Genomic DNA, 41,089 nt, shown 5'->3' with positions numbered 1-41,089 from the left:
GCACGAACTCGCCGCCGATGTAGTTGCCGTAGCGAGGCTTGAAGGTGACGACGGCACCGGGGGTTCCGGGCGCTGCGTAGATCATGGCGAAGCTCTCCTGTGTGGTCGTTCCGCCGTGGCGCGGCGGACTCGTGCAAGGGCGCCGCGGTCGGCGGCGAAGGGTCGGGCGCGTCACTCGTCGACGTGCACGCTTTCCAGATAGCTGCGGATCGCCCAGAGGCCTTCCTGGCTGATGAAGTCGGCCATCTTCGGCATGTACACCGCGCCATCGCGCACCGCGCCGTTGATGACCCGCTCCTTGAACCATTCGTCGCCCTCGGCGCCGGTCTCCAGCAGGCGCAGGTCCGGGGCGATGCCGCCGGACTTGGCTTCCAGGCCGTGGCAGCGCGCGCAGTTCTGGTTGTAGGCGGAGGCGCCGATCTCGACGGCGAGGTCGTGCTTGGCGTAGGGCTCGCGGTAGGGGTTGGTGTCGCGCCATTCCTTGCCCAGCGGCTCGAGTCCCTTGGTGTCCACTGCCTGGGGGGTCACATCGCCGTGGGCCAGCGCCAGGCTCGAGAGGCTGAGACCGGCCAGCACCAGCAGGCCGCGCAAGGCGTTGTTCTTGTTCATCACTTCATTCCTCCGGGGAGACAGGACAAGGCACGGGCGCCAAACGGCGCTCATCGCCATCCTAGGAAGCTCCGCCGCGCGCCCGAATCCTGCTTTGGGCGTCCTCGCCTACTCCCTTCGGAGTAGAGCCTCGGAAGGCCTAACGTGGGGCTTTGGCAGCAAGTCCAAGTCATGCCCCGTCCGGGAAGTCTTCCCGGCCGAATCGGGCGATCTTCCGTTCCCGTCGGCGCGCCCCGCTTCCACCATGAAGCCGCCGCGGCCCGAGCAGCGGCCTGCCGTTTCTCGACCCTCACTCCAAACGGGAACCCGATCATGACAACAAGAACCTCACCCGCCCCTGCCGGCCTCCTGCGCCCGAGCCTGCACTGCCTCGCCTTCGCCGTCGCCCTGGGCAGCGCTGGCGCCGCGCTGGCCAAGGATGTGACCTGGGAGGACATCGCCAACGACGACAAGACCACCGGCGACGTGCTGCAGTACGGCATGGGCACCCACGCCCAGCGCTGGAGCCCGCTCAAGCAGGTCAACGCCGACAACGTGTTCAAGCTGACCCCGGCCTGGTCGTACTCCTTCGGCGACGAGAAACAGCGCGGCCAGGAGTCCCAGGCCATCGTCAGCGACGGCGTGATCTACGTGACCGCCTCCTACTCGCGGCTGTTCGCCCTCGACGCGAAGACCGGCAAGCGCCTGTGGACCTACAACCACCGCCTGCCCGACGACATCCGCCCGTGCTGCGACGTGGTCAACCGCGGCGCCGCGATCTATGGCGACAAGGTGTTCTTCGGCACCCTCGACGCCTCGGTGGTGGCGCTGAACAAGAACACCGGCAAGGTGGTGTGGAAGAAGAAGTTCGCCGATCACGGCGCCGGCTACACCATGACTGGCGCGCCGACCATCGTGAAGGACGGCAAGACCGGCAAGGTCCTGCTGATCCACGGCAGTTCGGGCGACGAGTTCGGCGTGGTCGGCCGCCTGTTCGCCCGCGATCCGGATACCGGCGAGGAAATCTGGATGCGTCCCTTCGTCGAAGGCCACATGGGCCGCCTGAACGGCAAGGACAGCACGGTGACCGGCGACGTCAAGGCGCCCTCCTGGCCGGACGATCGCAACTCGCCGACCGGCAAGGTCGAGTCTTGGAGCCACGGCGGCGGCGCTCCCTGGCAGAGCGCCAGCTTCGACGCCGAGACCAACACCATCATCGTCGGCGCCGGCAACCCCGGCCCGTGGAACACCTGGGCGCGCACCGCCAAGGGCGGCAACCCGCACGACTACGACAGCCTCTACACCTCCGGCCAGGTCGGAGTGGACCCGAGCAGCGGCGAGGTGAAGTGGTTCTACCAGCACACCCCCAACGACGCCTGGGACTTCTCCGGCAACAACGAACTGGTGCTGTTCGACTACAAGGCCAAGGACGGCAAGATCGTCAAGGCCACCGCCCACGCCGACCGCAACGGCTTCTTCTATGTGGTCGACCGCAGCAACGGCAAGTTGCAGAACGCTTTCCCCTTCGTCGACAACATCACCTGGGCCAGCCACATCGACCTGAAGACCGGCCGCCCGGTGGAGCGCGAGGGCCAGCGCCCGCCGCTGCCGGAACCGGGGCAGAAGCATGGCAAGGCGGTGGAAGTATCGCCGCCGTTCCTCGGCGGCAAGAACTGGAACCCGATGGCCTACAGCCAGGACACCGGCCTGTTCTACGTGCCGGCCAACCACTGGAAGGAAGACTACTGGACCGAGGAGGTCAGCTATACGAAGGGCAGCGCCTACCTGGGCATGGGCTTCCGGATCAAGCGCATGTACGACGACCACGTCGGCAGCCTGCGCGCCATGGACCCGCTCAGCGGCAAGCTGGTCTGGGAACACAAGGAACACCTGCCGCTCTGGGCCGGGGTGCTGGCCACCGCCGGCAACCTGGTGTTCACCGGCACCGGCGACGGCTACTTCAAGGCCTTCGACGCGAAGAGCGGCAAGGAGCTGTGGAAATTCCAGACCGGCAGCGGCATCGTCTCGCCACCGATCACCTGGGAACAGGACGGCGAGCAGTACCTCGGCGTGACCGTCGGCTACGGCGGCGCCGTGCCGCTGTGGGGCGGCGACATGGCCGACCTGACCCGGCCGGTGGCCCAGGGCGGTTCCTTCTGGGTATTCAAGCTGCCCAGCTGGGACAACCGCACCGCCAGCCGCTGATCCCCGCGCCGCGCCCTGCGAGGCGCGGCTTTCCCCGCCTGCGGAGTATCCCGATGAAGACCTTCCTCCTCTGCGCCACCCTGCTCGGCGCCGGCCTGGCCCAGGCCGCCGACGACATCGACGACGTCCGCGTCATCGCCGGCTGCCGCCTGGAGCCCGGCGCGCGCTGCGCCAAGGCCGACTTGCGCGGCGCCGACCTGCGCAACCTCGACCTCGGCCGCATCGACCTGGCCGGCGCCGATCTCTCCGGCGCCGACCTGCGTCACGCCAGGCTCGACCTGGCCAACCTGGAAAAAGCCAACCTGCGTGGTGCCGACCTCACCCGCGCCAGCCTGCAGCAAGCCAACCTGCGCGGCGCCGACCTCTCCGGCGCCAGGGCGGTGGCGATCCAGGCCTGGGGCCTGTTCGCCCAGGGCGCCCAGTGGCAAGGCGCCGACCTCACCGCCGCCTACCTGGAGTTCGCCCGTCTCAGCGGCGGCCGCCTGCACCAGGCCACGCTGCGCGCCGCCGACCTGGAGATGACCTGGCTGTCCCGCGCCGATCTCAAGGGCGCCGACCTGCGCGACGCCAACCTGCAGGAAGTCAAGCTGGCCGAGGCCAACCTGGAAGATGCCGACCTGCGCGGCAGCAAGGTGCGCTTCGGCAACTTCCAGGGCAGCAACATGCAGGGTTGCAAGGATTGCCCCGCGGGCTGGCAGTGAAGCGCCGGACAGCAGCGACGGCGCCCCTAGCCGAGGCTGCCGCGAGCCTCCTCGGCGAGCGGCAGCGGCAGGCCCAGCCGCAGCACGCCGCTGTCGATGGCCCGGTGCACCAGTTCCGCCTGGGTACTCACCTGCAACTTCTGCTTGAGCAGGCTGACATGGTTGGACACGGTCTTGGCGCTTACCCCCAGGTGCTCGGCCACCTCGCGCAGGGCCAGGCCACGCGCGAGCAGGCGGAAGATCTCGAACTCGCGACGGGTCAGCCCGCGCAACGCTGCCCCGCCCTGCTCTTCCCACGACTGGCAGGCCAGGCGCGTGGCCAGGGGCTGCTCCAGATAGAGCTGGCCGGCGAGCACTCGCCGTATCGCCTCCAGCAGCACCGTCGGCGCCGCGCGCTTGGTCACGTAGCCGCGGGCACCGGCATCCAGCGCCTGGCGCACCAGGGCCAGTTCGTCGTGGAGGCTGAAGAACAGCACACGCAACTGCGGCAGGCGCTGGCGCAGCCGGCGAGTCAGTTCCAGGCCGCTGATGCCCGGCAGGCCGAGATCGACGATGACCAGCGAAGGAATTTCCCGCTGCACCGCCTGCAAGGCTTCTTCGCCATCGCCGGCCTCGCTCACCTCCACGTCGGGGAGCAGCCCGCGCAACAGCGCGGCCAGCCCTTCGCGGACCACGAAATGATCGTCCACCAGCAGGATCTTCATCGTCCTCTCCTCTCAGTCGCCGCGTTCCAGCGGCATCCGCAGGCGCAACGCCAGGCCCTGTCCGGGACGGCTGCGCAGGCTCAGTTCAGCGCCCAGGCAGCGCGCGCGCTGGCGCATCGAGTCCAGGCCGAAGCCGGGTGCCGGGTCCGCCGCGCAGCCGCGACCGTCGTCGCGTACGCTCAGGTAGAGAAAGCCGCCACGGCGTTGCAGGCGGATCCGCACGCGGCTGGCGCCGGCATGCCGGGCGACGTTGTTCAGCGCCTCCTGCAACAGGCGGTAGAGATGGGTCCCGGCCGCCGCATCCAGGGGCGGCAGCGGACCGCCCAGGCGCAGCTCGCAGGCGATGCCCTGGCCTTCCTGCCAGTCCGCCACGCAGGCGCGTAGCGCCTCGTCCAGCGACTGGCGTTGCAGGGCCGGCGGCGGTAGACCGCGCAGCAACGCGCGGAAGCTGTCGTCCAGCCCCTGGCAGTAGCGCTCCAGGCGTGCCAGCGCCGGCTGCCCGGCGCCTGCCGTGCAGCGCAGCAACAACAGTTGGGTGCGGATGCCCGTCAGGTACTGGCCGATATCGTCATGCACCGCCTGGGCCAGCAAGCGCCGCTCGCGCTCCTGCACGGCGAGCAGCCAGCGGTACTCCGCCGGGCCGGCGGGTCGCAGGTCATCCATGGCGTGGCTCAGGGGGCGATCCGACAGGCCTGTCCGACGGCGCAGGCGGCAGGTCTTTCCTGGCCGAGGTGGCGGGAATAGAGGAAATCGAACCCGAGCAGGCTGAGGATCAGCAGGATGGGCAACACCAGGGTGACGGCGATGCGCATGGCGGCGACTCCTGTCCATTGTCGTTGTCGAGACATGCTAGGACGCGCGGAGCCACGGCGTGCTACTACCTTGGTACTGCCGGGCCGCTACTTTTGCGCGGCCACCCGCCTCCAGCCGCCCTTGCGGGCGCCGCCGATGCAGCAGGAGCGCTGCGCAAGCGCCTGGTCCTGCTACTTTGGTACTGGTTCACCCCTCCGGACGTCGAATTTCCAAAGCAGCGCGCCTGCCCTGTAATGACGCATACAAGAAGAAACGACGAGAAGCCGCCATGCCCCGCCTTGCCTTGCCCCGCGTAGCGCCCGACTACCCTGCGGCGGTCCCGCCGCAGTACCGAGTTCGCCTTCTCCGCCTACCCGGCTGCCGACCGTCCGCGACGCGTCCCCGGCAGCGCGCGGCGGAACGCCCGCCCGCTGGGCTATCGCGCCCACGGCTGCTACCGTGAGCGCATTCGCATCCGCCCGCGTGCCCCGAGCCGCCACCAGCCGCCCATAACGACAATAACGAGGTGCAGGCCATGTACAAGATCCTGATCGCCGACGACCACCCGCTGTTCCGCGAGGCCATCCACAATGTCATCGCCGACGGATTCCCCGGCAGCGAAGTGATGGAAACCGCCGACCTCGACAGCGCCCTGGGCCTGACCCAGGAACACGACGACCTCGACCTGATCCTGCTCGACCTGAACATGCCCGGCATGCACGGCCTCAACGGCCTGATGAACCTGCGCAACGAGGCCCCGACCATTCCCGTGGTTATCGTCTCCGCCGAGCAGGACAAGCAGGTGGTGCTACAGGCCATCACCTACGGCGCGGTGGGCTTCATCACCAAGTCCTCGCCACGCGCGCAGATGACCGAAGCCATCGAGCAGATCCTCAACGGCAACGTCTACCTGCCCTCGGACGTGATCCGCACCCAGAAGAGTTCGCCGCGACGCAGCGGCCACGAAGAACACGGCATCTCCCCGGAACTGCTCCAGGCCCTGACCCGCAAGCAGCTGCTGGTGCTGGAGCGGATGACCAAGGGCGAGTCGAACAAGCAGATCGCCTACAACCTGGACATCGCCGAGACCACGGTGAAGGCGCACGTCTCGGCGATCCTGCGCAAGCTCAAGGTACACAACCGGGTCCAGGCGATCCTCAGCGCCGGCGACATCGACTTCGCCGCCTACCTGCGCCGCTGAGACCCGCCGATGCCCGACCGCCGTACCCTGCTGCTCACTGTCCTGGCGATGCTGGCCTTCGCCGGCAATTCGCTGCTCTGCCGCGCGGCGCTGAAGGACACCGCCATCGACGCGGTCAGCTTCACCGCCCTGCGTCTCTTCTCCGGCGCCCTCATGCTCGCCGTCCTGCTGCATCTGCGCCGGCGCCCGGCCACGCCCGCGCGCGGCGGCTGGCGCGGGGCGGCGGCGCTGTTCGTCTACGCGGCCGCGTTCTCCTACGCCTACGTGCAGCTGGACGCCGGCACCGGCGCGCTGCTGCTGTTCGGCGCGGTGCAGGTCACCCTGCTGCTGGCCGGCCTGCTGCGCGGCGAACGGCTGGGCGGACAGGCGCTGCTCGGTTTCCTGCTGGCCCTGGGCGGCCTGCTGTTCCTGTTGCTCCCCGGAGCCAGCGCGCCGCCGCTGGGCGGTGCCCTGCTGATGCTCCTGTCCGGCCTCGCCTGGGGCCTCTATACCCTGCTCGGCCGCGGCGGCGGCGATCCGCTGGCGGTCAGCGCCGGCAACTTCCTCCGAGCCCTTGCCTTCGCCGCCCTGCTGCTCCTGGCATTCCATGGGCAGTTGCGGCTGGACGGCGCCGGGCTGGCCTACGCCCTGCTTTCCGGCGCCCTCGCCTCCGGCCTCGGCTACGCCGTCTGGTACAGCGCACTGCCGGGGCTGACGGCGATCCAGGGCGCCTCGGTGCAGCTCAGCGTGCCGGTGCTCGCCGCCCTCTGCGGCGCCCTGTTGCTCGGCGAGCCGCTCGCCCCGCGATTGCCGCCGGCGACCCTGGCGGTGCTCGGCGGGATCGCCCTGATCCTCGCCCCGCGCCTGGGCCGCGCGGCGCGCGAAGGCGCCTGAATCAGACCGAGGCTTCGCGCTCCAGCAAGTGGCAGAGCGCGGTCTTCAGCTTCATCGGCCGCACCGGCTTGTGCATCAGGGTATGGCCAAGCTCGCGGACCTGCTGCTTGAGCTCGTTGCTGTAGTTGGCGGTGATCATCAGCGCCGGCAGCGGCGAGCCGCGCCGGGCGTTGATCGCGGCAACCGCGTCGACGCCGTTGCGCTGGTCGTCGAGGTGATAGTCGACGATCAGCAGGTCGGCCTCGGCATGGTAGTTGTCGACCTGTCGCGCCAGGTCTTCCTCCGACAGCGCCGTCACTACCCGGCAGCCCCAGGCTTCGAGCAACGTGCGCATGCCGGCGCAGATCGCCGCATCGTTGTCCAGCACCCACACCCGCGAACCACGCAGGCGCTCGCGCAGGTCGTCCGCGCTGGCCAGCGGCTCGGCGCGACTGCGCGGGGCATGGCGGGCCAGCGGTACCTCGATGGCGAAGCATGAGCCCTTGCCCGGCAGCGAGCCGACCCGGACCCGGTGGCCGAGCATGCGGGCGATCTTGTCGACGATCGCCAATCCCAGGCCGAGCCCGCGGTCCTGGTGACAGCGCTGTGACTCGCCGCGCTTGAATTCCTGGAAAATCTCGCCGAGCTTGTCGGCGGCGATGCCCACCCCGGTGTCCCAGACCTCGATCGACAGGCGCTGCCGATGCCGGCGGCAACCCAGCAGCACGCGCCCTCGCGGGGTATAGCGGATGGCGTTGGAAAGCAGGTTGCGGAGGATTCGCGCGAGCAGTTGCTGGTCGCTGCGGACCAGCGCCCCGCAGGCCACGAAGTCCAGGCGCAGGCCTTCGCTGGCGGCTACCTGGCGGTACTCCGCGGCCAGGTTGCCCAGCAGTTCGCCAAGCTCGAACGGGGCGATGTCCGGGGTGATCACGCCGGCGTCCAGCTTGGAAATGTCCACCAGGGTGCCGAGCAGGTTCTCCACGTCCTCCAGCGAATGGCTGATGTTGTTCACCAGCGCCTCGTTGTCCCGCGTCGCGCTGCCGCGCTCCTGCAAGGCGCTGGTGAACAGCCGCGCGGCGTTCAGCGGTTGCAGCAGGTCGTGGCTGACCGCCGCGAGGAACTTGGTCTTCGACAGGTTGGCCTGTTCCGCCTCGCGCTTGGCCTCGCGCAGGCGCGCCTCGACCTGGCTGCGCTCGTGGATCTCGCGCTTGAACTGGTCGTTGAGGGTGGTCAGCTCGGCGGTCCGCTCGCGCACCCGCTGTTCGAGGTTCTGGTAGGCCTGGTGCAGCGCCTCGGCGGTCCGCCGGCGCTCGGTGATATCCCGAATCAGCACGAACAGCCCGGCGACCCGGCCGTCGGCCTGGCGGTTCGGCACGTAGGAGCGCTGCATGTAGCGCTCCTCGCCGGACAACGCGGTCTCGGCGATCTCGAAGGTCACGCTTTCGCCGGCCAGGGCCCGCTCGAAGTACGGCTCCAGGCGCCGGCAGTGCTCGGCGCCATGCACGTCGCGCAGGCAGCGGCCGAGCATCGAGCCGCTGGGCCAGCGGTACCACTCCTCGTAGACCTTGTTGGTGAATTCGTAGACCAGTTCGTCGCTGAGATAGGCGATCAGCGCCGGCACCTGGTCGGTGATCAGGCGGATCCAGCGCTCGCTGGCGCGCAACGCCTCGGCGTGGCGATAGCGTTCGGTGATGTCGGTGAAGGTGTTGACGAAGCCGCCGGTGGGCAGCGCATGGGTACGGATCTCCAGCACCCGGCCATCGAACAGGCGCTGCTCGCGGGCGCTCAGCGGACTCCCCTGGGAGTCCTGGCTGCGCGGCGTGAGCAACGGCAATTCGCTCTCCGCCATGACTTCGGCGAAGGCCCGGTGCCCGGCGATCGGCGCCAGCCCGCAGAGTTCCAGGAAGCGCCGGTTCCACAACTCCAGCACGCCGTCGGCGCCGACCATCGCCACGCCCTGGGAGAGGTTGTCCACCGCCCGCTGCAACAGGTGCGACTTCTGCGCCAGCGCCTGCTCGCGGCGCGCGGTCTCGCTGAGCTTGATCTCGGTGACGTCGCTGTAGAGCACCGCCAGCCCGCCGTCGCGGGTCGGCCGTTCGCTCATCCGCAGCCAGCGCTCGTCGCGCAGGCGATACAGGGTCTGCTGGTCGCCGCCGCGCTGTTCCTCGACGATCAGCCCGCCGCTGCGCGCCAGCCGGTGCAGTTCGGCGCGGCGCATGCCAGGACCGATCCGCGCCCGGCTGTCGACCCACAGCGCGCGGAAGCGCTCGTTGAACAGCACGATGCGCTGCTGCGGATCGAACAGGACGAAGGCGTCGGAGATGCTTTCGATGGCGTCGAGCAGATGCTGGTGGGCGGTCTCGGCACGCAGGCGAGCGTCGCTGAGCAACTGGTTGCTGGCCTTCAGTTCGAGCATCGTCTGGCTCAGCGCGTCGGTGCGCTCGCGGACCTGCTCGGCCAGCACCACGGAATACTGGAAGGCGCCGTAGGCCTCGTCGCTCTGCGCGGCGCTCGACTCGATGCGTCCGATCAGCGCCTGGTTGATCCGCTGCAACTTGTGCCGCTCTTCTTCGAGGGCGACGACCCGCGCCTGCAGCTCAGCGACGGACACCTCCACGGGGTCGGCCAATGGCGACCCCGGTGAAGGTCTGGTTGATATGCATGCCATTGAATTGCTCTCCGTAGGTGTTGAAGCCGATCACCTGCTGGCTGCGGAGAAACGCGGCGGTAGCTTGCGTGTCACCGCCGACCTCCAGCTCCAGGCGCCGCAGGAAGCAGTCGCAACCGATGGTCAGCAACGGCGGTCCGAGGCGCTCGTGGAGGCGGCGGAACTGCGCCTCCAGGTTGGGCAACAGCGGGCCGGTGCTCATCGCGGTGAGAACGATGCCGTTCTCCACCGCACAGTAGAACGTCAGGCTCAGGTCCTCGTTGGCCTGCTGGATCGAGCGCACGTAATAGCGTTCGTCGACCCGCACCGCCAGCGGATGCGCGGAGAACAGGGCGAAATCCAGCGCCTGCGGTGCCACCCCGACCAGCCGGGCGTATTCCAGCGCCGCCGGCTCGGCGTTGAGTTCGTGGACCCGCCGGCTGCCGCTGTCGGCGCGGGTCACCACCAACTTTTCGGCGCGCGGCACCACGTGATGGGTGGTGAAGACCTCGAAGTCCAGCCAGGTGTTGACCAGCACCACCACTGCCGCCCCGGTATGGAACTGGCCCTGGTGGTAGACATGGGTGTGGGTCAGGTGCCGGTCGTCGCCGGCCGAGCCACCGAAATGCGGGATCGCGCCGAGCGCCGCGCCAAGCGCGGCGAGCACCACCTCTTCGCGGCTGGACAGGCCGTCGAGCAGGGTCAGGGCGAAGCTGTGGTCCTTGATCGGCGCCAGGCCGCCGCGGCGACAGCCGGCCACCAGGGTCTCGACCATCTGCTGCGCGTCCAGCAGGCTGAAGCGCTCCATTTCGTCGATCAGCGCGCTGCTGATGGCGAAGCTGCGCACGTCGAAGCCCACCGCGCTGACGCAGCCGCGCCCGTAGCCCGCCGGAGTGATCTCGCCGGCGGTGGTGCAACCGACCAGGTCGATGCCGCCGAAGTAGCGTTCGAGCATCTCGCCGAGGGCCGGCAGGTCGTATTCCGCGGAACAGAAGAACAGCACGAAGCCCAGGTGCGGATGGATAAGCTGGCGCGCCAGGTCCTGGGCCACCACTTCGACGTCGCGGGCGCTGGACATGCCCCTGCAGACCCCTTCCCCCTGCCCTTCGTACATGCCCGCTCCCCCGTCGTTCCGCCTCGCCAGCATTCTACGAAGGGCGCCGCCGCGGCCCCTATCCTACTTGGGTCGCGGCGGGGTCCTTCGAAAGTAGCGGTATCACCAGTTCAGTACGGCGCCGAGGGCCACGGTGTCGGTGTCCTCGTCGAGCGCGGCACCGTCGCGCCCGTCGATCCGGTAGCGGTTCAGCTCGGCGACCAGCTTGAGGTTGTCGTTGATCGTGCGGAAATAGGCGATGCCGCGACTCTCGTAGTCGGCCGCGGAACCCAGGCCGTTGCCGTCGTCGACGGTCTTGCCGTAGGACAGCGCCAGGCGGTTCTTGCCCCATGAATACGAGCCCTGCAGCAATGCGCCGCGGCTGTCCACCTCGCGCAGCGCGGCTTCGCCGGCGTTGTTGGTGAAGAAGGGATTGATGCCCTTGGCGGTGAACCCCGAACCGGTCACGGAGAAACCGCCCATCTTCACCTGCAAGCCATAGCCGACCCCCTTGGAAGTCACGCTGTCGACGCTGTCGCTGGTGTTCTTCGAAGTCTGGTAGCCGCCGTTGATCCAGCTGTAGACCTGCGCCCCAGCCAGGTCGAACTGGTAGCTGACCTCGCTCTCGTAGCGCGGGTTGTCCTGGTAGGCCTTGTCGTCGAGGCCGTCGCTGGCATCTTTGTCGATCTGGTTGGAGTCGATCGGGTCGAGGATGCCCACGGCGATGCGCAGGCCGGGCAGCAGGTCGTTGTTGCGGTAGGTGATCTGCGAGGTGGGGAACGGATACGGATAGCCGGTGCCGATGTTGCCGAAGGAGACGCCCTTGCCGTCCACCAGGCCGAGGGTGTCGCTGGGGTTGCCGAAACCGGCCAGCAGTTCGTCGAGGAAGATGTTCGAGCGCGAGAACAGGCCGAAGTCCTTGCCGATCAGCACCTCGCCCCAGTCGCCGGCGACCGTGCCGTAGAACTGACGGACGTCGATGGCGGTATCGGTGCCGTCGGTCTCGCTGTCGTTGATGGTCACCCAGAAGGAAGCGCGACCACCGAGGCTCAGCTCGTCGACCTTCCTGCCGAAGTTGAAGCCGATGTAGTTCGGCAGGAATCCCATCTTCACCCGCGACTGGCGGCGATCGTAGGTCTCGCCCTGGCGGTCGACGTCGCTGTTGACGTAGAAGGCATTGAAGTAGCCGTCGGTGGAAAAGGTGGTCTCGTCCTTGTCGTACAGCAGGATATCGGCGGCGGCCGGTTGCAGGCCGCCCAGGGCACCCAGCGAGGCCAGGGTCAGCGGCAGGATTCGGCGAACGGCGGTGTTGTTCTTGTTCATGGCGCACTCCGCGAGGTGAAACGACCGGGCCGGTCGTGGCGGAGCCGATTATCGAAACCGGGAAAGCCCTGCCATACGCTTCCTTGGGCCTGCTTCGACGCTTCTTCATGGTGGGCGTGGGTGCCGCTGCGCAAGGCGCGGGCAGCGCTCCTCCGGCGGTAGCGCAACCTTGGTCGCGGCGGGAGCGCCACCGAAGCAGCGCGGCTTTCGACCTAACGCCGCAGTGACGCCGGCAAGGCTGTCGTCGAGTTACCGCGTGGCTCGCTTCAGCGCCGGCTGGAAAGCACCCACCAGCCGCCGCGCGCCTCCAGCAACCGGGCCTGGGCCGCGAGCAGGTCGTCGCCGCTCAGGCCGAGGGCGGCCTCGGCGAGCAGCCGGGAGCGACCGGCGCCACCGCCAAGGTGCTCCGCCCAGGCGCGCCGTGCTCGCTCGGCGAAGCTACCCGGCGCTCGGCGCAGGTCGTCGGCGAGGGCTTCGCGCAGGCCGGCCAGGCGTTGCGCCGGCAGTTGCGCGAGCGCCTCGACGGAGCGCTGGAGGAAGGTCTCCATATGCTCCAGCAGGCGTTCCGGGCAGGCACGCGGAGATTGCGCGGCGAACAGCAGGCCGCGCCGGGCGCCGACCTCGCGGAAGCCGCAGAACAGCGCGTAGCCCAGTTGCAGCTCGTCGCGCAGGCGCCGCTGGAAGGCCGGTTCGTGCAGGCGCGCCAGCAAGCGCCAGGCCGCCTCCATCGGCACCTCCGGCGAGGGCAGCGGACAGAACAACAGCAACGCCGACTCGCCGTCCACGGCCAGTTCGCGGCGATGCCGTCCGGGCCTCGGCGGCAGAGGCGCCAGGCGCTCGCCGGCAGCCTGGCCGGGCATCCATCGTGGATCAGGCATCGCGGCCTGCATGACCAAGGCGTCCCAGCGCGTCCGCCGCCAGTCGTCGACCTCCGCCAGCGGCTCGCCGAGTAGGCCGGGCAAGGCGTCCAGCAACTGCCGGATCGGCAGGCCAGTGGCGCTGCGGCGCCGCTCGGCGGAGGACAGACGCTCGCCGCTCGCGCGCCAGTCGGGCGGCGCCGCGAGGAGCCGGGCCAGGGCCGTGCGCACGGCGGCCTCGAGGCGATCGCGCGGACCGAGCAGGCTCAGCGACCAGTCTTCGCCGAGCGCCTCCAGGCCCATCTCCACTCCCCCCAGGCGCGCCTGGCCGCACAGCGGACGCAACGCCTGGCGCAGCGCCAGGAAGCGTGACCGTGCGGGAACACCGGGAAAGCGCCAGCGCAGGAACAGCGCGCCCTCGGCGGCGGCACTGGGCGGCAACGGCAGTTCGAAGCGCCAGGCATGCCGCTGCGCGGTCAGCGGCGGCGCTGCGGCAACCGGCGCCACGCTCAGGCGGAAGCCCGCCGACCAGCGCGCTTCGGCGCCGTCGAGTTCGCTGTCCAGGTGCAGCCGCAGGCAGCGGTCGGCTTGCAGCGCGTCCAGACAGGCCGGGCGAATCTCCGCCGGCAGGCCGAGAACGCGCTGGCGTAGTCGCTCCAGCGGCGCAGTGGGCTCCGCCAGCAACGGCTGGCGCGCCGCCAGCAAGCTGGCGGCATCGTCGCGCAGGGCGCCCAGCCAGTCGAAAAAGGCCGCCTCCAGCGCCGCCGCCGCGCTGCCGTCGAACAGTTCGAAGGTCAACGCCAGGAGCGCCTGCCGCGCGTCCCGATGAACCACCCGCAGCGCCACCGATTCGCCCAGGCCCTGTTCGCCGAGTGCCGCCAGCAACCCACCCGGCGAGCGATCGCCGAGCAATTCGGCGAACGCCAGCAGGGTCTGTTCGTCGGCCCCCCGCAAAGCGTCGAGGGCAAAGCCCAGCACCAGCCGCGGCGGTCCCGGCAGGCGCAGCGCCAGCGCTTCGCCGGCGAAGGGCAGCAACGGCGGCGGCGGCGGACTCGCGCCTGGCGCGCGCCCCGGCAGGTCGGCGCAGGCACGCTGCGCCAGCCTCTCCAGCTCGTCCAGTGTCTGCGGCCCTTGCAGCCATAGCTGGCAATTGCCGGCGTGATAGTGGGCGGCATGGAATTCGCGCAGGGCCCGCTGGAACGCATCGTTCTCCAGGGCCAGGCTGTCGCGGCGCCCGGCAGCGAAACGCCGCAGGGGGTGTCCGGCGGGCAGGCCAAGGGCCAGCGCCGCGTCGATCTGGGTCTGCTCGTCGGCCGAGCGCGCCAGGTATTCGGCCTCGAGCACTTCGCGCTCGCGCCGTTGCGCATCGATGTCCAGCAAGGGGCGGGCGAGCATGTCGATCAGCCGTGCCAGACCGGCGCCAAGGTGCTCCGCCGTCACCTCGAAGAAATAGTCGGTGGTCCTGCCCCGGGTGCTGGCGTTGACCTGGCCGCCGCACACCTGCAACCACGGCATCAGGCGCTCGTCGCCGGGAAACGCCGCGCCACCGAGAAACGACAGGTGCTCGAGGAAGTGGGCCAGGCCGGGATGCGCGCTCGGCTCGTCGTGGCTGCCCGCCGCCACCCGCAGCCAGGCAGCGGCGCGCGATGCCGCCGGATCATGCGCCAGGTGCAGGCGCAGGCCGTTGGGCAGCACGCAGGCGCGGCTTCTGGGGTGGTGTTGGGCGTGGCGATCCATGGGCGTCCTCGCGGGTTCCGAGGCTGAACCTTACCCTTCCGCGAGGCGAAGGAAATAGTCCTTTCGCCGGGTCGTATCAGGAAGCCGGCGGCTCCTGGCCAGACGCTTCCTCGGAGTACAGCGCCCGTCCGCCGTCGGCCTTGAGCGCCTGCAGGACCTCGGGCGCACGGCACGGGGCGAACAGGTCGAGGCCGGGATCGTAGGCGCCGGTGCGCACTTCCAGCAGGCCGAGCATCGAGTGGAACAGGTTGTCCTGGGACAGCTCCTCGTTGCTGCGCTGGCGCAGGCAGCCACTGTCGAGGCCGAAGGCGCTCTGGTAGCCGGGCGAGAACCAGGCCAGCATGCCGACGTGCTTCTGCTGGTCCGGCGCCAGCAGGTAAGGCGTGCCATGCAGGTAGAGGTTGTACTCGCCGAGCGACTCGCCATGGTCGGAGAGGTAGAGCATGCCGGTATCGATGCGCTCTTCGTTCTTGCGCAGCAGGTCGATCAGGCTGGCCAGCACGTGGTCGGTGTACAGCAGGGTGTTGTCGTAGCCGTTGATGATGCTGTCCCGCGAGCAGGCGCTGAAGTCGTTGCTGGCGCAGACCGGGGTGAACTTCTCGTACTCCCTGGGATAACGCTTGAAGTAGGCCGGGCCGTGGCTGCCCATCTGGTGCAGGACCAGCACGGTGTCCTGTTGCAGCCCGTCGATGAAGGCCTGCAAGTCGCGCAGGAGGATCTCGTCATGACACTCGCCGCCGGCGCACAGGGCCGGATCCTTGCTCTCGCTCAGGTCCTGGAAGGCGACGCGGTCGCAGGTGCCCTTGCAGCCGGACTGGTTGTCCCGCCACAGGACCCGCAGGCCTGCGCGCTGCAACACATCGAGAAGGCCTTCCTGGGTGCGCGCGCGAGCGTCGCTGTAGTCCGCGCGGCCCAGGTTGGAGAACATGCAGGGCACCGACACCGCGGTCTCGGTACCGCAGGAGTGCACATTGGAGAAGTTGATCAGGCCCTCCTCGGCCTTCAGCCGCGGGTTGGTCTCGCGAGCGTAGCCGTTGAGGCCGAAGTTCTGTGCCCGCGCGCTCTCGCCCACCACCAGCACGGTCAGCGACTTGCGCGCATGGCCCTGCCACAGGTCGGCGCGCCGGGCATCGACGGCGATCGGCCGGAGTGGCTGGCTGGCGGCCTGGGCCTGGCCCTTGGCGTAGCCGATGGCGGCGCCGACCAGGTTGCTCGGGGTGACCTGCAGGCGCAGTTCCTTGTTGTTGCGGAACAGCGAGGACAGCCCCTGATAATTGGCCAGCGCCACCCCGGCGAGCAGCGCCAGGCAGGCGAGCGCCACCAGCAGCTTGCTCAGCAGCTCGCGTGGCCACGGCCGGTAGCGCACCGGCGTGCGCCACAGCAGCCAGACCGGCAGCGCGCCAAGCAACGCCAGGTAGACGGCGAGCTTCGGCGAAAGCAGGTCGGCGACCTCGGCCGGGTTGGTCTGCATGACGTTGCGCAGCATGCCGACGTCCATCAGCACGCCGTACTGGGTCATGAAGTAGGTGGTACCGGCGGCCGCCAGGATCAGCAGGGTCAGCGCCGGCTTGAGCAGCCAGCGGAACGCCAGCAGGGTCAGCGCCAGGTTGAAGATCGCGGCGATCATCAGGCCGACCGCCAGCATCATGCCGAGGCCCTGCCAGCCCGCCGGGGTGATCGCCAGCAGGCGTTGCCACAGCGGCAGGTTGTAGAACAGCAGGAAGGCGAGGCTGACCAGCAGGGTCAGCAGTTCGGGACGGACGGCGCGGGCTTTCGACATGGGCACGGATCTTCACTGACTTCCGGGTTGCCGTGCGCAGCGTTGCCCCTGGCAGCACTCGACGACGGCGGCAGTCTGCTCGGCGATCCGTCAATCTTTCGTGAAGAATACCTACAGAAAACGTAACCCTTCGGAAGCGCCGCAGCCCTTGTATTCCGGGGCTTTCAGCCGGATTGCAAAAAGTTCGCGGGAAGCTTTCCGGGCGTTTTCCGGGTTCGCCGGCATACCCCCCGCATGGCGCCGCCGACGCAGGCGGAAGACAGCAAGCGGCAAGGAACGCGGAGCGCTCCGGCGCCGGTGCCTACGGACTGTTCTGATTGCGACGTCGTTTTTCAACAAAAGGACAGCCAGACCAATGTCTATCCCGCGACCCCGGCATTTTCGTTAGCATGCCAAGTTTCCGGCCCGGCTCCCACAAGGACGGCGGCCGCCTCCCCTGCTCGTCCCATCCAGATGAGTGCCGTTTCCCCTACCCCCCCGGGAAACCCTTCTGTGAATTTCCTCGAGCAGCGCGGTACCTCTCCAGCATGAACGCTTTGAAAGGCCGGGACATCCTGGCGCTTGGTTTTATGACCTTTGCCCTGTTCGTCGGGGCCGGCAACATCATCTTCCCGCCCATCGTCGGCTTGCAGTCCGGCCCCCATGTGTGGCTGGCGGCGCTGGGCTTCCTGATCACCGCGGTGGGGCTGCCGGTGATCACCGTGATCGCCCTGGCCAAGGTCGGCGGTTCGGTCGACGCCCTCAGCCATCCGATCGGCAGGTATGCCGGCGGCCTGCTGGCGGCGGTCTGCTACCTGGCGGTCGGCCCGCTGTTCGCCATTCCGCGCACCGCCACGGTGTCCTTCGAGGTCGGCGTGGTGCCGCTGCTCGGCGAGAGCGGCACGGCGCTGTTCGTCTACAGCCTGGCGTACTTCCTCCTCGCCCTGGCCATCTCCCTCTACCCCGGTCGCCTGCTGGACACCGTCGGACGCTTCCTCGCCCCGCTGAAGATCCTCGCCCTGGCGATTCTCGGCGTCGCCGCCTTCCTCTGGCCCGCCGGCCCGATCGGCACGGCCCAGCCGGAGTACACCCAGGCCGCGTTCTCCCAGGGTTTCGTCAACGGCTACCTGACCATGGACACCCTCGCCGCGCTGGTCTTCGGCATCGTCATCGTCAACGCCATCCGTTCCCGCGGCGTGCAGTCGCCGCGGCTGATCACCCGCTACGCCATCGTCGCCGGGCTGATCGCCGGCGTCGGCCTGGTGCTGGTCTACGTCAGCCTGTTCCGGCTCGGCGCCGGCAGCCATGCCATCGCCGCCGACGCCAGCAACGGCGCGGCGGTCCTGCATGCCTACGTGCAACATACCTTCGGCAGCCTCGGCAGCTCGTTCCTGGCGGGACTTATCGCGCTGGCCTGCCTGGTCACCGCGGTCGGCCTGACCTGCGCCTGCGCCGAGTACTTCTGCCAGCGCCTGCCGCTGTCCTACCGCAGCCTGGTGATCATCCTGGCAGGGTTCTCCTTCATCGTTTCCAACCTCGGCCTGACCAAGCTGATCCAGGTCTCGATCCCGGTGCTCACCGCGATCTATCCGCCCTGCATCGTGCTGGTGGCGCTGAGCTTCTGCATCGGCCTCTGGCATTCGGCGACGCGCATCCTCGCCCCGGTGATGCTGGTTTCCCTGGCGTTCGGCGTGCTCGATGCCCTGAAGGCGGCGGGCCTGGGCCAGGACTTCCCGCAATGGCTGCTGCACCTGCCGCTGGCCGAACAGGGCCTGGCCTGGCTGATCCCCTCGGTCGCCACTCTCGCCGCCTGCAGCCTGGTCGACCGCCTGCTGGGCAAGCCTGCGCAAGTCGCCGCCTGAGCAGGCCCCAGCGGCCTGCCGCCTGTTCTCCCGGCCGAGCGCGGGACATGCCGGCGGGCGGCGCCAATTGCGGCGTCCGCCCCACGGCCCGGCTGGCGCCTGCCGCCGCCGGCAGCGCTTCTTCCCGCGTTCAGCCGAACGAATAAGCACTATCGAGCGGGATGATTTCTAGCGCAGCGGCGCGGTTGTTAGCCTTTCGACCATTCCCCCAGGAAAGCGAATCCAGGAGCCGGTCATGGCCAAGGCACTCATCAGCGTACTGTTGTTCTCCCTCGCCCTCGCCGGCTGCGCCAGCGACTACAACCCCTCTCGCCCGTACAGCAGCGACGAGGTCAGGCAACTGGCGCTGGAAGACCTGGCCCGGCGCAGCCTGTCGTTCGAGGAATACCAGGCCAAGCGTCAGGCGATTCTCGAGGAAAAACCGCAAACCGCCGTCAGCCAGTCCAACGCCGCCCTACGCAGTACCGCCATCTGAGGCCTTTTCGAACGGCCAAGAGAAAGCCCCGCGATGCGGGGCTTCTTCGTATTCGGGGGTGGACGGTCAGCCGCAGGACAGGCGCTTGATCACCAGCGTGTCGTCGACATCGATGTTCAGCCGGCGCGGGTTGTAGTCCATGGTCACCGCATCGTGCGGGCGCAGCGCCCGGGCGACTTCCGCTCCGGCGGCGCGGCGGGCCTCCTCGACGATGGCCGCGGAAGCCTGCTTGCCGACATAGGCCTGCACCGCATTGGCATCGCAACGGCCGTCCGCTGCCGGGGTGGCCGCGGGCGCGCTGGCGCTGCCGGTGGCTACGCTGGCGCCTTCGGTGGACGGGCTGTCGCCGTTGCTGCTGCAACCGGCGAGCAGGGCCGCGAGAACGAGTGCACTGGAAAACTGCTTCAAAGGCATACCGCCTCCTCTGATCTTCTGGGATCGCCACCTTACCAGTGGCATGGGTTTCCTGGCGAAACTGCAATCCGCGCTGACAAATTCGCCAGCTTCAGTCGCCGCTCAGGCGCTGCAGTTCGCGACGCACCATGGCCGCGTATTCCGGCGGACGCAGGAGGTAGAGCTGGCCCGCGACCCAGTCCAGCCAGCGGCCGCCCTGTTCGGCGCGGGCGTCGAGCAGGCGCCGCGCCTCTTCCTCCGCCCGTTGCCGGTGCTGCCGATGGAATGCCTGGCGCTTCGACAGGCCGGAAGCATCTCCGGTTCGATCGTCGGGAGTGTCGGTCATGGCTCTCTTCGCAACCTGCTGTACAAGCCGGACATTCTAACCGCGGAACGCCGTTGCCGTTCGCGGCAAGCGCTTGCCTCCGCCCCGCCCTGCGCCATGCGCCGAGCCCTCTGGCGCGGGGTTCGGCGACCTGGCACGGCCCTTGCGACGGAGCGGCGGTCATTCATTTCCATGGAGGCAGGTCATGAACAGCATCGGTCCCGCCAGCCTTTCCGGCTGGTCTGCGCGTTACCCGAACAACCAGCGGCAAGCCAGCACCGAGATCGGCAACGGCGATCTGCTGAAACCGCGCCCCGCCCTCGGCACGCCATTGCGCAACGAGGCCGCCGATCCCGCCACGGAGTCCGCCCGCCAGGCCCTGGACGAGGGTTTCGCGAAGCTGAACCTGACGCTGAAGCAGAACCAGGCGAATGCCACTGCCGGCGCCAGCGAAGGCAAGTCGGCCTATGACGAGTTCAAGGAGTACATGCAGAAATCGCCCGCCGAGCGGATGCGCGAGCAGGTCCTGAAGAGCCTCGGCCTGACCGAGGAGGAACTGGACGCGATGCCGCCGGAGAAACGCGAACAGGTGGAGAAAGGCATCGGCGAACGCATGCGCGAGATGATCGCCATGCAGAACGGCCAGGCGCCGGGACGGCAAGAGGACCCGACGCAGGCCGGCGCGACGCTGAACGCCTGGATCTGAGCCAGGCGCGCGCCAGTCTCTCAGCGCTGCCGGGCGACGACGCGCTTGGCGTAGCTGGCGCGCTCCATCTCGCGCACTTCGACGCTGACCTGCACGCCCTCCTCGCCGCCGCCCGCCACCGCTCCGGCGAGCACCTCGCCCAGCACCTCGCCCAGCGCCTGGCGGGTCGCCGCGTCGCGCCCGTCGAGGATCGACAGGCAGGCATGCAGGTAGGCGCGCTCGACCGCTGCGGTTCCCTGCCGGTAGGCCTCCAGGGTGACGAAGCGCGACTTGATGTCCGCCTCGCCGAATTGCCCGGAAGCGAACAGCGCGGCATTGGCCTGCTCCAGCAGTTCGCCGGGGGACGTTTCGAGGCGGAGGTTGGCAGTGGCTTCGATAACGAGATGCGGCATGCTGGCGGGCCTTGCGGGGAATGGAGAGCGGGATTCTAGCGGCTCGACGAGCGATGCGACAGCCGGCCTGCGCCTGCGTGGCTCAGATCAACCCGGCGGCCGCGAAAGCCCGCGCGTAGATGGCGCGGATCAGCGGTTCCTTGCGCCGGTTGTAGTCCGCCACCCGTTGCTCGCCGTCGGCCGAAGCGCGCTTGGCGGCTGGCCGTCGACCCAGGGATTTTCCAGCGGGTCGCTGTCGTGATGACGGACAATATCGGCGGCACCGGGCATGGACATTCCCTCCGGTGGGATCGTTCAGCGCGTCTCGCAGGCCTGCCGCTGGCCCTTGGCCGGCGTGTACAGGTAGCCGGGTGTGTCGCCCGCCTGGCGGTACAGGACCGAACCGTCGCTATAGGAAATCGCGCTCAGCGCCTGGCCATCGGCGAGGCTGCGGACATCACCGCCCAGCGACTGGACGCTGCTGCCGTCGGGCAGCTTGAGACTGGCGAAACCGTCGATCACCTCGAGTTTGCCGAAGTCTCCGCAGTGCAACGCCAGCGGCCCGGAAGCCGCCTTCCGGTCCGACGACGAATCCCCGCAACCGCCCAGCAGCGACAGAACCAACAACGCGGGGAGAACAGCGGGCTTCATCGGGGAGTCCTTTGCGGATGAGCGGAAGACGGGACTCTACCACCTGCCGGGCAGCGGGAAAAACCGCTTCGGCGTACGCTGTCATGCAACGGCAGGCGCACCTGTGAGACAATTCGCCGAATGCCAGGCATCACACCCCGCCTTCATCGCGCTACAGCCACGTCATGACGCTGGCTGCGGCACTCCACGAATGCCCGCAGGATCGCCCCATGCTCCAGATGGAGCGCAGCGGAAAGCCGAGACCGGTAGCAGACCGGTATCGCCATGGTCCAGGCGTGCGTAAGTCCTCTATAGGTAAAGAAGTTGATCTCCACCGCGAATATCACCATGCAGTTCGGCGCCAAGCCGCTGTTCGAGAACGTTTCCGTCAAGTTCGGCAACGGCAACCGCTACGGCCTGATCGGCGCCAACGGTTGCGGCAAGTCGACCTTCATGAAGATCCTCGGCAACGACCTGGAGCCGAGCGCCGGCCAGGTCATGCTGGAACCCAACGTGCGCCTGGGCAAGCTGCGCCAGGACCAGTTCGCCTACGAGGACTTCAGCGTCATCGATACGGTGATCATGGGCCACGAGGAACTCTGGGCGGTGAAGGCCGAGCGCGACCGCATCTACTCCCTGCCGGAAATGAGCGAGGCAGATGGCATGGCGGTGGCCGAGCTGGAAGTCCAGTTCGCCGAGTTCGACGGCTACACCGCCGAGTCCCGCGCCGGCGAGCTGCTGCTCGGCCTGGGCATCCCGCTGGAGCAGCACTTCGGCCCGATGAGCGCCGTCGCTCCCGGCTGGAAGCTGCGCGTACTGCTGGCCCAGGCGCTGTTCTCGGACCCGGACGTGCTGCTGCTCGACGAACCGACCAACCACCTGGACATCAACACCATCCGCTGGCTGGAAGGCGTGCTCACCGCGCGCAACAGCACCATGATCATCATTTCCCACGATCGGCACTTCCTGAACAGCGTCTGCACCCACATGGCCGACCTGGACTACGGCGAGCTGCGCCTGTTCCCGGGCAACTACGACGAGTACATGACCGCCGCCGAACAGGCCCGCGAGCGCCTGCTGTCGGACAACGCCAAGAAGAAGGCGCAGATCGCCGAGCTGCAATCCTTCGTCAGCCGCTTCTCGGCCAACGCCTCCAAGGCCAAGCAGGCCACCAGCCGCGCCCGACAGATCGACAAGATCCAGCTGGAAGAGGTCAAGCCGTCCAGCCGGGTCAGCCCGTTCATCCGCTTCGAGCAATACAAGAAGCTGCACCGCCAGGCGGTGACCGTGGAAAACATCAGCAAGGGCTATGACGGCAAGCCGCTGTTCAAGGGCCTGAGCCTGCAGGTCGAGGCCGGCGAGCGCGTCGCCATCATCGGCCCCAACGGCATCGGCAAGACCACCCTGTTGCGCTGCCTGGTCGGCGACCTGCCGGTGGACGGCGGCGAGGTGAAATGGACCGACAGCGCCGACGTCGGCTATTTCGCCCAGGACCATGCCGACGACTTCGCCGACGACATGAGCCTGTTCGACTGGATGGCCCAGTGGACCCAGGGCGGCGAACAACTGGTGCGCGGCACCCTCGGCCGCATGCTGTTCTCCAACGACGAGATCAAGAAGTCGGTGAAAGTGATCTCCGGCGGCGAGCAGGGCCGCATGCTGTTCGGCCGGCTGATCCTCAAGCGTCCCAACGTGCTGGTGATGGACGAGCCGACCAACCACCTGGACATGGAGTCCATCGAGGCGCTGAACCTGGCGCTGGACAACTATCCGGGCACGCTGATCTTCGTCAGCCACGACCGCGAATTCGTTTCCTCGCTGGCTACCCGCATCATCGAGCTGGGCGAGAACGGCGTGACCGACTTCAGCGGCAGCTATGACGACTACCTGCGCAGCCAGGGCGTGATCGTCTGAGTCCCCGTCGCGCAACGCAAAAGCCCCGCATCCGCGGGGGCTTTTTCATTCCGGCATGGACGCGCAGGGCCTATGGGGAGCGCGACTCAGTCGACGTAGCCGGCCATCATCGCCGCGCGGGTCGCCAGGCGCTGGCCCTCGGCGATCTTCTCGCGCTGTTCGGCGGTCAGCTCGCGGGGCGGGTGGTCCTTGATGTAGGCAGCCACGTTCACCCCGATGTAGACGATCAGGGCGGCGGCGATCAGGACGTTCTTCGGATTGATGTCCGAGCGCCGCTTGCAGGCTTCGCAGATGCCGTTCTCGACGAGACGGGTCGCTCGGGCGCCGCAGTTGCGGCAGTAACACGCGCTCACAGGCCGGTTCCTTGTGCTTGTAATTGTCCGGTCAATCTACACGCAGCGCGCCGCTGCGCACAACGCGAAAACCCCGCCGAAGCGGGGTTTTCCGATGACGCGGGGATCAGGCCGCGGCGAACTGCCCGGCGATCTGCCGGCGGGCGGCGGCGATGGCCTGGGCGCGGGGCTCCTCGCCATAGGCCAGGCCTTCGGCGCGAACCACTTCGATATCGGTGATGCCGAAGAAGCCCAGCACGGTGCGCAGGTAGCCTTCGTGGGCCGCGCCGGTCGGCTGGCCGGCATGCACGCCACCGGCGGTGGAAACGATCACCACCTTCTTGTCGCCGGCCAGGCCAACCGGGCCGTTCTCGGTGTAGCGGAAGGTCTTGCCGGCGACCGCGATGCGATCGATCCAGGCCTTGAGCTGGCTGGAGATGGTGAAGTTGTACATCGGCGCGCCGATGACCACGACGTCGGCGGCGAGGAACTCTTCCAGCACTTCTTCACCCACCGCGACTTCATGCTTCAGCGCGGCATCGCGCAGCTCCGCCGGGGTGCTGCCGGCGGCCAGGGTCAGGGCGGAGAAATGCGCCACCGCGTCGGCGGCCAGGTCGCGGTAGGTGACGTCAAGCCCGTCTTCGTTCTGCCGCCAGGCCTGGACCAGCTCGGCGCTCAGTTGGCGGGAAGCGGAGGCGTCGCCGAGGATGCTGGAATCGATATGCAAAAGTTTCATGTCTCGCTCCTGAAAGTGGGGGATCGCAGTGTGGCGATCGAGTGGTTTGCATCCTACCGGCAAGGCCAATCGACGATTAGTCGGTAGAAACATGACTATTCGTCCCACACATAGGACAATCTGTTTTTCCCCCAGCGGAGCGCCTGCATGCCCCACGACCTCAACGACCTCTACTACTTCGCCAAGGTGGTGGAATGCGGCGGCTTCGCCGCGGCCGGACGCGAGACGGGGATTCCCAAGTCGCGCCTGTCGCGGCGCATCGCCGAGCTGGAGGAGCGCCTTCAGGTGCGCCTGCTGCACCGCACGACACGCAAGCTGGCGCTCACGGAGGTCGGCGAACGCTATCTGCAGCACTGCCGCAACCTGCTGCTGGAAGCGGAGATGGCCGAACAGGTGATCGCCGAGCTGAGCGTCGAGCCGCGTGGCCGGCTGCGCCTTTCCGCACCGGTGGCCATGGCCTCGAGCAACCTGGCCGACCTGTTGCCGCGGTTTCTCGAACGGCATCCGCAGGTCCAGCTGGAAATCCTCCTGACCAACCGCCGGGTCGACCTGCTCAACGAGGGGGTGGACGTGGCACTGCGCGTGCGCGAACTCGGCGACGAGGACCCTGCGCTGGTCTGCCGGCGCCTGGCTCCGGCGACCACGCAGATCCTCGCCGCCCCGTCGCTGATCGCCGGGCATCGCCTGGAACATCCGGAAGACCTCGAGGACCTGCCCTTCCTCGGCGCTATCCATAACGACCGCAAGGTCCACGCGACCCTGATCGGGCCGGATGGCAGCCGCTACCAGTTGGAACGCGAACCGCGCCTGGGCGTCGACGACTTCGTCCTGCGCAAGAAAGCCGCCGTGGCCGGCCTCGGCGTCACCCTGCTGCCCGAAGGCTACTGCGACAGGGAACTGGCCGATGGCAGCCTGGTGCGCATCCTGCCGCAGTGGACCTTGCCGAAAAGCACCATGCAGGCCGCCTACCTGCCGCGCAGCAGCCAGATTCCGGCGATCCGTGCTTTGATCGACTTTCTCGTGGAAGCCCTGCAACGCCCCTCGGGCGAGACCGGCCCGGCCTACCGCCGCGCCCGCGAGTGAGCCGCGCCGTTCAGCCGATCCACTGCAACAGCGCGGCGGACAGGCGCCCGCCGAGCAGGCTGTCGAGCCAGAACAGCTGGTGCAGCAGGACGATGCCCCAGAACACCAGTTGGAACGAGAGCTTGCGGGTCTTGTGGCGGAACGCCTGCTGCGCGACCAGCGCGCCAGGCCAGCCGCCAAGCAGCTCGAACAGGTGCAGGCGGACCTCCGGGGTACGCCAGTCGCCGCGTGCGGCGCTGCGCTTGTCCTGCCAGTAGAGGGCGAATGCGAGCAGGCTGGCCAGCGGATAGGCCAGCAGCGGCCAGAGGGCCTGTCCGTCCAGGTACATCCGCCAGGCGCCGGCGGCCGGCAGCACGCAGAGGATCAGCAGGACCAGCAGCTTCGCCAACGGGCGCTGCAACGCGCTCGGCGGAGTCGGCGCCGGCCGTGCCTGGGCCCGCGTCACCGGCGCCTGGGCGCCACGGCGGACAGTCGGCGGGTCGAGGGTCAGCGCGTCCAGCCGCGCCCTCTCGGCGCGCAGGCGGCCCTGGGCGTCCTGGCTGGCGAGGAACCACACCTGGTCGCCCTGGCGGGGACGGCGGTCACCGCGGAACGCGGAGATATGCAGGAAGACTTCTTCCCCGCCGGTCTTCGGCAGGATGAAGCCGAAGCCCTTGTCGTCGTACCAGCGGCTGATCATGCCCGGCTTTTCCATATCCACTCGCTCGCTACCCGTTTCGCGCTGCATTCTAGCCACCCGCGGCGGCCAGGCGAAAAAAAACGCGGCTCGCGCCGCGCCTTTTACCTGGTTCCCGGGCCTCACATTTCGCCGGCGGTGCTCCAGTCGATCAGGTGGAATTGCCAGGTCGCCAGGATCAGCAGCCCGAAGGCGATCCGATACCAGGCGAAAGCCGCGTAGCTGTGGTTGCCGATGAACTTCAGCAAGGCACGCACCGCCACCATGGCGAAGACGAACGAGGTGACGAAGCCGACGGCGAACACCGGCAGGTCTTCGGGGCGGAACAGGTCGCGGTACTTGTAGCCGGAATAGACCGCGGCGCCGACCATGGTCGGCATCGCCAGGAAGAACGAGAACTCGGTGGCCGCCTTGCGCGAAAGGCCGAACAGCAGGCCGCCGATGATGGTCGCGCCGGACCGCGAGGTGCCGGGGACCATCGCCAGGCACTGGGCACAGCCGATCTTCAGGGCGTCCTTCCAGGTCATGTCGTCGACGTGTTCGGCGTGGATCACATGCTTCCGGCGCTCGGCCCAGAGCATGACCACCCCGCCCACCACCAGCGCCAGGGCGACGGTGATCGGATTGAACAGCCACTCGTGGATCAGGTCGGCGAACAGGACGCCGAGGACTACCGCCGGGAAGAACGCGATCAGCAGGTTGGCGGTGAAACGCTGGGCCTGGCGCTGGCTCGGCAGGTCACGGACGACTTGAAAGATCTTTCCACGAAACTCCCAGACGACAGCGAGGATCGCCGCCAGCTGGATGATGATGTTGAACGCCTTGGCGCGTTCGCCGCCGAAGCCGATGAGGTCGGCGACGATGATCTGGTGCCCGGTGCTGGAAATCGGCAGGAACTCGGTCAGCCCTTCCACGACGCCCAGGATGAACGCCTGGAAAGCAGTCCACCACTCCATGTTTCTCCCCCTTCTACTACTGTCCCGAACGAGCTTTCGTTGTTCTCGGCGATACACTTGCCGTCTTTTATGAAGGCCTTACGACTCCGAAGAACCCGACCAGTTCCCCCACTGCCGAAGTCGAAACCGGCGGGCATGCTACCAGAGCGGCCGGCAAAGAATCTTGGAATTGTTGCCGGCCGGCGTCCGAACGAATCCGTCCGCGCCCCCCTTTTTCCCAGGCCTTCGCGAAGCGCCGGATACATTCGCTACAATGCGTCCTCGTCGCATGAGGGCCTTCCGTGTCACCCCTTGAACTCTTCGCCGCTTCGCTCGGCGCCATCGCCGTCTACCTGACCGTCCGCCAGAATCCCTGGTGCTGGCCCATCGGACTGGTGATGGTGGCGCTCTACGCCTGGATATTCTTCGAGGTGAAGCTTTATTCGGACATGCTCCTGCAAATGGTCTACGCGGCGCTACAGCTCTATGGCTGGTGGCAGTGGACCCGCGGCGGGCAGGACCACGACGGCCGCTCGGTGAGCCGCCTGAACGCCGCGCAGCGCCTCTACGGGCTCGGTGCGGGCCTGGTCGGCAGCGTCGCGCTCGGTTACCTGATGGCCAACCACACCGATGCCGCCAGTCCCTGGTGGGACGCCGGATTGACCGCCTTCAGCCTGGTGGCGCAATGCTGGATGGCGCAGAAGCGCCTGGAATGCTGGGCCCTGTGGATCGCCGTGGACGTGCTGTTCGTGGCGCTCTTCGCCAGCAAGGCGCTGTACCTGACCGCCGCCCTCTACGCCCTCTTCACCCTGCTGGCGATCCACGGCTGGCGGACCTGGCGCCGCGACCCGGCATTACGCGAGGGCGTCGCCGCATGAAGGTGCTGGTACTCACCGGGCCCGAATCCAGCGGCAAGAGCTGGCTTGCGGAGCAGCTCCAGGCCCGCTTCGGCGGCCGGGTGGTCGGCGAGTACGTCCGCCACTTCATCGACGAACAGCGCCGCGACACCTGCTACGCCGACATCCCCGCCATCGCCCGCGGGCAACTGGCCTGGGAGGATGCCGCCCGCGCGGAGCGGCCGGCGCTGCTGATCCTCGATACCCACCTGCTGAGCAACATCCTCTGGAGCCGGATTCTCTTCGGCGCCTGCCCGGACTGGCTCGAACCCGCCCTGCTGCGGCGGCGCTACGACCTGCACCTGCTGCTCTCGCCGGAGGGCGTAGCCTGGATCGCCGACGGCCAGCGCTGCCAGCCGGAACTGGCGCAGCGCCAGGCATTCCATCGCGAATGCCATGCCTGGCTGGAGCGGCATCGGCAGCCCTACCGCGCCATCGCCGGCGACTGGGCCGAGCGCCGGCGCCAGGCTTTCGCCGCAGTGCAAGGGCTGCTCCGGGACGGCTGACGGGCCGGCCCTGTCACGCCGCCGATACACCGCCAGCGCGGTCCGGCCCTTGGCGCAGAGCGTTTCGCGACGGCACCGCGGAAAGCTGTCTCGGCGCTGAAACAGCTCCAGGCGCGTCCCCGGCAGGCTTCGCCCCCTGGTTGGCGGGCCTGCTGTTGCACGGATGCAACACTGTCCGCCAGGTTCCCCCGGCACTCACGGCCAAGTCCTTGATGGACAAGGAAAGCGCAAAACCGGCACGCCCCATGCTCGCTCCCTGCCAACGCTGATTAGGGCTCAGCGCCAACGAAGGAAGCGCCATCATGTCGGGGAGTTCGCTACGCATCGTCGTTCCAGCGCTGCTGGTCATCGTCGGCTCCGTGCCGGCGAACCTCCCGCCCGCGCATGCGGCGGACGGCACGATCGTCGTCCAGCGCCAGGTCCAGCCACGGGTCGCCTACCGTCCGAGCATGGTGCCCGACCCACATCCCACCGTCGTCGACACCAACGTCTCCGCCGAGGTCAACGCCCTCGCCAACGGGGCTGCCAGCGGCAATACCGTGAGCCGCGAACTGGGCGATGCCGACTTCGCCATCGTGACCAGCGGTTCCGGGATTCGCAGCATGATTCTCCCCGGCGGCGCCCTGCCGGGTTTCGCCAACCAGCCGGCGAACCCGGCGACGGTCCAGGCCGTCGGCAACCTCGGCACCACCCACGGCGCGGGAGGCGGCGCCGGCGCCGGCCTCGCCGGGCAGATCAACGGCAGCCTCAAGCAGGGCCTGGCGCCGCTGCAGATGCTCGGGGGTGGTCAATGAAGCGCCTGTCCGCCCTCCTCCTCGCCTTCGCCTGTATCGCGTCGCTCCAGGCCGACCCGCTGGCCTCACGCAATCGCGCCAGCATCGATGCCAGCGGCACCTACCGCGGCAACTTCGCCCTCAACCAGGCCGCCGGCGACGCCCAGCAACAGAGCAACGTTCGTGTCGTCGCGGTCGGCTCCGCGGCCCTCGTCGGCAGCGACCAGCGCCAGCATCTGCAACTCGACGCCAGCCAGCCGATCGCGGCCAGCGCCAGCATCTCGGGGGCGGCGCTGCGCGGCAGCGGCATCCTCGGCGTCAACCAGGGCGCCGGCCTCGGCAACCAACAGATCAACGCCTTCCGGCTGAGCGTCAGCAACGGCCCGGAAAGCCTGGATGACAGCGTTCTCGCGCAAAGCGTGGCGCTGACCAAAGTCTCCGGTTCGGCCACTCCGGTCCCGGGAGGACGCAGCGTCTCGACGGACGATCGCGCCTTCGCCGGGAGCAGCGGCGTGGTGCAGGTGAACCAGAGCGCTGGGGTGGGCAATCAGTCGATGAACACCCTCAGCGTCAGGGTCATGGAATGACTCTGCCAAGCCAACACAAGCCCAACACTAAGCACAGAAATGCAAGGAGAAACGCCATGAAAGCGACTATGGTCCTGACCCCGCTGGCCCTGGCAATGGCTGCAGTGCTGTCGGTATCGGCCTACGCCGGAAACGAAGGTGGCTGGCACCCGCCGAAACCCAACCCGCAGTCGAACAACAAGGGCGGAGCCACGGCCCTGGTGGTGGATACGCAGCAGAACTACAACAACAAGGTCAGCAACTTCGGCACGGTGAACAATGCCTCGGTGAGCGGCTCGATCAAGGATGCCTCGGGCAACGTCGGGGTCAACGTCGCCGCCGGCGACAACAACCAGCAGGCCAACGCCGCCGCGCTGGCCAGCGCCGACGCCAGCTTCGTGTTCGGCACCGCGACCGCCAGCACCAGCGTGCTGCAGAGCGGCTACGGCAATACGCTGAACAACTACTCCAACCCCAACACCGCATCGCTGAGCAACTCGGCCAACAACGTCTCGGGCAACCTGGGCGTGAACGTCGCCGCCGGCAACTTCAACCAGCAGAAGAACGACCTGGCCGCCGCCGTCTCCAACGGCCAGTACAGCACTGCCGGTAGCGCCGCGTCGCAGACCTCCACCGGCAACACCACCGTCAACAGCGCCAACTACGCCTATGGCGGCACCTACGTGTCGCTGAAGCTGAACGCCGACGGCAGCTACAAGGGCACCTCCGACCAGATCGGCAACGTCTACCTCGACACCTGGGAAGGCCAGACCCATCCGGGCGGCAGCAATACCGGCCACATCGACGTGGACAGCCAGGCCCAGGGCGCCAAGGACCTGAACCACGACGGCGGCGCGTTCGCCTTCAAGGAAAAGGGCGACGTCGACCTGAAAGGCACGGTATCCGGCTTCATCCCGGCGATCGTCGGCTTCAAGACCCCGGTCACCAACAACGCCAGCCTGAGCAACTCGTTGCAGAACGTCTCGGGCAACGTCGGGGTGAACATCGCCGCCGGTGGCGGCAACCAGCAGAGCAACTCCCTGTCCATCGCCGCCGGTTGCAGCAGTTGCCCGGCCGGTGGCGAGAGCCTTGGCTTCTGATCCTGGCCCAGGGGTTCCGGCGCCAGCCGGAACCCTTTTCCATCCGACACAGGAATCGGCCATGCGCACGCTCATCCTTTCCCTGCTGCTGCTCGTCGACCTCACCGCCCAGGCGGCGACCCTCGGCTTTCCCGCCCTGCCCGGCGGCGGCCTGGTCTACAAGCAGGTGCAGAGCATCCGCGAGCGGCGCTTCGCCGACCTGGTCGAGCAGAAGACCGATTTCAGCTGCGGCGCCGCGGCCCTCGCGACCATCCTGGAGAAGGCCTACGGCGCCCCGCTCGACGAGCAGGCGGTGATCCAGGGCATGCTCGCCCACGCCGACCCGGAGATCGTCCGCACCCAGGGCTTCTCCATGCTCGACATGAAGCGCTACGTCGAATCCATGGGCATGCGCGCGCGCGGCTACCGGATCGAGGCGGCGCAACTGGAACAACTGAAGATCCCCGCCATCGTGCTGATGGAAATCCGCGGCTACAAGCACTTCGTCGTCCTGCAACGCACCCAGGGCGAGTACGTGTACGTGGGTGACCCGGCGCTGGGGCACAAACGCTACGCGCTGACAGAGTTCGCCAAGGGCTGGAACGGCATCGTCTTCGCCGTGATCGGCCAGGGATACGACCGCGGCAATCCGCTGCTGACGCCGCCCGAACCGCTGACCGCGCGCAATCGCCTGGACCGCTTCAAACCGGTCAGGGACGCCGAACTGATGGAGTTCGGCTTCATCCAGAGCGATTTCTTCTGATCGCAGGAGCCGGATGCTCCGGGAGCACGCCATGTACCCGCACCACTGCTTCGTCCTCGCCTGCTGCCTGGGCGCTGCGCTGCCCGCCCCCGCCAGCGACCTCTTCGCCCCCGCCGAACTGAGCGACCAGGAGCTTTCCCAGTTGCGCGGGCGCTACGTGCTGCCGGGGCGGATCGTCAGCTTCGGGGTGACCATGAGCAGCACCTGGCAGAACGCCAGCGGCCAGGTCCTCGGCGCACGCGTCGACCTGCAGGTGCGGCAGAACCTGGCGCGCCCGGTCCTCAACGTCACCCTGGTCGATCGGCCAGGCGACGCCCCGCCACCCGTCGCCGGCAACGGCCAGGTCCTCGGCGGCGCCGGACTGGCGCAGACCCAGGGGGTCAGCCAGAGCATCCGCACCGCCGGCGACCACAACAGCGCCAGCAATGGCGTCAGCATCGAGGTCCGCCACGGCGAGGCGCCGCCGCCACTGCCGGGCGGCACGCCGCTGGAAGGTGCGCTCGCCCTCAGCGGCGAGGCCGGGACGGTGAAGGTCACGCCGAACGGCGGCGCCCTGCAACTGGCGATCCAGGCCAGCGGCCAGGGCGCCAGCCTGCAAAGCCTCGGCGCCGGCGGCCTGGTGCAGAGCGTGGCGCTCAGCGGAAACCGCAACCTGGTGCAGAACCTGGCGGCGCTCGAGGTGATGCTCAAGGACCGGCCGGGCGCCGATCCGGCACTGAATTGCGCCTGGGAGCAATTGCGCGCGCTGCGCCCCAGCGGCTACTGAAAGTTGATCTAGTCTGAAATCACTGTGCTATCGGAAGGCCATAAAAACGGAACGGCAAACATGACCCAGACACTCTCGCTGCGAGCTGTCCTCTGCGCCACCACCCTGGTTTCCCCGTTCCTGGCGCAGGCCGCGACGGAGTCCGAGGTCGAGGCGCTGAAGAAGGAACTCCTGGAGCTGCGCCAACGCTACGAGGCCCAGCAGAACGCCCTGATGGTCCTCGAACAGCGCGTGCGCCAGGTCGAGGCGCAACCCCAGGCGCCGCAGCCGCAACGCCTGGTCAAGTCGATCCAGCCGCCGGCGCAGGCGCGCAACGACGCCAACGCGGTCGCCGGCACCTACGGCGCCAGCCTCAAGGACGATGGCGCGCCCGCGCCCAGCGTGGAAAACATCTACCAGGACGCCAGCGGCTTCTTCGGCGGCGGCACCTTCAGCCTGGAGACCGGCCTCACCTACAGCCACTACGACACCCGCCAGTTGTTCCTCAACGGCTTCCTGGCGCTGGACTCGATCTTCCTCGGCAACATCGGCGTGGACCAGATCGATGCCGACATCTGGACCCTCGACCTGACCGGCCGCTACAACTGGAACCAGCGCTGGCAGGTGGATATCAACGCCCCGGTGGTCTATCGCGAATCGACCTACCAGTCCGCCGGCGCCGGCGGCTCGACCTCGCAGATCACCGAGAAATCGGTGACCGGCGACCCACGCCTAGGCGACGTCAGCTTCGGCGTCGCCTACAAGTTCCTCGACGAAAGCGAGAGCACCCCGGACGCGGTGGTCAGCCTGCGGGTCAAGGCGCCCACCGGCAAGGATCCCTACGGCATCAAGCTGAAGCAGGTACCGGGCAACAACAACCTCAACGTGCCCGACGACCTGCCCACCGGCAACGGCGTCTGGTCGATCACCCCGGGCATCTCGCTGGTGAAGACGGTGGACCCGGCGGTGCTGTTCGGCAGCCTGTCGTATACCTACAACTTCGAAGAGTCGTTCGACGACATCAACCCGCAGCAAGGCGTGAAGACCGGCGGCAAGGTCAAGCTCGGCAACTGGTTCCAACTCGGCGTCGGCGTGGCCTTCGCGCTGAACGAGAAGATGAGCATGTCGTTCTCCTTCTCCGAACTGATCAGCCAGAAGAGCAAGGTCAAGCAGGACGGCCAAAGCTGGCAGACCGTCAGCGGCAGCGACGCCAACGCCGGCTACTTCGGCCTGGGCATGACCTATGCGGTGAGCAACAGGTTCAGCATCGTGCCCAGCCTGTCCATCGGCATCACTCCGGACGCGCCGGACTTCACCTTCGGCGTGAAATTCCCCTACTACTTCTGAGGGGCCACCGTTCGAGCCTGGGCATGCCTTACCCCTCGAAGGGATGCGTGAGCCTGGGAGCGATCCTCGCCTAGCTGCGCAGGGCGGATAACGCCGCAGGCGTTATCCGCCGGTAGCAACGGCACCGTCCCTCTCAAGCCTCGCCAGCGAGCGCCCGCTCGACTTCCTCGCGCGAGGGGATCGAGGTCTGCGCGCCGAGGCGGGTCACCGAGATCGCCGCGGCGGCCTGGCCGAAGCGGATCGCCGCCGCCTCGTCGAGGCCGCGCGCAAGGGCCGCGGCGAAGCCACCGACGAAGGTGTCGCCGGCCGCCGTGGTATCCAGCGCCTTGACCCGCGCCACCGGGAAATGCTCGACCCGCCCCTCGCCCACCAGCAGGGCGCCCTGGGCGCCGAGGGTGACGATCACCCTGCCGGCGCCCATTTCGCGCAGGCGCTCGGCGGCACGTCCGGCGCTCTCCAGGGAGTCCACCGGCAGGCGGCAGAGCAGTTCGCTTTCGGTCTCGTTGGGGACCAGGTAGTCCACCAGCGGCAGCCAGTCCGCCGGCACGTCGCGGGTGGCCGGCGCCGGGTTGAGGATCACCGTCTTGCCCAGCGCATGGGCCCGGCGCAGCACATGGCCAACCGTCTCCAGCGGGCTTTCCAACTGGCAGACCACCACCTGCGCCTGCTCCAGCAAGTGTTCGTGGCGCGCCAGCACGGCCGGCGACAGGTGGCCGTTGCCGCCGGCGACGATGACGATGGCGTTCTGGCTGCTGTCGTCGACCACGATCAGCGCCACCCCGCTGGACTCCCCGGCCACCCGCTCGACGCCCTGGCAGTCGATGCCCTCGGCCTGCAGCGCGCGGTACAACTGGTCGCCGTAGGCATCGTCGCCAAGGCAGCCGATCATCGCCACCCCAGCGCCGAGACGCGCCGCGGCGACCGCCTGGTTGGCGCCCTTGCCGCCGGGAATGGTGGTGAAGGACTGCCCGGCGAGGGTCTCGCCGCCCCGTGGCAGGCGCGGCGCGCGCACTACCAGGTCCATGTTCAGGCTGCCCACCACCAGTACTTTCGCTTGCATCGTTGCGTCCTTGTTCCAGCCTCTCTCTAGCGAGGGCGCCCCCGGCGCCCGGTTCAGACCCGCACCAGCGGCGGCGCGGTGGATTCGCGCAGGATCAGCGCCGGCGCCACCACCCGCCGCTGCATCGGCTCCTCGCGCTCGGCGATGCGTTGCAGCAGCAGTTGCGCGGCGATCTCGCCGAGCAGGCGGATCGACTGGCCCACGGTGGTCAAGGCGGGAAACACGAAGCGGCTCAGCTCGATATCGTCGAAGCCGATCACCGACAGTTCGTGCGGCACCCTGATATTCAGCTCGGCCGCGGCGCGCAGCACGCCGATGCCGATCATGTCGTTGCCGGCGACGATCGCCGTCGGTCGCTCGCCCTCGCCGCCCAGCAGGCCGAGCGCCGCGTGGTAGCCGCCGGGGCTGCTGAACTCGCTTTCCAGCAGCCACTGCGGGCGCACCTCCAGGCCGGCCTTGGCCATCGCCCGCCGGTAGCCCTCGACCCGCAGCGTCGAGACCTTGGTCGACAGCGGCCCGCCGATGCAGGCGATGTCGCGATGGCCCAGTTCGAGCAGGTGGCGGGTCGCCAGGTAGGCGCCCATCTCATGGTCGATCTGCACCCGGTCGGCTTCCACGCCTTCCACCTCGCGGTCGACGATCACGGTCGGCGTGCGCATGTTCGCCAGCCCCTTGGCCAGCGCGCCGTCGCCGCCGGCGGACGCCAGGACCAGGCCGTCGATGCGTTTCTCCTGGAGCACGCGCAGGTAGTTGGCCTGCTTCTGCGGGTTGTCGTCGGAGTTGCAGAGGATCACGCAGTAGCCGTTGCGCTCGCAGCAATCCTCGATGCCCCGCGACAGCTCGGCGAAATACGGGTTGGTGCTGTTCGGCACCAGCAGGCCGATGATCGAGGTGGTGCGCACCTTCAGCGAGCGCGCCACCGCGCTGGGCACGTAGTGCAGCTGCGCGATGGCGTCCTCGACCTTCTTGCGCACCGCGTCGCTGACCGGCCGCGTCCTGTTCACCACATGCGATACGGTGGTGAAGGAAACCCCCGCCATCGCCGCCACGTCCTTCATTGTCGCCATCGTTCAGCCCTGTCTGCGGGCGCGATGGCTGCGGTAGGTATCCAGCACCACCGCTACCACGATCACCGCCCCGGTAATGATTCGTTTGGTCGGCTCCGACGCACCGATCTGCGCCAGCCCCGCCGCCAATACGGAAATGATCAGCACGCCGAAGAAGGTGCTGACCACCGAACCTCGCCCGCCCATCAGGCTGGTGCCGCCGATCACCACCGCGGCGATGACCTGGAGTTCCAGGCCGACCCCGGCGTTGGGATCGGCCGCTTCCAGACGCGAGATCTGGAACAGCGCGGCCAACCCGGCGAGCAGCCCCATCAGGGCGAATACTGCAATCTTATAGGGTTTCGGGTTCACACCGGCCAATCGCACCGCTTCTTCGTTGGTGCCGATGCCGATCAGGTAGCGGCCGAACACCGTGCGGGTGAGCACCGCCTGGGCGGCGAACATCACCAGCAGGGCGATCACGAAGGCCGGCGAGATGCCGAACGCCAGCGGATTGGACAGCCAGGCATAGGCGTCGCCGATATAGGCCGTGCGCGAGTCGGTCATCTGGTAGGCCAGCCCACGGGCCATCTCCAGCACCCCGAGGGACACGATGAACGAGGGAATCCGCCAGGCCACCGTGATCGAACCGGTGACGCAGCCGGCCAGGGTCGCGCAGGCCATCCCGAGCATCGCCGCCGGCAGCACGCCCCAGCCCCAGCCGAGCGTCGCCAGGCTTACCGCCGAGGCCGCCAGGGCCAGCACCGAACCTACCGAGAGATCGATGCCGCCGACGATCAGGATGAAGGTCATGCCCACCGCCAGCACCACCAGGTCGGGGATCTGGTTGGCGATGGCGAGGAAGGTGCCATAGCTGAGGAAGTGGCTGCTCAGCGCCGAGAACAGCGCGATCATCGCCAGCAGCGCGCCGGCCAGGCCGAGGTAGGTGCCCAGGCCGAAATAGTTGCCGCGTCGCAGGGTTGGCGCTGCGGCGGCGGTAGCGGAAGACGTCGGGTCGCTCATTTCTGGTTCCTTGCGTTGCGTATTCACGACGTCGCCAGCAGCGCGTCGCGTTTCTTGTAACCGGCGAAGGCCGCCGCCAGCAGCGCGTCCTGGGTCCAGGCATCGCGCTCGAAGGTGTCCACCATACGTCCCGCCGAGAGCACGCCGATGCGATCGCAGATCAGCATCAGCTCGCGCAGGTCGCTGGACACCACCACCAGCGCCTTGCCCCGGCGGGTCAGTTCGGCGAGCAAGGCATAGATGTCGAACTTGGCGCCGACGTCGATGCCCCGGGTCGGCTCGTCGAACAGCAGCACCTGGCAGTCGCGTTCCAGCCAGCGGCCGATCACCACCTTCTGCTGGTTGCCGCCGGACAGTTCGCCCACCGCCTGCGCGGTGTCCGCGCAGCGCACCCGCAGCGCCTCCACCTGGCGCCGCGCCAGGGCTTCCTCGCGGCGCCGGTCGATCACCCCGTGGCGCGCCAGCGCCGGCAGGTTGCCCAGGGCCAGGTTGGCGCTGATCGACTGGTCCAGCAGCAGGCCCTCGCCCTTGCGGTCCTCGGTGATCAGCGCCACCCCCTGGCGCACCGAGTCGGCCGGCGAACGCAGGCTCAGGCGCTGCGGCGGATCGCCGAGCAGGACCTGCCCACCGTCGGCGCGGTCGGCGCCGTAGATCAGGCGCAACAATTCGGTGCGCCCGGAGCCGATCAGTCCGGAAATGCCGAAGATCTCCCCCGCGCGCACCTCGAACGACACCTCATGCACCTTGCCGCGCCGGCTCAACCGCTCCACCCGCAGCAGCGGCGCACCGGTCTGCCGTGGGCCCAGGTCGAAGCGCTCGCCCAGCTCGCGGCCGACCATCAGGGTCACCAGTTGGTCGGCGTCGTAGCGCTCGATCGGCTCGACGCAGACCAGGCGGCCATCGCGCAACACCGCGATGCGCTGCGAAATCCGCGCCAGTTCCTCCAGTCGATGGGAGATGTAGACGATCGCCACGCCGCGTTCGCGCAGCCGCTCGACCTGCTCGAAGAGCATGTCCACTTCGCGCGCGGTAAGCATCGCCGTGGGTTCGTCGAGGATCAGCAAGCGGCAGTCGCCGATCAGGTTGCGGGCGATCTCGACCATCTGCTGGTGGCCGATACCGAGGTCGCCGACCAGCGTGTCGGGATCGATCGCCTCCAGGCCGACCTGGGCCATCGCCTCGCGGGCCGCCGCGCGCAGGCGCCGACGGTCGATCCAGCCGGCGCGCCGGGGCAGGTCGTGGAGGAACAGGTTCTCCGCCACCGACAGGGTCGGCAGCAGGTTCAGTTCCTGCATCACCATGCGCACGCCCAGCGCCTCGGCCTCGCGGCGGCTAGCGGGGGCGTAAGGCCGGCCGAGGAGCTCCAGGCTGCCGGCGCCGGGACGTTCCAGGCCGCCGACGATCTTCGACAGGGTGCTCTTGCCGGCGCCGTTCTCGCCGGTCAGGGCCAGCACCTCGCCGCCGAACAGTTGCAGGTCGATCTCCGCCAGCACCGGCTGCGCGTAGGTCTTGCCGACCCCGCGGATGCTCAGCAGCGGCAATGCGTCGCTAGACATGGGAAGGCTCCATCGGACGGCTCAGGGCGCGGTCACCAACTCGACAGGCGTCTCGACCACGCCGTCCTTCTCATGTTCCGGGGCTTGCCCAGCAAGCAGCTTGAGCGCGGTCTGGATACCGAACACCGCCTGCTTCGCGGCGAACTGGTCGGCAGTAGCCAGCACCCGGCCATCCTGGAGCATCGGCTTGATCGCCTGGATATTGTCGTAGCCGACCACCTTCACCTGCCCGGCGCGGCCCGCCGCGCGCACCGCCGATACCGCGCCGAGGGCCATGCTGTCGTTGCCGGCGAGCAGCGCCTTGAGGTCCGGATGCTCGTTGAGCATCGCCGAAGCCACCGCGTTGCCCTTCTCGATTTCCCAGTTGCCCGACTGCAAGGAGACGATCTTCATCCCCGCCGCGTCCATCGCATCCTTGAAGCCGGCGGTGCGCTGCTGGGCATTGGTGGTCGTGGAGACCCCTTCGATGATGCCGACCTCGTCACCGGCCTTCAGTCGCTTCGCCAGGTACTCGCCGACCAGCCGCGCGCCCTTGCGGTTGTCGGGACCGACGAAGGGCACGCCGATCTTCTTCGCCTGCAGCACCTGCGGGTCGAAGCGGTTGTCGATGTTGACCACCACGATGCCGGCGTCCAGCGCTTTCTTCACCACCGGCACCAGCGCCTTGGAATCGGCCGGCGCGATCACCAGTGCGTCGACCCCGGAAACGATCATCTGCTCGACGATGCGGATCTGGCTGGAGGTATCGGTCTCGTCCTTGATGCCGTTGGAAACCAGTTCGAACCGGTCGGCATGCTCCTTCTGGTAGGCCTTGGCGCCGTCCTCCATGGTCAGGAAGAACTCGTTCGCCAGCGACTTCATCACCAGCGCGATCCTGGGCTTCTCGGGAGTTTCCGCGTGGACGGCGGACAGGGGCAGGAACGAGGAACAGGCAGTCAGCACAACGGCAGCCAACAGGCGCCGGGAAGCGACCCGCTTCATGGTGTATCCTCCAGCTTTTCTTATCGTTGTATTGAGGCTTTTCCAGGAGATTATCCAGACGCAAACGTTTGCGTTAGGTGAATATGCGTCGATCTGACAGATTCTGTCAATCACCACGAGCAACTGTCGCGAACCGGTCGGGATCGGTTGGATTCTAGTTCGCTACGGCTGGGAAACGCAGGATATTTTGCTTGGCCGGCAGATCTCCCGCCGCCCGCTCAGCGCAACCGGTGCTTGTGCAACAGGCGGTAGAAGGTCGGCCGCGACACCCCGAGCATCCGCGCGGCCACGCTGAGGTTGTCGCCGTAGCGGGCCAGCGCGTCGCACATCGCCTGGCGCTCGGCGCAGAGCTTGTAGACCTCCAGGCTGGACAACGGCGGGCCGTCGCCGCGCGCGCATTCCAGGCCGAGGTCCTGGGCCTCGATCTGCTTTCCCTCTGCCAGGACCAACCCGCGACGCACCCGGTTGGCCAGTTCGCGGACGTTGCCCGGCCAGGCGTGCATCGCCATCGCCGCCAGCGCGTCCTCGCTGAAGCGGCGCGGGCGGCGGCCGGTCTCCAGGCTGTAGAGCCGGGAGAAATGATTGGCCAGCAGCGGCAGGTCCTCGCTCCGTTCGCGCAACGGCGCGGTGCCGACCTGCAGGACGTTGAGCCGGTAGTAGAGGTCCTCGCGGAACGTCCCGGCGTCGATCGCCGCCTCCAGGTCGACATGGGTCGCCGCCAGCACCCGCACGTCCACCTCGACCGGCCGGCTACCGCCGACCCGCTCGATCTGCTGTTCCTGGAGAAAGCGCAACAGGTTGGCCTGCAACTCCAGCGGCAGGTCGCCGATCTCGTCGAGGAACAGGGTGCCGCCGTCGGCCGCCTCGATCCGTCCGACCTTGCGCTGGTGCGCGCCGGTGAAGGCGCCCTTCTCGTGGCCGAACAGCTCGGACTGGATCAGGTGCTCGGGAATCGCCCCGCAGTTGATCGCGACGAACGGCTTGTCCACGCGCCGCGACTGCCGGTGCAGGGTACGCGCGACCAGTTCCTTGCCGGTGCCGCTCTCGCCCCGGATCAGTACCGGCGAGTCGGTCGGTGCCAGCTTCGCCAGCAGCCGGCGCAGGTCGCGTACGGCCAGGCTCTCGCCGAGCAGTTCGTGCTCGCCCTCGGCATCGCCGGGCACCGTGCCGCGCCCGCGCAGGCGGGCCATGCCGAAGGCGCGGCCGAGGGTCACCTGCACCCGCGCCATGTCGAACGGCAAGGTATGGAAGTCGAAGAACCATTCGCAGACGAAATCGCCGACGCCATTCAGCGGCAAGGTGTCCGGGCTGAGCACGGCGATCCACTCGGTGCCGCTGCGGCTGATCAGGTCCTTCACCGTCTCCGGCCGCTCCAGGTGGAACGGCCGCAGGCGCAGCAGACCGACGTCGCAAGCGCGTTCGCGCGCCGTTTCCAGCGCGCAGCTGTCCACTGCCCAACCCGCCTCGCGAAGGCCCGGCAACAGGCGCCGGCAATCGTCGCACGGGTCCACCACCAGCAGACGGCGGAGGTTCGATGCATCTAACATGTGTGCTCCTTTGCGGCGCCAATTCTTTGAACCGTCATAAAAACGGCATGCTGGCGCTCTGAAAGGAAAATCTAGCAATTTTTTGACGCGCGAAAGTGAATCTTTGTTTATATCGCCAATGCCGAAATCGTCTTATCAGTCGTAGCCGCGACGCTTGACTTCCAGGCGCCGGACGAACTCCTCCAGGACCAGCTTGTAGAGGTCGTCGCCGAGGTAGACATCCTCCACCCCGCAGTCGATGTTCGGGTTGTCGTTCACCTCGATCACCACCACCTTGTCGCCGGCCTGCTTCAGGTCCACCCCG

Annotated in this window: 41 protein-coding genes and 1 pseudogene; 17 read left to right on the top strand and 25 right to left on the bottom strand. The window is 68.1% G+C overall.

What is annotated here, in order from left to right; translation table 11 throughout:
* On the bottom strand, positions 1–85 hold an 85-nt coding region (locus HMPREF2581_RS33555; protein WP_239667242.1), incomplete at its 3' end, for a hypothetical protein.
* Between the two features lie 86 nt (positions 86–171).
* Positions 172–609 (bottom strand): cytochrome c-550 PedF, encoded by a 438-nt coding sequence (pedF, locus tag HMPREF2581_RS13130; RefSeq protein ID WP_003088533.1) that lies wholly within the window; start codon positions 607–609, stop codon positions 172–174.
* A gap of 312 nt (positions 610–921) precedes the next feature.
* Here pedF and exaA point away from each other — a divergent pair, with 312 nt between their 5' ends.
* Together exaA and HMPREF2581_RS13120 are read left to right on the top strand one after the other, a co-directional pair.
* Positions 922–2,793, top strand: a complete 1,872-nt coding sequence (gene exaA, locus HMPREF2581_RS13125; RefSeq protein WP_003139755.1) for a quinoprotein ethanol dehydrogenase — start codon at positions 922–924, stop codon at positions 2,791–2,793.
* A gap of 53 nt (positions 2,794–2,846) precedes the next feature.
* Positions 2,847–3,494 carry a pentapeptide repeat-containing protein gene (locus HMPREF2581_RS13120; protein ID WP_003139757.1) on the top strand — a complete coding sequence of 216 codons (648 nt, stop codon included), beginning with the start codon at positions 2,847–2,849 and terminating at the stop codon, positions 3,492–3,494.
* 26 nt (positions 3,495–3,520) lie between these two features.
* Here HMPREF2581_RS13120 and HMPREF2581_RS13115 read toward each other — a convergent pair whose 3' ends face one another.
* From HMPREF2581_RS13115 to HMPREF2581_RS33195, 3 genes are read right to left on the bottom strand one after another with little or no spacing between them, the layout of a single operon-like run.
* A complete protein-coding gene (locus tag HMPREF2581_RS13115) occupies positions 3,521–4,198 on the bottom strand; it encodes a response regulator transcription factor (RefSeq protein WP_003160135.1) in 678 nt (225 codons plus the stop codon).
* A 12-nt stretch (positions 4,199–4,210) separates the two neighbouring features.
* On the bottom strand, positions 4,211–4,861 hold the full coding sequence (locus HMPREF2581_RS13110) for a sensor histidine kinase (RefSeq protein WP_003139766.1): 651 nt from the start codon (positions 4,859–4,861) through the stop codon (positions 4,211–4,213).
* Between the two features lie 8 nt (positions 4,862–4,869).
* Entirely contained in the window at positions 4,870–5,010 is a 141-nt protein-coding gene (locus HMPREF2581_RS33195) for a hypothetical protein (protein ID WP_003088510.1), read from the bottom strand.
* Positions 5,011–5,525: 515 nt separating this feature from the next.
* On the opposite strand from HMPREF2581_RS33195, the gene agmR reads away from it, so the two are divergent.
* On the top strand, positions 5,526–6,191 hold the full coding sequence (gene agmR, locus HMPREF2581_RS13105) for a response regulator AgmR (protein WP_003107754.1): 666 nt from the start codon (positions 5,526–5,528) through the stop codon (positions 6,189–6,191).
* A 9-nt stretch (positions 6,192–6,200) separates the two neighbouring features.
* Positions 6,201–7,064, top strand: coding sequence for a DMT family transporter (locus tag HMPREF2581_RS13100; protein ID WP_003113465.1), 864 nt, complete (start codon positions 6,201–6,203; stop codon positions 7,062–7,064).
* A 1-nt stretch (position 7,065) separates the two neighbouring features.
* Here the strand turns inward: HMPREF2581_RS13100 and nahK are convergent, their stop codons facing one another.
* The 5 genes from nahK to HMPREF2581_RS13075 all read right to left on the bottom strand — a co-directional run bounded on the left by nahK (position 7,066) and on the right by HMPREF2581_RS13075 (position 16,480).
* Entirely contained in the window at positions 7,066–9,711 is a 2,646-nt protein-coding gene (gene nahK / locus HMPREF2581_RS13095; RefSeq protein ID WP_003139767.1) for a hybrid sensor histidine kinase/response regulator NahK/ErcS', read from the bottom strand.
* Positions 9,641–10,804 carry a nitric oxide-sensing protein NosP gene (nosP, locus tag HMPREF2581_RS13090; RefSeq protein ID WP_003139768.1) on the bottom strand — a complete coding sequence of 388 codons (1,164 nt, stop codon included), beginning with the start codon at positions 10,802–10,804 and terminating at the stop codon, positions 9,641–9,643. The genes nahK and nosP overlap by 71 nt, the downstream gene beginning before the upstream one ends.
* Before the next feature lie 102 nt (positions 10,805–10,906).
* Positions 10,907–12,106: a porin gene (locus HMPREF2581_RS13085; protein ID WP_003139769.1), complete on the bottom strand. Its 1,200-nt coding sequence runs from the start codon at positions 12,104–12,106 to the stop codon at positions 10,907–10,909.
* A gap of 266 nt (positions 12,107–12,372) precedes the next feature.
* Entirely contained in the window at positions 12,373–14,700 is a 2,328-nt protein-coding gene (gene pqqF / locus HMPREF2581_RS13080) for a pyrroloquinoline quinone biosynthesis protein PqqF (protein WP_003139770.1), read from the bottom strand.
* A gap of 76 nt (positions 14,701–14,776) precedes the next feature.
* Positions 14,777–16,480: a phosphoethanolamine transferase gene (locus HMPREF2581_RS13075; RefSeq protein ID WP_003139773.1), complete on the bottom strand. Its 1,704-nt coding sequence runs from the start codon at positions 16,478–16,480 to the stop codon at positions 14,777–14,779.
* Positions 16,481–17,007: 527 nt separating this feature from the next.
* On the opposite strand from HMPREF2581_RS13075, the gene brnQ reads away from it, so the two are divergent.
* Positions 17,008–18,321, top strand: a complete 1,314-nt coding sequence (gene brnQ / locus HMPREF2581_RS13070) for a branched-chain amino acid transport system II carrier protein (protein ID WP_003113469.1) — start codon at positions 17,008–17,010, stop codon at positions 18,319–18,321.
* 235 nt (positions 18,322–18,556) lie between these two features.
* Positions 18,557–18,796, top strand: a complete 240-nt coding sequence (locus HMPREF2581_RS13065) for a hypothetical protein (RefSeq protein ID WP_003088496.1) — start codon at positions 18,557–18,559, stop codon at positions 18,794–18,796.
* Between the two features lie 66 nt (positions 18,797–18,862).
* Here the strand turns inward: HMPREF2581_RS13065 and HMPREF2581_RS13060 are convergent, their stop codons facing one another.
* Both HMPREF2581_RS13060 and HMPREF2581_RS13055 read right to left on the bottom strand, forming a co-directional pair.
* Positions 18,863–19,210, bottom strand: coding sequence for an I78 family peptidase inhibitor (locus HMPREF2581_RS13060; protein WP_003088494.1), 348 nt, complete (start codon positions 19,208–19,210; stop codon positions 18,863–18,865).
* 91 nt (positions 19,211–19,301) lie between these two features.
* Positions 19,302–19,535, bottom strand: a complete 234-nt coding sequence (locus HMPREF2581_RS13055) for a hypothetical protein (RefSeq protein WP_003111311.1) — start codon at positions 19,533–19,535, stop codon at positions 19,302–19,304.
* A 184-nt stretch (positions 19,536–19,719) separates the two neighbouring features.
* Here HMPREF2581_RS13055 and HMPREF2581_RS13050 point away from each other — a divergent pair, with 184 nt between their 5' ends.
* The gene (locus HMPREF2581_RS13050; RefSeq protein WP_003139775.1) at positions 19,720–20,220 is read left to right on the top strand and encodes a hypothetical protein; all 501 of its coding nucleotides are present in this window, start codon (positions 19,720–19,722) and stop codon (positions 20,218–20,220) included.
* A 20-nt stretch (positions 20,221–20,240) separates the two neighbouring features.
* Here HMPREF2581_RS13050 and HMPREF2581_RS13045 read toward each other — a convergent pair whose 3' ends face one another.
* Positions 20,241–20,612 carry a 5-carboxymethyl-2-hydroxymuconate Delta-isomerase gene (locus HMPREF2581_RS13045; RefSeq protein ID WP_003139776.1) on the bottom strand — a complete coding sequence of 124 codons (372 nt, stop codon included), beginning with the start codon at positions 20,610–20,612 and terminating at the stop codon, positions 20,241–20,243.
* A 294-nt stretch (positions 20,613–20,906) separates the two neighbouring features.
* On the bottom strand, positions 20,907–21,242 hold the full coding sequence (locus HMPREF2581_RS13040) for a hypothetical protein (protein ID WP_003111314.1): 336 nt from the start codon (positions 21,240–21,242) through the stop codon (positions 20,907–20,909).
* Positions 21,243–21,545: 303 nt separating this feature from the next.
* Here HMPREF2581_RS13040 and HMPREF2581_RS13030 point away from each other — a divergent pair, with 303 nt between their 5' ends.
* On the top strand, positions 21,546–23,135 hold the full coding sequence (locus HMPREF2581_RS13030) for an ABC-F family ATPase (RefSeq protein WP_003111315.1): 1,590 nt from the start codon (positions 21,546–21,548) through the stop codon (positions 23,133–23,135).
* Positions 23,136–23,221: 86 nt separating this feature from the next.
* On the opposite strand, the gene HMPREF2581_RS13025 is transcribed toward HMPREF2581_RS13030, so the two are convergent.
* Positions 23,222–23,488: a hypothetical protein gene (locus HMPREF2581_RS13025; RefSeq protein WP_003088334.1), complete on the bottom strand. Its 267-nt coding sequence runs from the start codon at positions 23,486–23,488 to the stop codon at positions 23,222–23,224.
* 106 nt (positions 23,489–23,594) lie between these two features.
* Complete coding sequence (gene azoR2 / locus HMPREF2581_RS13020; RefSeq protein ID WP_003088332.1) at positions 23,595–24,203, bottom strand: FMN-dependent NADH-azoreductase AzoR2; 609 nt, start codon at positions 24,201–24,203, stop codon at positions 23,595–23,597.
* Positions 24,204–24,350: 147 nt separating this feature from the next.
* On the opposite strand from azoR2, the gene HMPREF2581_RS13015 reads away from it, so the two are divergent.
* A complete protein-coding gene (locus tag HMPREF2581_RS13015) occupies positions 24,351–25,286 on the top strand; it encodes a LysR substrate-binding domain-containing protein (RefSeq protein WP_003139777.1) in 936 nt (311 codons plus the stop codon).
* A 10-nt stretch (positions 25,287–25,296) separates the two neighbouring features.
* On the opposite strand, the gene HMPREF2581_RS13010 is transcribed toward HMPREF2581_RS13015, so the two are convergent.
* Positions 25,297–26,013 (bottom strand): DUF1294 domain-containing protein, encoded by a 717-nt coding sequence (locus tag HMPREF2581_RS13010; protein WP_003132686.1) that lies wholly within the window; start codon positions 26,011–26,013, stop codon positions 25,297–25,299.
* A 71-nt stretch (positions 26,014–26,084) separates the two neighbouring features.
* Complete coding sequence (locus tag HMPREF2581_RS13005; RefSeq protein ID WP_003088326.1) at positions 26,085–26,918, bottom strand: undecaprenyl-diphosphate phosphatase; 834 nt, start codon at positions 26,916–26,918, stop codon at positions 26,085–26,087.
* 281 nt (positions 26,919–27,199) lie between these two features.
* On the opposite strand from HMPREF2581_RS13005, the gene pnuC reads away from it, so the two are divergent.
* The 8 genes from pnuC (at position 27,200) to HMPREF2581_RS12965 (ending at position 33,572) form a co-directional block, all read left to right on the top strand.
* Positions 27,200–27,775: a nicotinamide riboside transporter PnuC gene (gene pnuC / locus HMPREF2581_RS13000; protein ID WP_003088324.1), complete on the top strand. Its 576-nt coding sequence runs from the start codon at positions 27,200–27,202 to the stop codon at positions 27,773–27,775.
* On the top strand, positions 27,772–28,299 hold the full coding sequence (locus tag HMPREF2581_RS12995; protein WP_003139778.1) for an AAA family ATPase: 528 nt from the start codon (positions 27,772–27,774) through the stop codon (positions 28,297–28,299). Before pnuC ends, HMPREF2581_RS12995 begins: the two co-directional genes overlap by 4 nt.
* Positions 28,300–28,601: 302 nt before the next feature.
* Positions 28,602–29,093, top strand: coding sequence for a hypothetical protein (locus HMPREF2581_RS12990; RefSeq protein ID WP_003117397.1), 492 nt, complete (start codon positions 28,602–28,604; stop codon positions 29,091–29,093).
* Entirely contained in the window at positions 29,090–29,659 is a 570-nt protein-coding gene (locus HMPREF2581_RS12985; RefSeq protein WP_003111321.1) for a hypothetical protein, read from the top strand. The genes HMPREF2581_RS12990 and HMPREF2581_RS12985 overlap by 4 nt, the downstream gene beginning before the upstream one ends.
* A 56-nt stretch (positions 29,660–29,715) precedes the next feature.
* Positions 29,716–30,738: a hypothetical protein gene (locus HMPREF2581_RS12980; protein WP_003088317.1), complete on the top strand. Its 1,023-nt coding sequence runs from the start codon at positions 29,716–29,718 to the stop codon at positions 30,736–30,738.
* Between the two features lie 61 nt (positions 30,739–30,799).
* Positions 30,800–31,480 carry a C39 family peptidase gene (locus HMPREF2581_RS12975; RefSeq protein ID WP_003117395.1) on the top strand — a complete coding sequence of 227 codons (681 nt, stop codon included), beginning with the start codon at positions 30,800–30,802 and terminating at the stop codon, positions 31,478–31,480.
* Between the two features lie 13 nt (positions 31,481–31,493).
* A complete protein-coding gene (locus HMPREF2581_RS12970) occupies positions 31,494–32,246 on the top strand; it encodes a hypothetical protein (protein ID WP_003139780.1) in 753 nt (250 codons plus the stop codon).
* 60 nt (positions 32,247–32,306) lie between these two features.
* Positions 32,307–33,572 (top strand): transporter, encoded by a 1,266-nt coding sequence (locus HMPREF2581_RS12965; protein WP_003088309.1) that lies wholly within the window; start codon positions 32,307–32,309, stop codon positions 33,570–33,572.
* Positions 33,573–33,705: 133 nt separating this feature from the next.
* Here the strand turns inward: HMPREF2581_RS12965 and rbsK are convergent, their stop codons facing one another.
* From rbsK to HMPREF2581_RS32955, 7 genes and pseudogenes are all read right to left on the bottom strand, one after another.
* A complete protein-coding gene (rbsK, locus tag HMPREF2581_RS12960) occupies positions 33,706–34,632 on the bottom strand; it encodes a ribokinase (protein ID WP_003088307.1) in 927 nt (308 codons plus the stop codon).
* Between the two features lie 53 nt (positions 34,633–34,685).
* Positions 34,686–35,699 carry a LacI family DNA-binding transcriptional regulator gene (locus HMPREF2581_RS12955; protein ID WP_003139784.1) on the bottom strand — a complete coding sequence of 338 codons (1,014 nt, stop codon included), beginning with the start codon at positions 35,697–35,699 and terminating at the stop codon, positions 34,686–34,688.
* A 3-nt stretch (positions 35,700–35,702) separates the two neighbouring features.
* The gene (locus HMPREF2581_RS12950; protein ID WP_003088303.1) at positions 35,703–36,701 is read right to left on the bottom strand and encodes an ABC transporter permease; all 999 of its coding nucleotides are present in this window, start codon (positions 36,699–36,701) and stop codon (positions 35,703–35,705) included.
* 23 nt (positions 36,702–36,724) lie between these two features.
* Complete coding sequence (locus HMPREF2581_RS12945) at positions 36,725–38,257, bottom strand: sugar ABC transporter ATP-binding protein (protein WP_003119159.1); 1,533 nt, start codon at positions 38,255–38,257, stop codon at positions 36,725–36,727.
* 21 nt (positions 38,258–38,278) lie between these two features.
* Positions 38,279–39,238: a sugar ABC transporter substrate-binding protein gene (locus tag HMPREF2581_RS12940; protein WP_003139787.1), complete on the bottom strand. Its 960-nt coding sequence runs from the start codon at positions 39,236–39,238 to the stop codon at positions 38,279–38,281.
* A 218-nt stretch (positions 39,239–39,456) separates the two neighbouring features.
* Positions 39,457–40,785 (bottom strand): sigma-54 dependent transcriptional regulator, encoded by a 1,329-nt coding sequence (locus HMPREF2581_RS12935; protein ID WP_003139790.1) that lies wholly within the window; start codon positions 40,783–40,785, stop codon positions 39,457–39,459.
* A 135-nt stretch (positions 40,786–40,920) separates the two neighbouring features.
* Positions 40,921–41,089: pseudogene (locus HMPREF2581_RS32955) on the bottom strand (RimK family alpha-L-glutamate ligase); the annotation flags it as partial.

It is taken from the genome of Pseudomonas sp. HMSC057H01 (genome assembly GCF_001836405.1).
Lineage (GTDB): Bacteria > Pseudomonadota > Gammaproteobacteria > Pseudomonadales > Pseudomonadaceae > Pseudomonas > Pseudomonas aeruginosa.
The sequence above is the reverse complement of the archived record's forward strand: the minus strand, read 5'-3'. Positions and strand labels throughout refer to the sequence as shown.

Bases quoted from the DNA above. Each gene is read 5' to 3' on its own strand.
- pedF (WP_003088533.1), bottom strand. From the start codon at position 609: ATGAACAAGAACAACGCCTTGCGCGGCCTGCTGGTGCTGGCCGGTCTC.
- exaA (WP_003139755.1), top strand. From the start codon at position 922: ATGACAACAAGAACCTCACCCGCCCCTGCCGGCCTCCTGCGCCCGAGC.
- HMPREF2581_RS13120 (WP_003139757.1), top strand. From the start codon at position 2,847: ATGAAGACCTTCCTCCTCTGCGCCACCCTGCTCGGCGCCGGCCTGGCC.
- HMPREF2581_RS13115 (WP_003160135.1), bottom strand. From the start codon at position 4,198: ATGAAGATCCTGCTGGTGGACGATCATTTCGTGGTCCGCGAAGGGCTG.
- HMPREF2581_RS13110 (WP_003139766.1), bottom strand. From the start codon at position 4,861: ATGGATGACCTGCGACCCGCCGGCCCGGCGGAGTACCGCTGGCTGCTC.
- HMPREF2581_RS33195 (WP_003088510.1), bottom strand. From the start codon at position 5,010: ATGCGCATCGCCGTCACCCTGGTGTTGCCCATCCTGCTGATCCTCAGC.
- agmR (WP_003107754.1), top strand. From the start codon at position 5,526: ATGTACAAGATCCTGATCGCCGACGACCACCCGCTGTTCCGCGAGGCC.
- HMPREF2581_RS13100 (WP_003113465.1), top strand. From the start codon at position 6,201: ATGCCCGACCGCCGTACCCTGCTGCTCACTGTCCTGGCGATGCTGGCC.
- nahK (WP_003139767.1), bottom strand. From the start codon at position 9,711: ATGGCATGCATATCAACCAGACCTTCACCGGGGTCGCCATTGGCCGAC.
- nosP (WP_003139768.1), bottom strand. From the start codon at position 10,804: ATGTACGAAGGGCAGGGGGAAGGGGTCTGCAGGGGCATGTCCAGCGCC.
- HMPREF2581_RS13085 (WP_003139769.1), bottom strand. From the start codon at position 12,106: ATGAACAAGAACAACACCGCCGTTCGCCGAATCCTGCCGCTGACCCTG.
- pqqF (WP_003139770.1), bottom strand. From the start codon at position 14,700: ATGGATCGCCACGCCCAACACCACCCCAGAAGCCGCGCCTGCGTGCTG.
- HMPREF2581_RS13075 (WP_003139773.1), bottom strand. From the start codon at position 16,480: ATGTCGAAAGCCCGCGCCGTCCGTCCCGAACTGCTGACCCTGCTGGTC.
- brnQ (WP_003113469.1), top strand. From the start codon at position 17,008: ATGAACGCTTTGAAAGGCCGGGACATCCTGGCGCTTGGTTTTATGACC.
- HMPREF2581_RS13065 (WP_003088496.1), top strand. From the start codon at position 18,557: ATGGCCAAGGCACTCATCAGCGTACTGTTGTTCTCCCTCGCCCTCGCC.
- HMPREF2581_RS13060 (WP_003088494.1), bottom strand. From the start codon at position 19,210: ATGCCTTTGAAGCAGTTTTCCAGTGCACTCGTTCTCGCGGCCCTGCTC.
- HMPREF2581_RS13055 (WP_003111311.1), bottom strand. From the start codon at position 19,535: ATGACCGACACTCCCGACGATCGAACCGGAGATGCTTCCGGCCTGTCG.
- HMPREF2581_RS13050 (WP_003139775.1), top strand. From the start codon at position 19,720: ATGAACAGCATCGGTCCCGCCAGCCTTTCCGGCTGGTCTGCGCGTTAC.
- HMPREF2581_RS13045 (WP_003139776.1), bottom strand. From the start codon at position 20,612: ATGCCGCATCTCGTTATCGAAGCCACTGCCAACCTCCGCCTCGAAACG.
- HMPREF2581_RS13040 (WP_003111314.1), bottom strand. From the start codon at position 21,242: ATGAAGCCCGCTGTTCTCCCCGCGTTGTTGGTTCTGTCGCTGCTGGGC.
- azoR2 (WP_003088332.1), bottom strand. From the start codon at position 24,203: ATGAAACTTTTGCATATCGATTCCAGCATCCTCGGCGACGCCTCCGCT.
- HMPREF2581_RS13015 (WP_003139777.1), top strand. From the start codon at position 24,351: ATGCCCCACGACCTCAACGACCTCTACTACTTCGCCAAGGTGGTGGAA.
- HMPREF2581_RS13010 (WP_003132686.1), bottom strand. From the start codon at position 26,013: ATGCAGCGCGAAACGGGTAGCGAGCGAGTGGATATGGAAAAGCCGGGC.
- HMPREF2581_RS13005 (WP_003088326.1), bottom strand. From the start codon at position 26,918: ATGGAGTGGTGGACTGCTTTCCAGGCGTTCATCCTGGGCGTCGTGGAA.
- HMPREF2581_RS12995 (WP_003139778.1), top strand. From the start codon at position 27,772: ATGAAGGTGCTGGTACTCACCGGGCCCGAATCCAGCGGCAAGAGCTGG.
- HMPREF2581_RS12990 (WP_003117397.1), top strand. From the start codon at position 28,602: ATGTCGGGGAGTTCGCTACGCATCGTCGTTCCAGCGCTGCTGGTCATC.
- HMPREF2581_RS12985 (WP_003111321.1), top strand. From the start codon at position 29,090: ATGAAGCGCCTGTCCGCCCTCCTCCTCGCCTTCGCCTGTATCGCGTCG.
- HMPREF2581_RS12980 (WP_003088317.1), top strand. From the start codon at position 29,716: ATGAAAGCGACTATGGTCCTGACCCCGCTGGCCCTGGCAATGGCTGCA.
- HMPREF2581_RS12975 (WP_003117395.1), top strand. From the start codon at position 30,800: ATGCGCACGCTCATCCTTTCCCTGCTGCTGCTCGTCGACCTCACCGCC.
- HMPREF2581_RS12970 (WP_003139780.1), top strand. From the start codon at position 31,494: ATGCTCCGGGAGCACGCCATGTACCCGCACCACTGCTTCGTCCTCGCC.
- HMPREF2581_RS12965 (WP_003088309.1), top strand. From the start codon at position 32,307: ATGACCCAGACACTCTCGCTGCGAGCTGTCCTCTGCGCCACCACCCTG.
- rbsK (WP_003088307.1), bottom strand. From the start codon at position 34,632: ATGCAAGCGAAAGTACTGGTGGTGGGCAGCCTGAACATGGACCTGGTA.
- HMPREF2581_RS12955 (WP_003139784.1), bottom strand. From the start codon at position 35,699: ATGGCGACAATGAAGGACGTGGCGGCGATGGCGGGGGTTTCCTTCACC.
- HMPREF2581_RS12950 (WP_003088303.1), bottom strand. From the start codon at position 36,701: ATGAGCGACCCGACGTCTTCCGCTACCGCCGCCGCAGCGCCAACCCTG.
- HMPREF2581_RS12945 (WP_003119159.1), bottom strand. From the start codon at position 38,257: ATGTCTAGCGACGCATTGCCGCTGCTGAGCATCCGCGGGGTCGGCAAG.
- HMPREF2581_RS12940 (WP_003139787.1), bottom strand. From the start codon at position 39,238: ATGAAGCGGGTCGCTTCCCGGCGCCTGTTGGCTGCCGTTGTGCTGACT.
- HMPREF2581_RS12935 (WP_003139790.1), bottom strand. From the start codon at position 40,785: ATGTTAGATGCATCGAACCTCCGCCGTCTGCTGGTGGTGGACCCGTGC.